At 71.4% G+C, this 57,022-nt stretch carries 49 protein-coding genes, 1 pseudogene and 1 riboswitch (1 of these 51 only partly in view); of the genes and pseudogenes, 29 read left to right on the top strand and 21 right to left on the bottom strand.

Annotation, left to right across the window (positions count from 1 at the left end; translation table 11 throughout):
* Nucleotides 1-137: 137 nt before the first annotated feature.
* Nucleotides 138-374, bottom strand: coding sequence for a hypothetical protein (locus GFH48_RS11455; RefSeq protein ID WP_153288164.1), 237 nt, complete (start codon nt 372-374; stop codon nt 138-140).
* A gap of 169 nt (nt 375-543) precedes the next feature.
* Entirely contained in the window at nt 544-1,089 is a 546-nt protein-coding gene (locus GFH48_RS11450) for a DUF6082 family protein (protein ID WP_153288163.1), read from the bottom strand.
* 382 nt (nt 1,090-1,471) lie between these two features.
* Here GFH48_RS11450 and GFH48_RS11445 point away from each other — a divergent pair, with 382 nt between their 5' ends.
* Complete coding sequence (locus tag GFH48_RS11445; RefSeq protein ID WP_153292861.1) at nt 1,472-2,638, top strand: CobW family GTP-binding protein; 1,167 nt, start codon at nt 1,472-1,474, stop codon at nt 2,636-2,638.
* A gap of 7 nt (nt 2,639-2,645) precedes the next feature.
* On the opposite strand, the gene GFH48_RS11440 is transcribed toward GFH48_RS11445, so the two are convergent.
* Nucleotides 2,646-5,105 carry a DNA gyrase/topoisomerase IV subunit A gene (locus GFH48_RS11440; RefSeq protein ID WP_153288162.1) on the bottom strand — a complete coding sequence of 820 codons (2,460 nt, stop codon included), beginning with the start codon at nt 5,103-5,105 and terminating at the stop codon, nt 2,646-2,648.
* Nucleotides 5,106-5,391: 286 nt separating this feature from the next.
* On the opposite strand from GFH48_RS11440, the gene GFH48_RS11435 reads away from it, so the two are divergent.
* The 4 genes from GFH48_RS11435 (at nt 5,392) to GFH48_RS11420 (ending at nt 10,233) form a co-directional block, all read left to right on the top strand.
* Nucleotides 5,392-6,765, top strand: coding sequence for a M16 family metallopeptidase (locus GFH48_RS11435; protein ID WP_194280841.1), 1,374 nt, complete (start codon nt 5,392-5,394; stop codon nt 6,763-6,765).
* Nucleotides 6,762-8,150 carry a M16 family metallopeptidase gene (locus GFH48_RS11430; RefSeq protein WP_153288160.1) on the top strand — a complete coding sequence of 463 codons (1,389 nt, stop codon included), beginning with the start codon at nt 6,762-6,764 and terminating at the stop codon, nt 8,148-8,150. The genes GFH48_RS11435 and GFH48_RS11430 overlap by 4 nt, the downstream gene beginning before the upstream one ends.
* A 259-nt stretch (nt 8,151-8,409) precedes the next feature.
* Nucleotides 8,410-8,571, top strand: a riboswitch (cyclic di-AMP (ydaO/yuaA leader).
* 13 nt (nt 8,572-8,584) lie between these two features.
* Entirely contained in the window at nt 8,585-9,349 is a 765-nt protein-coding gene (locus tag GFH48_RS11425) for a M23 family metallopeptidase (protein ID WP_153288159.1), read from the top strand.
* Nucleotides 9,350-9,537: 188 nt separating this feature from the next.
* A complete protein-coding gene (locus GFH48_RS11420) occupies nt 9,538-10,233 on the top strand; it encodes a GntR family transcriptional regulator (protein ID WP_153288158.1) in 696 nt (231 codons plus the stop codon).
* 182 nt (nt 10,234-10,415) lie between these two features.
* Here the strand turns inward: GFH48_RS11420 and GFH48_RS11415 are convergent, their stop codons facing one another.
* Nucleotides 10,416-10,697 (bottom strand): HPr family phosphocarrier protein, encoded by a 282-nt coding sequence (locus tag GFH48_RS11415; protein WP_148010890.1) that lies wholly within the window; start codon nt 10,695-10,697, stop codon nt 10,416-10,418.
* A 178-nt stretch (nt 10,698-10,875) separates the two neighbouring features.
* Here GFH48_RS11415 and GFH48_RS11410 point away from each other — a divergent pair, with 178 nt between their 5' ends.
* The 4 genes from GFH48_RS11410 to GFH48_RS11395 all read left to right on the top strand — a co-directional run bounded on the left by GFH48_RS11410 (nt 10,876) and on the right by GFH48_RS11395 (nt 16,284).
* Entirely contained in the window at nt 10,876-13,701 is a 2,826-nt protein-coding gene (locus tag GFH48_RS11410; protein WP_153288157.1) for a bifunctional acetate--CoA ligase family protein/GNAT family N-acetyltransferase, read from the top strand.
* A gap of 112 nt (nt 13,702-13,813) precedes the next feature.
* On the top strand, nt 13,814-14,401 hold the full coding sequence (locus GFH48_RS11405; protein WP_153288156.1) for a DUF5998 family protein: 588 nt from the start codon (nt 13,814-13,816) through the stop codon (nt 14,399-14,401).
* On the top strand, nt 14,401-15,588 hold the full coding sequence (locus GFH48_RS11400; protein ID WP_153288155.1) for an alkaline phosphatase family protein: 1,188 nt from the start codon (nt 14,401-14,403) through the stop codon (nt 15,586-15,588). The genes GFH48_RS11405 and GFH48_RS11400 overlap by 1 nt, the downstream gene beginning before the upstream one ends.
* A gap of 48 nt (nt 15,589-15,636) precedes the next feature.
* Nucleotides 15,637-16,284 carry a thymidine kinase gene (locus GFH48_RS11395; protein ID WP_153288154.1) on the top strand — a complete coding sequence of 216 codons (648 nt, stop codon included), beginning with the start codon at nt 15,637-15,639 and terminating at the stop codon, nt 16,282-16,284.
* A 109-nt stretch (nt 16,285-16,393) separates the two neighbouring features.
* Here the strand turns inward: GFH48_RS11395 and GFH48_RS11390 are convergent, their stop codons facing one another.
* On the bottom strand, nt 16,394-17,197 hold the full coding sequence (locus GFH48_RS11390; RefSeq protein WP_153288153.1) for a VOC family protein: 804 nt from the start codon (nt 17,195-17,197) through the stop codon (nt 16,394-16,396).
* A gap of 324 nt (nt 17,198-17,521) precedes the next feature.
* On the opposite strand from GFH48_RS11390, the gene GFH48_RS11385 reads away from it, so the two are divergent.
* Nucleotides 17,522-18,373 (top strand): sulfurtransferase, encoded by an 852-nt coding sequence (locus GFH48_RS11385; protein WP_153288152.1) that lies wholly within the window; start codon nt 17,522-17,524, stop codon nt 18,371-18,373.
* A gap of 140 nt (nt 18,374-18,513) precedes the next feature.
* Here the strand turns inward: GFH48_RS11385 and sepH are convergent, their stop codons facing one another.
* Nucleotides 18,514-19,596 (bottom strand): septation protein SepH, encoded by a 1,083-nt coding sequence (gene sepH / locus GFH48_RS11380; RefSeq protein WP_153288151.1) that lies wholly within the window; start codon nt 19,594-19,596, stop codon nt 18,514-18,516.
* A 438-nt stretch (nt 19,597-20,034) separates the two neighbouring features.
* On the opposite strand from sepH, the gene GFH48_RS11375 reads away from it, so the two are divergent.
* Complete coding sequence (locus GFH48_RS11375) at nt 20,035-20,859, top strand: hypothetical protein (protein ID WP_407698625.1); 825 nt, start codon at nt 20,035-20,037, stop codon at nt 20,857-20,859.
* On the opposite strand, the gene GFH48_RS11370 is transcribed toward GFH48_RS11375, so the two are convergent.
* Nucleotides 20,783-22,102 (bottom strand): D-arabinono-1,4-lactone oxidase, encoded by a 1,320-nt coding sequence (locus GFH48_RS11370; RefSeq protein WP_153288150.1) that lies wholly within the window; start codon nt 22,100-22,102, stop codon nt 20,783-20,785. The genes GFH48_RS11375 and GFH48_RS11370 overlap by 77 nt on opposite strands.
* On the bottom strand, nt 22,062-23,300 hold the full coding sequence (locus GFH48_RS11365) for an MFS transporter (RefSeq protein ID WP_153288149.1): 1,239 nt from the start codon (nt 23,298-23,300) through the stop codon (nt 22,062-22,064). The genes GFH48_RS11370 and GFH48_RS11365 overlap by 41 nt, the downstream gene beginning before the upstream one ends.
* A 176-nt stretch (nt 23,301-23,476) precedes the next feature.
* Between GFH48_RS11365 and GFH48_RS11360 the strand changes: the two genes are divergently transcribed.
* On the top strand, nt 23,477-24,604 hold the full coding sequence (locus GFH48_RS11360; protein WP_153288148.1) for a ferrochelatase: 1,128 nt from the start codon (nt 23,477-23,479) through the stop codon (nt 24,602-24,604).
* Between the two features lie 9 nt (nt 24,605-24,613).
* The gene (locus GFH48_RS11355) at nt 24,614-25,429 is read left to right on the top strand and encodes an inositol monophosphatase family protein (protein WP_153288147.1); all 816 of its coding nucleotides are present in this window, start codon (nt 24,614-24,616) and stop codon (nt 25,427-25,429) included.
* 98 nt (nt 25,430-25,527) lie between these two features.
* Here the strand turns inward: GFH48_RS11355 and GFH48_RS38520 are convergent, their stop codons facing one another.
* A complete protein-coding gene (locus GFH48_RS38520) occupies nt 25,528-25,701 on the bottom strand; it encodes a hypothetical protein (RefSeq protein ID WP_168530603.1) in 174 nt (57 codons plus the stop codon).
* Between the two features lie 416 nt (nt 25,702-26,117).
* On the opposite strand from GFH48_RS38520, the gene GFH48_RS11350 reads away from it, so the two are divergent.
* The 4 genes from GFH48_RS11350 to GFH48_RS11335 all read left to right on the top strand — a co-directional run bounded on the left by GFH48_RS11350 (nt 26,118) and on the right by GFH48_RS11335 (nt 29,685).
* Complete coding sequence (locus GFH48_RS11350; RefSeq protein WP_153288146.1) at nt 26,118-26,771, top strand: response regulator transcription factor; 654 nt, start codon at nt 26,118-26,120, stop codon at nt 26,769-26,771.
* Between the two features lie 6 nt (nt 26,772-26,777).
* Entirely contained in the window at nt 26,778-28,010 is a 1,233-nt protein-coding gene (locus GFH48_RS11345; RefSeq protein ID WP_153288145.1) for a sensor histidine kinase, read from the top strand.
* Between the two features lie 393 nt (nt 28,011-28,403).
* The gene (locus GFH48_RS11340) at nt 28,404-28,700 is read left to right on the top strand and encodes a DUF4193 domain-containing protein (protein ID WP_003997302.1); all 297 of its coding nucleotides are present in this window, start codon (nt 28,404-28,406) and stop codon (nt 28,698-28,700) included.
* Between the two features lie 13 nt (nt 28,701-28,713).
* Nucleotides 28,714-29,685: a hypothetical protein gene (locus GFH48_RS11335; protein WP_194280557.1), complete on the top strand. Its 972-nt coding sequence runs from the start codon at nt 28,714-28,716 to the stop codon at nt 29,683-29,685.
* A gap of 15 nt (nt 29,686-29,700) precedes the next feature.
* Here the strand turns inward: GFH48_RS11335 and GFH48_RS11330 are convergent, their stop codons facing one another.
* Complete coding sequence (locus GFH48_RS11330; protein WP_153288143.1) at nt 29,701-30,162, bottom strand: DUF3093 domain-containing protein; 462 nt, start codon at nt 30,160-30,162, stop codon at nt 29,701-29,703.
* A gap of 58 nt (nt 30,163-30,220) precedes the next feature.
* Here GFH48_RS11330 and GFH48_RS11325 point away from each other — a divergent pair, with 58 nt between their 5' ends.
* The 10 genes from GFH48_RS11325 (at nt 30,221) to GFH48_RS11280 (ending at nt 39,733) form a co-directional block, all read left to right on the top strand.
* Nucleotides 30,221-30,805, top strand: a complete 585-nt coding sequence (locus GFH48_RS11325) for a PaaI family thioesterase (protein WP_153288142.1) — start codon at nt 30,221-30,223, stop codon at nt 30,803-30,805.
* Entirely contained in the window at nt 30,802-31,317 is a 516-nt protein-coding gene (gene dut, locus GFH48_RS11320) for a dUTP diphosphatase (protein ID WP_153288141.1), read from the top strand. The genes GFH48_RS11325 and dut overlap by 4 nt, the downstream gene beginning before the upstream one ends.
* Before the next feature lies 1 nt (nt 31,318).
* Nucleotides 31,319-32,080: a DUF3710 domain-containing protein gene (locus GFH48_RS11315; protein ID WP_153288140.1), complete on the top strand. Its 762-nt coding sequence runs from the start codon at nt 31,319-31,321 to the stop codon at nt 32,078-32,080.
* Nucleotides 32,081-32,353: 273 nt separating this feature from the next.
* Nucleotides 32,354-33,568 carry an alginate lyase family protein gene (locus tag GFH48_RS11310; RefSeq protein WP_153288139.1) on the top strand — a complete coding sequence of 405 codons (1,215 nt, stop codon included), beginning with the start codon at nt 32,354-32,356 and terminating at the stop codon, nt 33,566-33,568.
* A gap of 83 nt (nt 33,569-33,651) precedes the next feature.
* Nucleotides 33,652-34,344, top strand: coding sequence for an ABC transporter ATP-binding protein (locus GFH48_RS11305; RefSeq protein ID WP_153288138.1), 693 nt, complete (start codon nt 33,652-33,654; stop codon nt 34,342-34,344).
* A gap of 124 nt (nt 34,345-34,468) precedes the next feature.
* The gene (locus GFH48_RS11300; RefSeq protein WP_153288137.1) at nt 34,469-37,015 is read left to right on the top strand and encodes a sensor histidine kinase; all 2,547 of its coding nucleotides are present in this window, start codon (nt 34,469-34,471) and stop codon (nt 37,013-37,015) included.
* Complete coding sequence (locus tag GFH48_RS11295) at nt 37,012-37,695, top strand: response regulator (protein ID WP_153288136.1); 684 nt, start codon at nt 37,012-37,014, stop codon at nt 37,693-37,695. The genes GFH48_RS11300 and GFH48_RS11295 overlap by 4 nt, the downstream gene beginning before the upstream one ends.
* 64 nt (nt 37,696-37,759) lie before the next feature.
* Nucleotides 37,760-38,158: an OB-fold nucleic acid binding domain-containing protein gene (locus tag GFH48_RS11290; RefSeq protein ID WP_148010914.1), complete on the top strand. Its 399-nt coding sequence runs from the start codon at nt 37,760-37,762 to the stop codon at nt 38,156-38,158.
* A 3-nt stretch (nt 38,159-38,161) separates the two neighbouring features.
* Nucleotides 38,162-38,917 carry a DUF3159 domain-containing protein gene (locus GFH48_RS11285; RefSeq protein WP_153288135.1) on the top strand — a complete coding sequence of 252 codons (756 nt, stop codon included), beginning with the start codon at nt 38,162-38,164 and terminating at the stop codon, nt 38,915-38,917.
* 225 nt (nt 38,918-39,142) lie between these two features.
* On the top strand, nt 39,143-39,733 hold the full coding sequence (locus GFH48_RS11280; RefSeq protein WP_153288134.1) for a GNAT family N-acetyltransferase: 591 nt from the start codon (nt 39,143-39,145) through the stop codon (nt 39,731-39,733).
* 84 nt (nt 39,734-39,817) lie between these two features.
* On the opposite strand, the gene GFH48_RS11275 is transcribed toward GFH48_RS11280, so the two are convergent.
* From GFH48_RS11275 to GFH48_RS11265, 3 genes are all read right to left on the bottom strand, one after another.
* The gene (locus GFH48_RS11275; protein ID WP_153288133.1) at nt 39,818-40,495 is read right to left on the bottom strand and encodes a potassium channel family protein; all 678 of its coding nucleotides are present in this window, start codon (nt 40,493-40,495) and stop codon (nt 39,818-39,820) included.
* The gene (locus GFH48_RS11270) at nt 40,495-41,166 is read right to left on the bottom strand and encodes a potassium channel family protein (protein WP_054237133.1); all 672 of its coding nucleotides are present in this window, start codon (nt 41,164-41,166) and stop codon (nt 40,495-40,497) included. The genes GFH48_RS11275 and GFH48_RS11270 overlap by 1 nt, the downstream gene beginning before the upstream one ends.
* A 220-nt stretch (nt 41,167-41,386) precedes the next feature.
* Nucleotides 41,387-41,671, bottom strand: coding sequence for a hypothetical protein (locus tag GFH48_RS11265; protein WP_153288132.1), 285 nt, complete (start codon nt 41,669-41,671; stop codon nt 41,387-41,389).
* 534 nt (nt 41,672-42,205) lie between these two features.
* Between GFH48_RS11265 and GFH48_RS11260 the strand changes: the two genes are divergently transcribed.
* On the top strand, nt 42,206-44,257 hold the full coding sequence (locus tag GFH48_RS11260) for an APC family permease (RefSeq protein ID WP_153288131.1): 2,052 nt from the start codon (nt 42,206-42,208) through the stop codon (nt 44,255-44,257).
* 137 nt (nt 44,258-44,394) lie between these two features.
* Nucleotides 44,395-45,723: a class I SAM-dependent RNA methyltransferase gene (locus tag GFH48_RS11255; RefSeq protein WP_153288130.1), complete on the top strand. Its 1,329-nt coding sequence runs from the start codon at nt 44,395-44,397 to the stop codon at nt 45,721-45,723.
* A gap of 116 nt (nt 45,724-45,839) precedes the next feature.
* Here GFH48_RS11255 and GFH48_RS11250 read toward each other — a convergent pair whose 3' ends face one another.
* The 8 genes and pseudogenes from GFH48_RS11250 to GFH48_RS11215 form a co-directional block, all read right to left on the bottom strand.
* Nucleotides 45,840-46,607: a hypothetical protein gene (locus GFH48_RS11250; protein WP_228120519.1), complete on the bottom strand. Its 768-nt coding sequence runs from the start codon at nt 46,605-46,607 to the stop codon at nt 45,840-45,842.
* A gap of 370 nt (nt 46,608-46,977) precedes the next feature.
* Nucleotides 46,978-47,736 (bottom strand): hypothetical protein, encoded by a 759-nt coding sequence (locus GFH48_RS11245; RefSeq protein WP_228120518.1) that lies wholly within the window; start codon nt 47,734-47,736, stop codon nt 46,978-46,980.
* 7 nt (nt 47,737-47,743) lie between these two features.
* The gene (locus GFH48_RS11240) at nt 47,744-52,510 is read right to left on the bottom strand and encodes a putative T7SS-secreted protein (protein WP_153288129.1); all 4,767 of its coding nucleotides are present in this window, start codon (nt 52,508-52,510) and stop codon (nt 47,744-47,746) included.
* Nucleotides 52,511-52,512: 2 nt separating this feature from the next.
* Nucleotides 52,513-53,169, bottom strand: coding sequence for a hypothetical protein (locus tag GFH48_RS11235; RefSeq protein ID WP_153288128.1), 657 nt, complete (start codon nt 53,167-53,169; stop codon nt 52,513-52,515).
* 107 nt (nt 53,170-53,276) lie between these two features.
* Nucleotides 53,277-53,666, bottom strand: a pseudogene (locus GFH48_RS11230) (hypothetical protein); the annotation flags it as partial.
* Nucleotides 53,667-53,829: 163 nt separating this feature from the next.
* Nucleotides 53,830-55,536 carry a hypothetical protein gene (locus GFH48_RS11225; protein WP_153288127.1) on the bottom strand — a complete coding sequence of 569 codons (1,707 nt, stop codon included), beginning with the start codon at nt 55,534-55,536 and terminating at the stop codon, nt 53,830-53,832.
* A 103-nt stretch (nt 55,537-55,639) separates the two neighbouring features.
* Nucleotides 55,640-56,059, bottom strand: coding sequence for a TOBE domain-containing protein (locus GFH48_RS11220; RefSeq protein WP_153288126.1), 420 nt, complete (start codon nt 56,057-56,059; stop codon nt 55,640-55,642).
* Nucleotides 56,060-56,315: 256 nt separating this feature from the next.
* Nucleotides 56,316-57,022: the 3' end of a bifunctional nitrate reductase/sulfite reductase flavoprotein subunit alpha gene (locus GFH48_RS11215; protein ID WP_153288125.1), read on the bottom strand. 3,664 nt of this gene lie beyond the right edge of the window; only the last 707 of its 4,371 coding nucleotides appear in the window; the start codon falls outside the window, past its right edge; it ends in the stop codon at nt 56,316-56,318.

Raw genomic sequence — 57,022 nt, 5'->3', positions numbered from 1 at the left:
GTGCACGGGGCGAAGGCTGTTCATGTCCACGGGGGCCTGCGGGGACGCCGCGTCCGGAGATCGAGCCTCACCGGGGTGACCGGGGTGCCGACCTCGACGGTTGACGGGGCAGTCCGTGTCGCGGTCCTACGGCTGCGTCACTTGTCGGGAATGTCGGCCTTGGCGCGTACCAGTGTCTCTCTGCTGACGATCACGATGCGCTCGTAGTCGGCGCGAGCGGCGTCGGAGGGGAGCTCGTCGTCGAGGGCCGCCGTGGCCTCGGTTCCGATGACGGCGAAATTGCCGTCGCTGAGCTCGAAGATGTCCGGGCACGAATCGCCGGACATGCTGCCTCTCTCGCGTGGGGACGCACCGATGCGACGAACGATTTTCAAGATCCCTGCCCTCGTGTCTAGAAACGCCGATGGACCCCGGTTCCTCGCGTCTCGACGGCTGAGGGCGGGGTCAGAATAGCGGCATTATTACCGAGGACATCCTCGTGGGCCGACTCGGGGGTGGCGGGCCGACCGGCGTGGCGGAACGGGCGGCGCAGATCAACTGCGTTTATTCGGTGGGTGGTTCACCCACCACCCACCACTCTTCCGTGTCGGCCTCGTCCAGATCGAGGATGAGACGGTCCACCATTCGGCCCACCCGTGCCTCCGTCGAGTTGCCCTCGAGGCTCGACCGATGTGGACGATGGGCGTCCCAGTAGGCCCGAAAGATCGGGTTCTGGCAGAACATCCGAAGGTGACCGTGGAGTTCCTCCCAGCTGACCACCTCGACGCGGTAGGCGAGGAGGGCGTTGGTGTACATGGCGTTCGCGAAGAGGTACTGGCGCTGCCGGACGGGCGAATCCACCTGGACGGTGCTGTACACCGCTGCCAGGTCGGCGTCGTCCATGGCCTTGCTCAGCAGGTAGTGCTGGGCGCGCTGCTGGTCGAGCATGGCGTTCTGCCGAGCTCCCCGCTCCATCTCCGCGACCCGCAGGCGCAGTTCTTCGTAACGTCGTCGTCGGGTGGCGAAGGCGGTGAGGGCCCCCGCCGCGAAGGCGAGCCCCGCGACGGACGCGGAACCCCACCCCTGTACCCCGAATTTCCGTGTGGCCATGTCAACCCCCGAATCAGGCGACCGTTCCGCCGGTCGTCGGTTGTGGGGCGACAGGGAGCGGACCGGCGAGCGGTGGGCGGCGCGCTTGCCGTCTCCCAGTCTTGCCGAGCGGCTCTGATCGGCGGGGAGGCGGAGAGGAGGCGCACGGAGGGAAGTGAGGGTTGCGCGTCCCGGCGCCATGCCCAACGTGTGCCCCGTGAGCGCCGCTAACAATCGTTCACTTCGGGGCGATTCCCCCCACTCGTATCCTGGGACGACAGCAATTCCCCGTACGAGCGCCGGTCCACGAGCCGCCTCGTCGAAAAGCCGGTTCACGAGCCGGCGCACGCGTCGGTGTGAAAGAGGTCGCCCGTTGAGCCAGACCAGCCCGCAGCAGGCCCCGGTGGCGCCGGACGGGCCGCCTTTGGCCGGTGACCGGCAGATCCCCGTCATCGTCCTCGCCGGCTTCCTCGGCTCCGGCAAGACCACCCTGCTCAACCACCTCCTGCACCACAGCGGAGGCAGCCGCATCGGCGCGATCGTCAACGACTTCGGGGCGATCGAGATCGACGCGATGGCGGTGGCCGGAGCGCTCGGGGACTCCACCGTGTCGCTGGGGAACGGATGCCTGTGCTGCGCCGTGGACGCCAGTGAGCTCGACGACTATCTGGAACGGCTCACCCGGCCCTCGGCGCGCATCGACGTCATCGTCATCGAGGCGAGCGGCCTCGCCGAGCCCCAGGAACTCGTGCGGATGGTGCTCGCCGGCGAGAATCCGCGGACCGTCTACGGCGGACTCGTCGAGGTGGTCGACGCGGCCGAGTTCGACGGTACGCGCGAGAAGCATCCCGAGATCGACCGGCACCTCGCCCTCGCCGACCTCGTCGTCGTCAACAAGATCGACCGTGCCGGCGGCGGGGAGCGGGTGCTGAGCACCGTACGGGACCTCGTGGACCGCGCCGCCGTCGTGTCCGCCGTGTACGGCCGTGTCGACCCCGAGTTCCTCTTCGACCGCAGGCCCAGCGAGGACCGCGTCGGCCAGCTCTCCTTCGACGACCTCCACAGGCACGACGAGGCCGACCGCACGGACCACGAGGGCCGCACGGACCACGACGGTGGCACGGACCACGACGGCCGCACCGGCGGCGATGGTCGCCGGGACCGCGACGGTCACGCCGGTCATCTGCACACGGCCTACGAGTCCCTCGCCTTCACCTCCGAAGTCCCGCTCTCCCCAAGGCGGTTGATGGAGTTCCTCGACAGCAGACCGGAGGGGCTCTACCGCATCAAGGGGTACGTCGACTTCGGTGCCCACGACCGCCGCAACCGCTACGCCGTGCACGCGGTCGGGCCGTTCCTGCGGTTCCGTCCCGAGCCCTGGGCCGTCGCCCCGGATCCCGGGGCCGCCGCCGGTGAACGCCGTACCCAGCTCGTCCTGATCGGTTCGGGCATCGACACGACCGCCCTCGGCAAGGACCTGGCGGCCTGCGAAGAGGACGCCCCCCACGCCGACGAACACAGCATGTGGGGCGTCCTGCGCTACGTACAGGAGCAGAGCCCGGAGGGCTGAACCGGCACTACACCGGACCCGCCACCACCGACACGGTCTTCGCCAGCGACACGCCCGAACCGTCACGCCGCGGGTCCATCTCCGGCAGCTCCGCCGGTGTGCCGTTCTTCTGCGAGGCCCGCGCCGGAGCCGCGCCCGCCCAGGCCAGCGACAGGCAGTCCTCGCCCTTCAGGAACCGCTGGCAGCGCACACCGCCCGTGGCGCGGCCCTTGCGCGGGTACTGGTCGAACGGTGTCAGCTTGGCCGTGGTCTGGACGGAGTCGTCCAGCGTGCCGCGCGAGCCGGCCACGGTGAAGACCACCGCGTCCACCGCGGGGTCGACCACGGTGAAGGAGATCACCTTCGCGCCGTCCGTGAGCTTGATGCCGGCCATCCCGCCCGCCGCCCTGCCCTGCGGGCGGACCTGCGAGGCCTGGTAGCGCAGCAACTGGGCGTCGTCGGTGACGAAGACCAGGTCCTCCTCGCCGGTGCGCAGCTCCACCGCGCCGACGATCCGGTCGCCGTCCTTGAGGGTGATGACCTCCAACTCCTCCTTGTTGAGGGGGTAGTCGGGTACCACACGCTTCACGACGCCCTGCTCGGTGCCGAGCGCCAGGCCGGGGGAGGACTCGTCGAGCGTCGTCAGGCAGACGACCGTCTCGCCCGGCTCCAGGGAGGACAGGAACTCCGAGATCGGCGCGCCCCCGGAGAGGTTGGGCGCCGCCGCGGTCTCCGGCAGCTGCGGAAGGTCGATCACGTTCAGCCGCAGCAGCCGGCCCGAGGAGATGACCACCCCGATCTCGCCACGGGCCGTCGCGGGCACCGCGGAGACGATCAGGTCGTGCTTGGTGCGCTTGGCGTCCTCCGCCTCCGCGAAGGCGTCGCCGTTGGCCGTACGGGCGAGCAGGCCCGTCGAGGACAGCAGTACCCGGCACGGGGCGTCCGCCACCTGGAGCGGAACCGTCGTCGCGGCGGAGCCGGCGGACTCCAGGAGCACCGTGCGCCGGTCGGTGCCGAACTTCTTGGCCACCGCGGCCAGTTCGGTGGAGACCAGCTTGCGCAGCTCGGCGTCCGAATCCAGGATCCCGGTCAGCTCGTCGATCTCGCCGTTGAGCCGGTCGCGCTCCGACTCCAGCTCGATGCGGTCGAACTTGGTGAGGCGGCGCAGCGGGGTGTCCAGGATGTACTGCGTCTGGATCTCGGAGAGCGAGAAGCGCTCGATCAGGCGCTCCTTGGCCTGCGCCGAGTTCTCGCTGGACCGGATCAGACGGATGACCTCGTCGATGTCGATCAGCGCGACGAGGAGACCCTCGACCAGGTGGAGCCGGTCGCGCTTCTTGCCGCGGCGGAACTCGCTGCGCCGGCGCACGACCTCGAAGCGGTGGTCGAGATAGACCTCCAGGAGCTCCTTGAGGCCCAGGGTGAGGGGCTGGCCGTCCACCAGCGCCACGTTGTTGATGCCGAAGGACTCCTCCATCGGCGTCAGCTTGTAGAGCTGCTCCAGGACCGCCTCCGGCACGAAGCCGTTCTTGACCTCGATGACCAGGCGCAGGCCGTGCGCGCGGTCGGTGAGGTCCTTCACGTCGGCGATGCCTTGGAGCTTCTTGGCGCCGACCAGGTCCTTGATCTTCGCGATCACCTTCTCCGGGCCGACCGTGAAGGGCAGTTCGGTGACGACGAGACCCTTGCGGCGCGCCGTCACGTCCTCCACCGACACCGTGGCACGGATCTTGAAGGTGCCGCGGCCGGACTCGTAGGCGTCCCTGATCCCGGACAGGCCGACGATCCGGCCACCCGTGGGCAGGTCGGGGCCCGGCACGTACTTCATCAGCGTGTCCAGGTCGGCGCCCGGATAGCGGATCAGGTGCCGGGCGGCGGCCACGACCTCGCCGAGGTTGTGCGGCGGCATGTTGGTCGCCATGCCGACGGCGATCCCCGACGAGCCGTTGACCAGGAGATTCGGGTACGCCGCCGGGAGGACGCCGGGCTCCTGCTCCTGGCCGTCGTAGTTCGGTGCGAAATCGACCGTGTCCTCGTCGATGGACTCGGTCATCAGTGACGTGGCGTCGGCCATCCGGCACTCGGTGTAACGCATCGCGGCCGGCGGGTCGTCGTTGCCGAGCGAGCCGAAGTTGCCGTGGCCGTCGACCAGCGGCAGGCGCATGGAGAAGGGCTGGGCCAGCCGGACCAGGGCGTCGTAGATCGACGCGTCGCCGTGCGGGTGGAGCTTACCCATGACCTCGCCGACGACGCGGGCGCACTTCACGTAGCCGCGGTCGGGGCGCAGCCCCATCTCGTTCATCTGGTAGACGATGCGTCGGTGTACGGGCTTGAGGCCGTCACGGGCGTCCGGCAGGGCTCGCGAGTAGATGACCGAGTACGCGTATTCGAGGAAGGAGCCCTGCATCTCGTCCACGACGTCGATGTCGAGGATCTTCTCCTCGTACGAGTCGTCGGGCTGCGGGGTCTTCGTGCTGCGGCGGGCCATCGCTGCTGCGGCTCCTTCACAGTCTCTGCCGGGGCATGAACGGGATCTGACGCGCACCATTGTGGACCGCCCCGCTGACAACGCGGACCGCGACCCGTCCGTAGCGGCTGCGCGGAGGCCGTTTCCGCCCGCTTCCGGCGAGCGGAAGACCGCCCTCGCGCCGCAGGTGAGTCTCGCTCTCGGCGTACGGGGCGCGGGAACTTCGCCACCTGTCGGCACGCTTGCATACAGTGGCAGGACCGGCAGGAATTCTGCAGTTTCCGCGATCGAAGGGACGTACATGCCCATGGGTCACACGGCCACAGCTGAGACAGGCTCCGGCGGTCTGACAGCGACCGAGCACCGCCTGGCCAACGGCCTGCGCGTGGTGCTCTCCGAGGACCATCTGACCCCGGTCGCGGCGGTGTGCCTCTGGTACGACGTCGGCTCGCGCCACGAGGTCGAGGGCCGCACCGGACTCGCCCACCTCTTCGAGCACCTGATGTTCCAGGGATCGGGCCAGGTGAAGGGCAACGGCCACTTCGAACTGGTGCAGGGCGCGGGTGGTTCGCTCAACGGGACCACCAGCTTCGAGCGCACCAACTACTTCGAGACGATGCCGGCCCACCAGCTGGAGCTCGCCCTCTGGCTGGAGGCGGACCGGATGGGCTCGCTGCTCGCCGCGCTCGACGACGAGTCCATGGAGAACCAGCGGGACGTCGTCAAGAACGAGCGCAGGCAGCGCTACGACAACGTGCCCTACGGCACGGCCTTCGAAAAGCTGACCGCGCTCGCGTACCCCGAGGGCCACCCGTACCACCACACGCCGATCGGGTCGATGGCGGACCTGGACGCGGCGACGCTGGAGGACGCCCGCGCGTTCTTCCGCACCTACTACGCGCCCAACAACGCGGTGCTCTCGGTCGTCGGGGACATCGACCCCGAGCAGACGCTCGCCTGGATCGAGAAGTACTTCGGCTCCATCGCCGGGCACGACGGGAAGCAGGCCCCGCGCGACGGCTCGCTGCCCGAGACCATGGGTGGGCAGCTGCGCGAGGTCGTCGAGGAGGAGGTCCCGGCGCGCGCCCTGATGGCCGCCTACCGGCTCCCCGAGGACGGCACGCGCGCGTCCGACGCGGCCGACCTCGCCCTGACCGTCCTCGGCGGCGGCGAGTCCTCCCGCCTCTACAACCGGCTCGTACGCCGCGACCGCACCGCCGTCGCGGCCGGGTTCGGCCTGCTGCGGCTCGCCGGGGCGCCCTCCCTGGGCTGGCTGGACGTGAAGACGTCCGGCGACGTCGAGGTCCCGGTGATCGAGGCCGCCGTCGACGAGGAGCTCGCCCGGTTCGCCGAGGAGGGCCCCACGACCGAGGAGATGGAGCGCGCCCAGGCGCAGTTGGAGCGCGAGTGGCTGGACCGGCTCGGCACCGTCGCGGGCCGTGCCGACGAACTGTGCCGGTACGCGGTCCTGTTCGGCGATCCGCTGCTCGCCCTGACGGCCGTGCGGCGCATCCTCGACATCACCGCCGAGGAGGTCCAGGAGGTCGCCAAGGCCCGCCTGCGCCCCGACAACCGCGCGGTGCTCGTCTACGAGCCGCTCGCCGACGAGGCCACCGCCGCGGACGAAGCCACCGAAGCCACCGAGGCCGCCGACGACACCGACGAGGAGGCGGCGAAGTGACCGAGCTCGCCACCATGGACTTCCACCCGCAGCCGCAGGCCGGCCGGCCCAAGCCCTGGGCGTTCCCCGCTCCCGAGCGCGGCACCCTGGACAACGGCCTGACCCTGCTGCACTGCGACCGCCCCGGCCAGCAGGTCGTCGCGGTCGAGGTGCTGCTCGCCGCGCCGCTGGAGGCCGAGCCCGCCGGTCTCGACGGCATCGCCACGATCATGGCGCGCGCGTTCTCCGAGGGCACCGACAAGCTCTCCGCCGAGGAGTTCGCCGCCGAGCTGGAGCGCTGCGGCGCCACCCTCGACGCGCACGCCGACCACCCCGGCGTACGCCTGTCCCTCGAAGTGCCCGTCTCGCGCCTGACCAAGGCGCTCGGTCTGCTCGCCGACGCCCTGAGGGCACCGGCGTTCGCCGAGAGCGAGATCGAGCGGCTGGTGCGCAACCGGCTCGACGAGATCCCGCACGAGAGCGCCAACCCGGCCCGCCGCGCGGCCAAGGAGCTCTCCAAGGAGCTGTTCCCGCCGACCTCGCGGATGTCCCGTCCCCGGCAGGGCACCGAGGAGACCGTCCAGAAGATCGACGCGGCGGGCGTCCGCGCCTTCTACGACCGGCACGTACGCCCGGCCACGTCCACGGCCGTGATCGTCGGCGACCTCACCGGCGTGGACCTCGACGGGCTGCTCGCCGAGACGCTCGGTGCCTGGACCGGCTCCTCCGCCGAGCCGCGTCCCGTGCCGCCGGTCAACGCGGACGACACCGGCCGCGTGATCATCGTGGACCGCCCCGGCGCGGTCCAGACGCAGCTGCTGATCGGCCGCGTCGGCTCGGACCGGCACGACCGTGTCTGGCCGGCCCAGGTGCTCGGCACGTACTGCCTCGGCGGCACCCTCACCTCGCGCCTGGACCGCGTGCTGCGCGAGGAGAAGGGCTACACCTACGGGGTGCGGGCCTTCGGCCAGGTGATGCGTTCCGCCCCGGACGGCACGGGCATCGCGATGCTCGCCATCAGCGGCTCCGTGGACACACCGAACACCGGGCCCGCGCTGGACGACCTCTGGAAGGTGCTGCGCACCCTCGCCGCCGACGGTCTGACGGACGCGGAACGGGACGTCGCCGTGCAGAACCTGGTGGGTGTGGCGCCCCTCAAGTTCGAGACCGCGGCGGCCGTCGCGGGCACGCTCGCCGACCAGGTCGAGCAGTACCTGCCGGACGACTACCAGGCGACGCTGTATCAGCAGCTCGCCGCGACCGGCACCGTGGAGGCCACCGCCGCGGCGGTGAGCGCCTTCCCGGTGGACCGTCTGGTCACCGTCCTGGTGGGCGACGCCACGCAGATCGAGGAGCCCGTCAGGGCGCTCGGCATCGGTGAAGTGACCGTCGTGGCCGCCGAGTAGGAGCGCGGCGGAAATCCTCGCCGAGTGCGTCGCGGAGTACGCGGCGGAGTACGCGAGTCCAGGGGCCCGGGTGACCGAAGAGTCGCCCGGGCCCCTTTTTGCCCGGACAACATCCTCAATTTGTCCGTATTGATAGGGAGGTTGCCTTTCCGCCCTGTGGCATGCACTACAAAAACCGTGTTCCGTTTGTCGATCGAAAGACGGCCCGCTTAGCGTCGGTCCGGCTGTTCGTCAGGCAGTGCGCCGCGTCCGCGGCACCGGACAGTCATCGCCGAGTCCCCGTACGGTGCGAGCCAGGGGAGCCGGGGACCCGTACGCAGTCCCTGGGGTGAATCGGACCCCCTCCCCGCGAGGGCGTCCGTAGGAGACCTTCCTGCTCCGAACCCGTCAGCTAACCCGGTAGGCGAGAGGGAAGGAAAGGACCCAGCCCCTTCATGGCGTTCACCTGTGGCCCCGGGAAACACCGTCGGCCGAGCCGCGTGAAGCGCACCACCTCGAACGCCGTCGGCGTCGCGGCGCTCACCACCACCGGTGTCATCGGAACCCTGGCCGCCCCGGCCTTCGCCGCGGACAGCTCCGTCGAGCAGACCGGACTGACCCAGGCGATCACCATCGGCGACTCGGTCGCCGCCCAGATCGACGCCCAGGCCGCCGCGCAGCAGCGGGCCGCCGACGAGGCCGCCGCCCGCGAGAAGGCCGAACAGGCCGCGCGCAAGCGGGCCGTCGAGGAGGCGAGGAAGGAGCGCGCGGCCAAGGAGCGCGCCGCCCGCGCCGCCGAGCGCAAGCGTCTCAACACCTTCGTCCTGCCGATCCCCGGCTCGTACGTCTCCACGGGTTACAAGGCCGGCGGCAGCCTCTGGTCCTCCGGCAGCCACACCGGCGTCGACTTCCACGCCGCGTCCGGGACCCCGGTCCACGCGGTCGGCTCGGGCACGGTCGTCACGGCGGGCTGGGGCGGCGCCTACGGCAACCAGATCGTCCTGCGGATGCACGACGGTACGTACACGATGTACGGCCACCTGTCGTCCATCGGTGTGGCCGTGGGCCAGACCGTCACGCCCGGCGGCGTGCTGGGCCTCTCCGGGGCCACCGGAAACACCACCGGGCCCCACCTCCACTTCGAGGCCCGCACCACGGCGGAGTACGGCTCCGACATCGACCCGGTCGCCTACCTCCGCTCGCACGGCGTGAACGTCTGACGAGAGGTGCCCGTCCTTGTGAAGCCCCGGTTCACCCGAGCCGGGGCTTCGTCGTTTCGAACTGCTGTCTGTCCAAAAAATATCCATGGATTCCGGCCCGCCATCGGAAATTCCGGCTCCCTGCAATAGAGTCGCCGAAAGAGCGTCGATCGACCGCGTTTCGCGGGGATTAAGGCGGAGGTCCGGTCATGCGCATTCCCGCGCACTCGGTATGCACGGCGATCCGCGACGACATCGTCGCGGGTGTCTACGAGCGCGGCGGCCGGCTCACCGAGGAACTGCTCGCGCGCCGCTACGGCGTCTCGCGCGTCCCGGTGCGGGAGGCTCTGCGCACCCTGGAGGCCGAGGGGTTCGTCCTCACCCGCCGGCACGCGGGCGCGTGCGTGGCGGAGCCGACCGAGCAGGAGGCCGCGGATCTGCTGGAGATGCGCATGCTCCTGGAGCCGCTGGGGGCCTACCGGGCCGCCCAGCGGCGGACCGAGGCCCACCTCAAGGTGCTTCGAGGCCTGGTCAGGCTGGGTCAGGAGCGCTCCAGGAGGGGGAACAGCGAGGATCTGCGTTCCCTGGGCGGCTGGTTCCACGAGACGCTCGCGCAGGCCTCCGGCAGCCCCGCGCTGACCTCCACGCTGGCTCAGTTGCGGCACAAGATCGCCTGGATGTACACGGTCGAGGCACCCGCCGATCCGGTGGAGTCCTGGGCGGAGCACGGCGGCATCGTGGACGCGGTGGCGCGCGGCGACGGCGAGCGGGCCCGGGCCGTCACGGCGCTGCACACCGAGCGCGCGACGGCCGCGCACCGGCTGAGGTTTCCCGGTGGGGGAGACCGCCCGGACCGTGTGAGGACTTCGCAACATCCCGTAAACATGACGGGCCTGCGTCATTAACACGGTGGCCGTATACAAAGAGGGGTAATTCGCGGGGGATTATTTCTGCTGCCCGTAATTCGAAATAGCGGAGGGCTCGCCCGATGTTTTCGGGCGAGCCCTCCGCCATATCCGCGTGGCGATGTCCTTCGGTGTGAAGACCCTCACCGCCGTCCGTTCGGGAACCCCGTGAGGGGAGTTCCTCAGACGGTCTCGGGAAGCTCCTCGAGGCCTTCCGCGACCAGCTTGGCCAGCCGGTCGAGAGCGGCGTCCGCGCCCTCGGCCTCGGAGGCGAGGACGATCTCCTCGCCGCCCTGGGCGCCCAGGCCGAGGACCGCCAGCATGGAGGCCGCGTTGACGGGGTTGCCGTCCGCCTTGGCGATCGTCACGGGGATGCCGGAGGCCGTGGCCGCCCGGACGAAGATGGAGGCGGGACGGGCGTGGAGGCCCTCGGCCCAGCCGACGTTGACGCGGCGCTCAGCCATGTGATGCTGCCCTTCAGGGGTTCAGGGTTGTCTAGACCAGTGTTCCATAGAGTGAAGCGCGTCCGAAGCGGGTGTCGTACCCGCCCCGGACCCGGCTTCGGACCCCGGCCTGGATCCGAATCCGCTGCCCCCAGCCTGCCTCGCGCCGCTGTCGGACGCGAGCCGTACTCTGGGGCCCATGCAGACCTCGTCGGACCGGCACGAGTACCCCTCCCACTGGGAGGCCGACGTGGTGCTGCGTGACGGAGGCACGGCCCGTGTCAGGCCCATCACCGTCGACGACGCCGAGCGCCTGGTCAGCTTCTACGAGCAGGTCTCGGACGAGTCGAAGTACTACCGCTTCTTCGCGCCGTACCCGCGCCTGTCCGCCAAGGACGTCCACCGCTTCACGCACCACGACTTCGTGGACAGGGTGGGGCTCGCGGCCACGATCGGCGGCGAGTTCATCGCCACCGTACGCTATGACCGCATTGGTGCCGGCGGCCTGCCCGCCTCCGCTCCCGCCGACGAGGCCGAGGTCGCCTTCCTCGTGCAGGACGCCCACCAGGGCCGCGGTGTCGCCTCCGCCCTCCTCGAACACATCGCGGCGGTGGCCAGGGAGCGGGACATCCGCCGGTTCGCCGCCGAGGTGCTGCCCGCCAACACCAAGATGATCAAGGTGTTCACGGACGCCGGGTACCAGCAGAAGCGGCACTTCGAGGACGGCGTCGTACGCCTGGAGTTCGACCTCGAACCCACCGACCGCTCCCTCGCCGTGCAGCGCGCGCGGGAGCAGCGCGCCGAGGCCCGCTCCGTGCAGCGGCTGCTCGCACCCGGCTCGGTCGCCGTCATCGGCGCGGGACGCACGGCCGGCGGGGTGGGCCGCAGCGTTCTCGCCAACCTCCGCGAGGCCGGCTTCACGGGCCGGCTGTACGCGGTGAACAAGTCGCTCGGGGAGAAGGAGCTCGACGGCGTCCCCGCGCACCGCTCCGTCCGTGACATCGGCGAGCACGTCGACCTCGCGGTCGTCGCCGTGCCCGCGCCGTACGTCCCCGAGGTCGTCGCGGAGTGCGGTGAGCACGGGGTGCAGGGTCTCGTCGTCGTCTCCGCCGGGTACGCCGAGAGCGGCCCCGGCGGGCGCGAGCGCCAGCGCGAACTCGTCCGCCAGGCCCGCACGTACGGCATGCGGATCATCGGCCCGAACAGCTTCGGGATCATCAACACCGCTCCCGGCGTGCGCCTCAACGCCTCCCTGGCCCCGGAGATGCCACGCCCCGGACGGATAGGGCTGTTCGCCCAGTCCGGCGCCATCGGGATCGCCCTGCTGTCCCGCCTGCACCGGCGCGGCGGCGGTGTCACGGGCGTCACCGGCGTGTCCACGTTCGTCTCCACCGGCAACCGCGCGGACGTGTCCGGCAACGACGTCCTCCAGTACTGGTACGACGACCCGGACACCGACGTCGCCCTCATGTACCTCGAATCCATCGGCAACCCCCGCAAGTTCACCCGGCTGGCGCGCCGGACGGCGGCCGCGAAGCCGCTGGTCGTGGTGCAGGGCGCACGGCACGCGGCGGCCCCCCAGGGACACGCGGTACGGGCCACCCGGCTGCCGCACGCCACCGTCTCCGCGCTGCTGGGGCAGGCCGGCGTGATCCGGGTCGACACGATCACCGAGCTGGTCGACGCGGGCCTTCTGCTGGCGCGCCAGCCGCTCCCGCCCGGCCCCCGGGTGGCGATCCTCGGGAACTCCGAGTCGCTGGGACTGCTGACCTTCGACGCGTGCCTCGCGGAGGGGCTGCGGCCGCTGCCGCCACTGGACCTGACCACGGCCGCCTCGGCGGAGGACTTCCACCGGGCGCTCGCACGCGCACTGGCCGACGAGAGGTGCGACGCCGTCGTGGTGACGGCCATCCCCGCGGTGGGGGAGACCTCCGTGGCGGACGCGGCCCTGGCCGAGGCGCTGCGCTCGGCCTCGGCGTCGGCCCCGGCGAAGCCGGTGCTGGTGGCGCACGTCGAGCTCGGCGGGCTCGCCGAGGCACTGTCCGCCGCCGCCAGCACGGCCCCGCAGACCGGAGCCACGGCCGCCGCCCCGCCCGGCGCGCACTCCGCCCCCGTCGGACGGCAGGACCCGCGGCCGCCGTCCGCCGGTGCCCCGGACGAGACGCGCCTCATCCCCGCCTATCCCGCCGCCGAGCGCGCCGTCCGCGCTCTCGCCGAGGCCGTGAAGTACGCCCAGTGGCGGCGGGAGGCGACCGAGCCCGGCAAGGTCCCCGAGTACGAGGACATCGACGAGAAGGGCGCCGCCGAGCAGATCGACGCCCTTCTCTCCCGCGGCACCGGGCTGACGCTGGGGGCCGAGGACACCTGCGCGCTGCTCGGGCGGTACGGCGTCGACGTACGCCGCGCGCTGCCCGCGCCGACGCCGGACGAGGCCGCCGCGGCCGCGCGCACCCTCGGCTACCCCGTGGCCCTCAAGACCACCGCCCCGCACCTGCGGCACCGCGCCGACCTCGGCGGAGTGCGCCTCGATCTGGCGGACGAGGAGCAACTGCGCAGGGCGTACGCGGAGTTGACCGAGCTCTTCGGGACGCCGGAGGAGCTGCGGCCGGTCGTGCAGGGAATGGCGCCGCGCGGCGTGGACACGGTCGTCCGGGCCGTCATCGACCCCGCGGCCGGTGCGGTGCTCTCGTTCGGCCTGGCCGGAGCCGCCTCGGAGCTGCTGGGGGACACCGCGCACCGGCTGATTCCGGTCACCGACCGGGACGCGAGCTCGCTGGTCCGGTCGATCCGGACGGCGCCGCTCCTGTTCGGCTGGCGGGGCTCGGCACCCGTCGACACGGCGGCCCTCGAAGAGGTGATGCTGCGGGTGTCGCGCCTGGTGGACGATCATCCGGAGGTCGTCGGAGTCTCCCTGGAGCCGGTGGTGGTCGCACCGCACGGACTGAGCGTGCTCGGCGCCACCGTACGGCTGGCCCGTGCCCCCCTGCGCGACGACCTCGGCCCCCGTACGCTGCCGGTCGTCTGAGCGGCGGCCGCGCGCGCCGCACCGGCGCCGTCCCGCGCTCGTTCTGATCCGTCCACGACAGAGACCCACGAGCGGTGCCTCGCAGTCAGTGGGCCCCCGTAGGATGGACGTCATGGCCAAGACCAGTACGACGACCCAGGGGCTGCGAGCGGCGATCGAGCGCAGCGGCTACTACCCGGCCCTCGTGGCCGAGGCGGTGGAGGCCGCGATCGGCGGCGAGGCCATCCGGTCGTACCTGGTCCACCAGGAGACGACGTTCGACGCCAACGAGGTGCGCCGGCACGTCACCGTGCTCGTCCTGACCGGCAACCGCTTCATCGTGAGCCACACCGACGAGCAGAACGCGGACACGACCTCGCCGACGCCGTACGCCACCACGTCGACGGAGTCCGTGAAGCTCGGCCGGATCTCGTCCGTCGTGGTCAGCCGAGTCGTCGCCAACCCCGAGTCGTACGCGCCGGGCACGCTGCCCCGCGAGGTGGTCCTGACCATCGGCTGGGGCGCGGTCGCCCGTATCGACCTGGAGCCCGCGGCCTGCGGCGACCCCAACTGCGAGGCGGACCACGGCTACACCGGCAATTCGACGGCCGACGACCTGAGCCTGCGCGTCAGCGAGGCGGGCGACGGCCCGGAGACGGTCCGCCAGGCCCTGGCCTTCGCGCAGTCCCTCTCCGAGGCGACCGCGGACCCCGCGCACTGATGGCCCTCTCCACCTGGGAAGACCCGGAACCCCTGGCCATCGGCTCCGCGCCCGTCCCCGAGTACGGCACGGGCTCGCTCGCGGATCTGCTGCCCACGCTCGCCGCGGGCATGTCGGTGCCCGGCATGACCGCCGCCATACCGGAGCTGACCGGCGCCGACCGCAACTGCGTCTTCCTGATCGACGGCCTCGGCTGGGAGCAGCTGAAGGCGCATCCCGACGAGGCCCCCTTCATGGCGTCGCTCCTGGCGTCGTCCCGGGGCGGGACCGGACGCCCGATCACCGCGGGTTACCCGGCGACCACCGCGACCTCCCTCGCCTCCGTCGGTACGGGCCTGCCGCCCGGCGCGCACGGTCTGCCCGGGTACACCGCGCGCAACCCCGACACCGGCGAGCTGATGAACCAGCTCCGCTGGATCCCGTGGACGCAGCCACGCACCTGGCAGCCGTACCCCACGGTCTTCGAGCTGGCGGACGCGGCCGGAGTGCACACCGCCCAGGTCTCGTCCCCCGCCTTCCAGAACACCCCGCTCACCAAGGTCGCGCTGAGCGGCGGCACCTTCCACGGCCGGCTGACCGGCGAGGACCGCATGGACTTCGCGGCCGGGCAGCTCGCCGCGGGCGACCGCTCCCTGGTCTACACGTACTACGCCGAGGTGGACGGCAAGGGCCACCGGTTCGGCGTCGACTCGGACCCCTGGCGCGGCCAGCTGATGTACGTCGACCGGCTGGTCCAGCGCCTCGCCGAGCAACTGCCGCCGCGCTCCGCGCTGTACATCACCGCGGACCACGGCATGATCGACATCCCGTTCGACGAGCAGCACCGCATCGACTTCGACGAGGACTGGGAGCTGCGTGCCGGGGTCGCCCTGCTCGGCGGCGAGGGCCGGGCCCGGCATGTGTACGCCGTCCCGGGCGCCCAGGCGGACGTCCTGACCTGCTGGCGCGAGGTACTGGGCGAGCAGTTCTGGGTGGCCTCGCGTGACGAGGCGATCGCGGCGGGCTGGTTCGGACCCCATGTCGACGAACGGGTGTACGCCCGTATCGGCGATGTCGTCGCGGCGGCCCGGGACGACGTCCTGATCATCGCGACCGAGCGGGAGCCGAAAGAGTCCGCGATGGTCGGCAACCACGGTTCGATGACACCGGCGGAACAGCACGTCCCGCTCCTGGAAGTACGTTCCTGACCCTCTCCCCGTCCGCCCCCCTTCTCGCCGAAAGGTGCTCAACTCACCATGCCCGAGCTGGTGTTCTTCTCCGGAACGATGGACTGCGGGAAGTCGACGCTGGCTCTGCAGATCGAGCACAACCGTTCGGCCCGGGGTCTGCAGGGCATGATCTTCACGCGCGACGACCGCGCGGGCGAGGGCAAGCTCTCCTCACGCCTCGGTCTGGTCACGGACGCGGTGGAGGTCGCCGACGACCAGGACCTGTACGCCTACCTCGTCGAACACCTCTCGCAGGGCGGCCGCGCGGACTACGTGATCGCCGACGAGGCCCAGTTCCTGGCTCCCGGGCAGATCGACCAACTGGCACGTGTGGTCGACGAACTGGACATCGACGTCTTCGCGTTCGGTATCACCACCGACTTCCGCTCCAAGCTCTTCCCCGGCTCGCAGCGCCTGGTGGAGCTGGCCGACCGGGTGGAGGTCCTCCAGGTCGAGGCCCTGTGCTGGTGCGGCGCCCGCGCCACCCACAACGCCCGCACGATAGGCGGCGAAATGGTCGTCGAGGGCGCCCAGGTGGTCGTCGGCGACGTCAACCAGGCGGAGGACGTCGGCTATGAGGTCCTGTGCCGCCGGCACCACCGCCGCCGGATGACGGCGGCGACCGCCCGCGCGAGCGCCCTCTCCCCGGACGTGCTCCCGATCGCCTCCGCCTGAGGGCGTCGGGAACACCGCCGCCGGCCATCCACCGGAGCCGCCCGCTCGGCTGCCCGCCCGCGGTCCGGCTGTGCGGGCGTCCGGCCGTACGGGAGCTCCGGCGGGTCCGTCAGCGGTCGGTGTGGATGACCGAGAACACCGCGCCCTCCGGGTCGGCCACCGTGGCCACCCGTCCGTAGGCCGAGTCGTGGGCGGCCCTGAGGACGTGTCCGCCGAGTTCGGTGACCTGCGAGGCGGCGGCATCGACATCCGTGACCTCGAAGTACGTCAGCCAGTGCGGGCCTCGGTCGCGGGGCAGGCCGTGACCGACGCCGTGGATGCCCGCGACCGCGCGGCCGCCCGACTGGAGGGTCACGTAGTCGAAGTCGGCCGAGACGACGGGCTCCAGCCCGTGCCCGAAGACGCCCTGGTAGAACTTGACGACGCTCTCGGTGTCACGGGTCACCAGCTCGATCCAGGCAGGTGTGCCGTGCACCCCGATGATCCCGGTGCCCAGATGCGCCGCCGCCTGCCAGATCCCGAAGACGGCGCCGGTCGGGTCGAGACCGATCGCCAGTCGCCCGGCATCGCCCGCGTCGAGCGGACCCACACCCACGGTGCCACCGCAGTGCCGTACCGATTCGGCGGTCTGGTTCACGTCGTCCGAGGCGAAGTACGGTGTCCAGGCGATCGACAGATGCTGGTCGGGCGGCATCTGGCCGATGCCCGCCACCTCGTGACCGTCCAGCAGGGCCCGCGCTGAGGGGCCGAGCTGCCGTGGGCCCGGCTCGAACTCCCAGCCGAACAGCTCTCCGTAGAACTCCTGGGTCGTGTCCATCGCGTGCACCATCAGACTCACCCAGCAGGGAACGCCGGGCGCGTGCCGAGTGTGCGTTGTGCCGTTCAGGCCGGCCGGCCCCCGTGCCTCGGTCATCGTCACTCTCTCCTCGGCCCCTCGCGGTGGCCGTTCACCTTCCGCCTACCAACACGCGTGCCGCAGCCGCGCGCGTGCACGCCCCGTGTCGATGCTCGCACTACCCGTCACCCTGCGCGTCCTGGCCGCACCGTCATGTCGCGGTCCACTGCCGGAGGATGCCCGATGTGCCGTTTCCCGTCCGTTTCCGCACCATTGCCGCAGGGTGTCCATCGGCTGTACAGCACGTACCCGATCCCGTACGCCTCGTGATCGGACCTGTCCGGCCGAGCACAGTAGCCGGAGCTGGACGCCGGGGCCACCCCGTACGCGAGGATGGTGGCCATGAACGCCATCATCTCCGCCTCCGAACTCGCGAGCGATCTGGCGGGGCCGAACCCGCCGGTCGTGCTCGACATCCGCTGGCAGCTCTCCCTGGCCACGGCCGACGGGGCCGTGCCCTTCGACGGCCGGGCCGCCTACGAGGCAGGCCACATCCCCGGTGCGGTCTTCGTCGACCTGGACGCCGAATTGGCCGGAAAGGCGGGTGACGCCGGCCGGCATCCGTTGCCCGATCCCGAGATCTTCGGCGCGGCGATGCGAGCCGCCGGCGTCTCCGACGACCGTGACGTCGTCGTGTACGACGGCGGTGTCGGGTGGGCCGCGGCGCGCGCCTGGTGGCTGCTGGGCTGGACAGGTCACCCGTCGGTGCGTGTCCTGGACGGCGGCCTGGCCGCGTGGAGCGGACCGTTGTCCACCGAGGTTCCCACGCCCACTCCCGGAAGCTTCGTCCCGGCGCCGGGGGCCCGTTCGCTGCTCGACGCGGACGGAGCCGCCGCGCTCGCCCGGACGGGGCTGCTGCTCGACGCGAGGGCGGGTGAGCGCTACCGGGGCGAGGTGGAGCCGATCGACCCCGTCGGCGGTCACATCCCGGGCGCGGTGTCGGCGCCGACCACGGAGAACGTCACGGAGAGCGGCGAGTTCAGGCCCGCCGCCGAACTGGCCGACCGCTTCAAGTCCCTGGGCGCGACCGGCACTTCGGAGGTCGGCGTCTACTGCGGCTCGGGTGTCTCCGCCGCCCATCAGGTGCTGGCGCTCGCCGTCGCGGGCATCCCGGCCGCGCTGTACGTGGGGTCCTGGTCGGAGTGGTCGCGGGACGGGAACCGTCCGGTCGCGGTGGGGGCCGACCCCCAGTGACGACGACGGGGCCCACACCGATCCGGACGTCGATCCGGTGTGGGCCCCGTCGCTCGTACGAGTGACCGGCCGAGAGGCCGGTCGTCGTGTTCCGGCCGCGTCCGGACTCCCGTCCCGCCGCTTCGAGCCGGCTTCTTCATTCAGTCCTGCTTCTTGCGCCGGGTGCCGAAGACGATCTCGTCCCAACTCGGTACCGCCGCTCTGCGGCCGGGGCGGACGCCGTCCGCCTCGGCCTGGCGGTCGGTCGCGCCGACCAGACGGTCGCGGTGGCTGCCGACCGAGCGGGGCATCAGGACGTCCGCGTAGGCGGAACCGGCGCCGGCCGAGGCGGCGGGAGCCGGCGGCTCCTCCGTCTCGGGCTCCGGGGCGGGCTCCTCCGCGGGCGGGAGTTCCGTGGTGGAGGGCCGCTCGGGCACCACCATGTCGCCCCGGAAGCTGGGTACCGCCTCCAGGAGGCTGGTGAGCGAGTCGCGGTCGCCCGCGCTCTCCTCGACCGGCTCGGACGGCGGCAGGCTCGGCCGCTCCATCTGCCGGTCGAGGGCGCGGTCGAGCGGACGGTCCCGGGGCAGTCGCGCGATGCGCGGCACGAACGGGAAGCTCGGCTCGGGCGCCGCGAGGTCGTCGGACTCGCCGATCAGCGAACGCGCCTCGTCGTCGACGGCCTGGACGAGCCGCCGGGGCGGGTCGTACGTCCAGCTCGCCGAGTGCGGTTCGCCCGCGACCAGGTAGACCAGCAGGACTTCCCAGGTGCCGTCGTCGCGACGCCAGGAGTCCCACTGGACGGTGTCCTTCTCGGCGCCCCGGATCAGCAGCCGCTCCTGGACCGCCTCACCGAGCTGTGGTCCGGCGTTCTCGCCGGGGCGGCGGACGGGAGTCTTCCGGGCGCGTTCCGCCATGAAGGCGCGCTCGGCGAGCACGGGCCCCTCGAAACGGCGTACCCGGTCGACGGGGATCCCCGCGAGCTGGGCGACTTCCTCCGCGGAGGCACCGGCTCGTATCCGCGCCTGGATGTCCCGGGGGCGGAGATGGCTCTCCACCTCGATCTCGATCTGGCCGAGGCGGGGACGGTCGCCGCGGACGGCGGCGCGCAGACGCTCATCGATCGGAAGCGTGTACTCCGTGCTGTCCGCAGCCTTCAGCACCAGCCGTGTGCCGTCGTTAGAGACGGCCACGACACGCAGTTCCGGCATGGGGACCTCCCGGGTGGTGCCTGCCGACGTCACGTGCGTCGCTGCTTCCGCTAGTCGAGTGTGGCCTGCCCGGGTGCAGCCTGCCACAACCTTGCCGAGTTGCCCGGCGTGTCGGGCACGGGCCCGAGCTCGCCGTTATGGCACGGTTACCTATTTGCAACGCTAAGTGACGAACTCCATCACCCTGTGCAACGAGCCCCCTCCCGGCGGTCCTGGCAGGCCCCGGACACCCTGGCGGGAGTCCGGACCCAGGGCTCGCAAGAGTACTCCATTCGGGCCATGTGCGTGGATCGGCACGCCGCCCAACTTCTAGCGGGGGGTGGTAGTTGGCCGTCCTGTGCGCCGCTTTCATGACCATGAAACGTGGCGTACCTCACCTAATCGGCGGAAACGGAACTAAAGGTTTCGTTCGGCCGTCCTTTCTCGTGCAGTAGGTCGACCAAGTACGGGAAAGGCAGGCAAGGTCCGGGTATGCGGGGAATGCCAGGTGCGGGGGAAGATCCGGGTACGGCGGCGGGGGCCGGGAGGAGGCGGCTGGATCTGAGCCTTCCGCAAGTGGCGGGCAGCGCGGTCGCCGCCGTGGTGGCCGCGAAACTCGCCTCCTACTTCGGTGTCTACGGGACGATCCTGGGCGCGGGCCTGGTCAGTGTCGTCGCCACCTGCGGCGGCACCGTCTTCCAGCACTTCTTCAAGCGCACCGGCGAGCAGATCCGCGATGTGACCGTCCAGGCGAAACCGGCGGCGCCCGGGGACCGGCCGTTCCCGGCGCAGGGAACGGGGGAGTTCACCCCGTCCGTGCCGGGGGAGTTCGGTGAGGGCACGGTCTACCGCGCCCGGGTCACGAGCTGGAAGCGGCCGTTGGTCGCCGCGGCGCTCGTCTTCGGCGTCACCATGGCGGGCGTCACCACGTACGAACTGGTCTCCGGGCAGAGCTTCAGCGGGGACGGGACGAGCACAACCACCGTCGGCGACGCCTTCCAGGGGAGCCGCTCCGGCCACGGGCCGTCCGGCACGGGCGGGGACTCCACGCGTGAGTCCGGCACTCCCGGTACGACCGCGCCCACCGGTTCCTCCCGGCAGCCCTCGGACCCCGGCTCCGGCGCGACGGACGGCGCGACGAGCGGTGCGAACGGCGCGGACGGGGCCACGACCCCCACGCCGGCGCCGAGTTCCAGCGCAGGCGCGGGTACGCCGGACGCGACCCCGACGCCGAGCGCGTCTATGAGCCCAGCACCCGGCGAAGGTAGTCGTTCGCGAAGCGCCGATCCGGGTCCAGCCGGTCCCGCAACGCCGTGAACTCGCCGAAGCGCGGGTACACCCCGGAGAAGTACTCCGCGTCCCGCGTGTGCACCTTGCCCCAGTGCGGGCGTCCTTCGTGGGCGGTGAAAATCCGTTCGGCCGCGGTGAAGTACGCCTGATAGGGCGTGCCCCGGAACATGTGTACGGCGATGTAGGCGCTCTCCCGGCCGGACGCGGTGGACAGGGTGATGTCGTCCGCGGGGGCGGTGCGCACCTCGACGGGGAAACTGACCCGCAGGGGGGAACGGTCCACCATCGCCTTCAGTTCGCGCAGTGTGTCGACCAGGGCTTCACGCGCGACGGCGTACTCCATCTCCACGAAGCGCACCCGGCGCGGGGAGGTGAAGACCTTGTAGGGGATGTCGGTGTACGTGCGCGCGGAGAGCGCGCGGCTGGAGATCTTCGCGATCGCGGGGATGGCGGCGGGCGCGGCGCGGCCGAGCAGATTGGCCACCTGGAAGACGCCGTTGGAGAGGAACTCGTCCTCGATCCAGCCGCCGAGCCGTCCTACGGGCCTCTCGGGACCGGCGCTGCGGTTGTTGCGCTTGGTGTTGCAGTTGCCGGTGTGGGGGAACCAGTAGAACTCGAAGTGCTCGTTCTCGGTGAACAGTTCGTCGAATTCGGCGGTGACCCGGTCGAAGGTCATCGGCTCCTCGCGGGCCGTGAGCAGGAAGAGGGGCTCCACGGAGAAGGTGATCGCCGTGACGACCCCCAGGGCGCCCATGCCGACCCGGGCGGCCGCGAAGACCTCGGGGTTCTCCTTCTCGGAACAGGTCAGGACCGAACCGTCCGCGGTGACCAGCTCAAGGCCCTTGATCTGGGCGGCGATCGAGGCCGAGTCGCGCCCCGTGCCGTGCGTTCCGGTGCTGGTCGCCCCCGACACCGTCTGCTCCATGATGTCGCCCATGTTCGTGAGCGACAGTCCCTCGCGCGCGAGCGCCAGGTTCAGGCGCTTGAGCGGGGTGCCCGCCTCGACGGTGACGGTGCCGGCCTCGCGGTCGAGTGCGCGGATGCCGGTCAGCAGCTGGGGGCGGATCAGCACGCCGTCGGTCGCGGCGGCGGCGGTGAAGGAGTGCCCGGTGCCGACCGCCTTCACGGTCAGGCCCTCGTCGGCGGCCGCGCGTATCGCGGCGGAGAGCTCCTCGACCGAGGCGGGGGTGACCTCCCGTACGGGACGGGCGGTGACGTTCCCCGCCCAGTTACGCCACGTGCCGCTCTTCCCGCTCACTGTGGTGCTCATGGGTCCCCTCCCGCCGCGGAACCGGCCGTTTCAGCCGGCGATACCCGAGGAAACCGACCGCGACCGCGACGGCCCCGGACACCGCCGGAACCCCGTACCCGGCCTTCGCACCGGCGGCGTCGATCACCCAGCCGGCCACGGAGGAGCCGAGCGCGACCCCGACCGCGAGTCCGGTGCTCACCCAGGTCATGCCCTCGGTCAGTTTCGCGCGTGGTACGTGCTGTTCGATGAGGGACATCGTCGTGATCATCGTGGGAGCGATGGAAAGCCCCGCAACGAACAGCGCCACGGCCAGGAACGGCAAGTTTCCGACCAGTAGGAGGGGGATCATACTCACGGCCATCGCGCATATGCCCAGCAGCCACCGGCCTTCGGGTGCCCCCTTGAAGTGCAACAGCCCGAACACGGCACCCGCCAGGCAGGAGCCGGCCGCGTACAGCGCCAGGACGACGCTCGCGGCACCCTTGTGCCCCTGTTCCTCCGCGAAGGCCACGGTGACCACGTCGACGGCCCCGAAGATCGCCCCCGTCGCGACGAAGGTGGCCACCAGGACCTGGAGTCCGGCCGAGCCCATCGCCGAGCCGCGGCCGTGCTGCTCGCGCGGATGCGGCACGGGTTCGGTGGCCCGCTGGGCCGTCAGCCAGAAGACGCCGGCCGCCAGGAAGCAGGCCGCGAGCAGCGGCCCGGCCTCGGGGAACCACACCGTGGACAGACCGATCGAGAGGATCGGCCCGACGATGAAGCAGACCTCGTCGACCACGGACTCGAAGGAGTACGCGGTGTGCAGCTGCGGTGTGTCCCGGTAGAGGGCGGCCCAGCGGGCCCGGACCATCGCGCCCATGCTGGGCACGCAGCCGATCCCGGCCGAACAGACGAACAGCACCCAGTCCGGCCACGCGAAACGCGCGGCGCACAGCAGCCCGGCGGACGCGGCGAGCGCGAACAGGGTGACGGGTCGCAGCACCCGGCGCTGCCCGTACCGGTCCACCATCCGGGAGACCTGCGGACCCAGCGCGGCGGCCGCCAGGGCCATGGTCGCCGTCAGCGCGCCGGCGAGCCCGTAGCGCCCGGTGAGCTGGGAGATCATCGTCACCACGCCGATGCCCATCATCGACAGCGGCATCCGCCCGAGGAAGCCCGCGGCGGAGAAGCCCTTCGAGCCGGGGGCGGCGAACAGGGCGCTGTACGGGCTGGGCACGGGGTGTCTCCGGTGGGCTCGGCCCGGCCACCCGGTCACCAGGGGCGACCGAACTCCGGTAAGGCGTGAAGGTAGCCGATACAGCTTACGGGTTAGGTGACCCTAATGCACTCCTCGGGCCCGCCCCGCCCGTGGCCGTCGTCCCGCCGCCGACGGCGGATGGCAGGATCGGACGCATGCCAGATGCGCTCGATGCCCACCCCTACGACGCCCTGCTCCTGCTCTCGTTCGGCGGCCCCGAAGGCCCGGACGACGTGGTTCCGTTCCTGGAGAACGTGACGCGTGGGCGAGGCATCCCCAAGGAACGCCTCAAGGAAGTGGGTAGGCACTACTTCCTGTTCGGCGGGGTCAGCCCCATCAACGACCAGAACCGTGCCCTGCTCGACGCCCTCCGCAAGGACTTCGCGGAGCACGCCCTGGACCTCCCCGTGTACTGGGGCAACCGCAACTGGGCGCCCTATCTGACCGACACCCTGCGGGAGATGGTCGCCGACGGCCGCCGCCGTGTCCTCGTCCTCGCCACCAGCGCCTACGCCTCGTACTCGGGCTGCCGCCAGTACCGCGAGAACCTCGCCGAGTCCCTGGCCGCGCTGGAGGCCGAGGGACTGGAGCCGCCCCGGGTGGACAAACTGCGGCACTACTTCAACCATCCCGGATTCGTGCGCCCCATGATCGACGGCGTCCTGAAGTCCCTCGCCGACCTGCCCGAGGACGTACGGGAGGGGGCGCACCTCGCCTTCACCACGCACTCGATCCCGGACGCGGCGGCCGACACCTCCGGCCCCGTCGAGGACCACGGCGACGGTGGCGCCTACGTCGGGCAGCACCTGGACGTGGCGCGGCTGATCGCCGACGCCGTGCGCGAGGAGACCGGGACCGAGCACCCCTGGCGGCTCGTCTACCAGTCGCGCTCCGGAGCGCCGCACATCCCCTGGCTGGAGCCCGACATCTGCGACCACCTGGAGGAGCTGCACGGCGCCGGGGTCCCGGCCGTCGTGATGGCCCCCATCGGATTCGTCTCGGACCACATGGAGGTGCTGTACGACCTCGACACGGAGGCCACGGCAAAGGCGGCGGAGCTCGGGCTGCCGGTGCGCCGCTCGGCGACCGTCGGCGCCGACCCCCGGTTCGCCGCGACGGTCCGCGACCTCGTCCTGGAACGCGCCGCGACCGAGAACGGGCGGCGGCCGGCCCCCTGCGTCCTCGGCACCCTCGGCCCGAGCCGGGACCTGTGTCCGGTGGGCTGCTGCCCGGCCCGCGCCCCCAAGCCCGCCGCCGCGGGCGCCGACAGCCCGTACGCCTAGAGGAGCCCCGTGATCGAGCCCCTGCACACCGAACTGCTCCAGCTCGCGCACGACGCCGCCCGCCGTGCCGGCGAGCTGCTGCGCGACGGGCGCCCGGCCGACCTCACGGTCGCCGCCACCAAGTCCAGCCCGATCGACGTCGTCACCGAGATGGACATCGCGGCCGAGAAGCTCATCACCGACCTGATCTCCCAGCACCGCCCGCACGACGGCTTCCTCGGTGAGGAGGGCGGCGCCAGCGAGGGCACCAGCGGCATCCGCTGGGTCGTGGACCCGCTCGACGGCACGGTGAACTACCTCTACGGACTGCCGACCTGGGCGGTGTCCATCGCGGCCGAACAGGACGGCGAGACCGTCGTCGGCGTCATCACGGCACCGATGCGCGGCGAGACCTACCACGCGGTGCGCGGCCGGGGCGCCCGGGCCACCGGCGCCTGGGTCGGCGAGCGCCGGCTGACCTGCCGTCCCTCGCCTCCCCTGGACCAGGCACTGGTCTCGACGGGCTTCAACTACGTGAGCGAGGTCAAGACCCACCAGGCCGACGTCGCCCAGCGGCTGATCCCGCTGCTGCGCGACATCCGGCGCTCCGGCTCCGCGGCGGTCGACCTGTGCGACGTCGCGGCCGGCCGCCTCGACGGGTACTACGAGCGGGGCCTGCACCCCTGGGACCTCGCGGCGGGCGACCTGATCGCCCGTGAGGCGGGCGCCCTGACCGGTGGACGCCCCGGAGAGCGGCCCGCGCGCGAGCTGGCGGTGGCGGCCTCACCGGGCGTCTTCGAGCCCCTCCAGCGGCTCCTGGAGGAGTTCGGCGCCTGGCACGACTGACGGCGTCCGGACGGCACGGCGGCCGTCCCCGCCACGGCGGACGAAAGCGGGGCCCCGGTACTGGATCGACACCGGGGCCCCGCTCGCGTACGAACCGATCAGACGCGCGTCGCGCCGACCTCCACACCGTGCTCGGCGGCGAGGCGACGCAGGTCCTCGAGCTCGGCCTGCTCGACCTCCGCGAGGAAGTCGTCGCCCGTCTCGCGAGCCCGCGTCAGGTCGGACTCGGTCGCCTTTATGCGCTGCAGAAGTCCTGCGGTGAATGCGTCCATGCTGCGCCCCCTCGTCCTGGGTCGTGGGTCGATGGCACGGGGGTGTGCCGTTGGGAAGGGGCGATCACGTCTCCAGAGGGTGCCCAGCGCTGCCCGGGCTGGGCGGCGACGGTGCCGGACACCCACGCCCGCTCTGCGGAAGCGGTTGGACGTACCACTAGGTGGCTTGCCACATGCAGAGCGTGATCGCGGGGTGTAAAGCCGTCCTCCCCCCGCTCTCTTCCCTGGAAACCTCAACCCGACGAGAAAATCTCGCATTCCCGGGACCCCGAACCGGACAGGACGGGCGCCCTCTCACCCGTCTTACAGCCGGTTTATGGCCGAAAAAGGCAGGATGGAGGTCTTACCCGGGACGGACCCCCACCCGTGCGCGCCGAGAGGGCGCCGCGCGGGTGGACAGAGGAAGGACAAGCGACGTGCGCGTACTCGTCGTGGAGGACGAGCAGCTGCTCGCCGATGCGGTGGCCACCGGACTGCGCCGGGAGGCCATGGCCGTCGACGTCGTGTACGACGGCGCGGCCGCCCTGGAGCGCATCGGCGTCAACGACTACGACGTGGTCGTCCTCGACCGCGACCTCCCGCTCGTGCACGGCGACGACGTCTGCCGCAGGATCGTCGAACTGGGCATGCCCACCCGCGTCCTGATGCTGACCGCCTCCGGCGACGTCAGCGACCGCGTCGAGGGCCTGGAGATCGGCGCGGACGACTACCTCCCCAAGCCCTTCGCCTTCAGCGAGCTGACGGCACGCGTGCGTGCCCTCGGCCGCCGTACGAGCGTGCCGCTGCCGCCCGTCCTGGAGCGCGCCGGGATCAAGCTCGACCCCAACCGCCGCGAGGTGTTCCGCGACGGCAAGGAGGTCCAGCTCGCGCCCAAGGAGTTCGCCGTCCTCGAGGTGCTGCTGCGCAGCGAGGGCGCGGTCGTCTCCGCCGAGCAGCTCCTGGAGAAGGCCTGGGACGAGAACACGGACCCCTTCACCAACGTCGTGCGCGTGACCGTGATGACCCTGCGCCGCAAACTCGGCGAGCCCCCCGTCATCGTCACCGTGCCCGGCTCCGGGTACCGGATCTGAGCGGCGGTGGCCACGACGCCCGCGCCCTCCACGGCGCCTCCGAAGCCCACCTGGGACCCCCGGCGGACGGAACCACCGTTCCCCTGGCTGCGCCCGACCATCCGCATACGGCTCACGCTGCTCTACGGCGGCATGTTCCTGATCGCCGGCATCATGCTGCTGTCGATCATCTACCTGCTCGCCGCGCAGGCGCTGAACGTGGGCAGCGAGCTCCCTTTCAAGATCATCTCGGGCCAGGTCGGAAGCAGCACCTGCAACTTCCCGTCCGCGCCGTCGGCGAGCGAGCTCAACACCGCGATGAACGCGTGCGCCAACCAGCAGCGTCAGCACGCTCTGGACGACCTGCTCAGCCGCTCCCTGCTCGCGCTGCTCGGCCTCGCCATCATCGCCTTCGCCTTCGGCTACGCGATGGCGGGCCGGGTGCTCTCGCCGCTCGGCCGGATCACCCGCACCGCTCGCGCGGTGGCGGGCTCGGACCTGTCCCGGCGGATCGAGCTGGACGGCCCGGACGACGAGCTGAAGGAGCTGGCGGACACCTTCGACGACATGCTGGAGCGGCTCCAGCGCGCCTTCACCGCCCAGCAGCGGTTCGTCGGCAACGCCTCGCACGAACTGCGCACCCCGCTGGCGATCAACCGCACGCTTCTGGAGGTCCACCTCTCCGACCCCGGCGCGCCGGTCGAACTGCAGCAGCTCGGCAAGACGCTGCTCGCCACGAACGAGCGCAGTGAGCAACTCGTCGAGGGCCTGCTGCTGCTCGCCCGCAGCGACAACCAGATCGTGGAGCGCAAACCCGTGGACCTGGCCGAGGTCGCCTCCCAGGCCGTCGACCAGGTGAACGGCGAGGCCGAGGCCAAGGGGGTCAGGATCCGCGGGGAGCGCGCCGCGGCGGTCGTCCAGGGCAACGGCGTCCTGCTGGAGCGGATCGCGCTGAACCTCGTCCAGAACGCGGTGCGCTACAACGTGCCGGAGGGCGGCTGGGTCGAGGTCACGACCGTGGTCCAGCACGGCCACGCGGTCCTGCTGGTCTCGAACACGGGACCGGTGGTTCCCGCGTACGAGATCGACAATCTTTTCGAGCCCTTCAGGCGGCTGCGGACAGAGCGCACGGGCAGCGACAAGGGCGTGGGCCTCGGCCTGTCGATCGCCCGGTCGGTGGCCCGTGCCCACGGGGGCCACATCGCCGCGGAGCCGCGCGAGGGAGGTGGTCTCGTGATGCGAGTCACCCTTCCCATCTGAGACCATGACCCCCACACGCGAGGATGTTCGCTTTGCGCGGAATTTTCTGGTCGCCCATCCGGGAGGCCCGTGTGTGATCGATCACAAGGGCGATATTCCGGCCATCTACTCTCCGTGGTCGCGCAAGCTGCCGGAAAGCCGGGAAAATCCGGGTTTTCGGGGGTCTTGATCACGGGAAGTACACGGTGGGACGCCTTTGAAGTGCGACCTTCAGACCGTGTACGGTCCGCATCGCCATCCAACCCGATCACTCTCGAGGAGTCCGGTTGGGTGTCGATTGAGTAACAGACCTTGATGTGAGGCAAAATCTCCGCCTCAGGTCGGGCACAAGTCCGGCCTCTCACGCGTTACGTGCGCTGGAGACACCGCAGACACCCAGAGGGGGAGAGCGACATGGCAACGGATTACGACACCCCACGCAAGACCGACGACGACGTCGACTCGGACAGCCTTGAAGAACTGAAGGCTCGCCGTAACGACAAGTCCACGTCGTCCGTCGACGTAGACGAGTTCGAGGCCGCAGAAGGCCTGGAACTGCCCGGGGCCGACCTCTCGAACGAGGAGCTGGCCGTCCGGGTACTGCCCAAGCAGCAGGACGAGTTCACTTGCATGAGCTGCTTCCTGGTGCACCACCGCAGCCAGCTGGCCCGCGAGAAGAACGGTCAGCCGATCTGCCGCGACTGCGACTGAGGCAGGGTCGGCCGTGACTGGCTCGACCCCTCCTTGGAAGCGCCGCTTCCCCCACGGGGGAGCGGACGAAGGGCCGTCACAGGGCCCTGAAGGCGTGCGTGACGACGAGCGGGGCTCTTCCCGACCAGGATCAGCCTCGCTCGACCCGGCGCCCGCCACAGCGCCGACAGGCGCCTCCACGCGGGCCGGTGGATCGACACCGGCCGGCACCCCCGCACCGGGTGAGGACCTGGTGCGGTCGGACGCCCCCGCGCCCGCCGCCGGCGGCCGTGCGGCGGCCGTTCGGGACGGGCTCAGAAAGGGCGTCCGCAAGAGCGGCGGCAAGGCCAAGGCCGGCCTGGCCTACCTCGCCGACCGGATCATCGACATCGCGCCCCGTGTCCCGGTACGGGATCTCGCGACCCTCCGCGGACAGTTCCCCGGCCTCACCGTCGAGGAGATGGCGGACAAGCTCGTCGCGGGCGCGGCCAACGCCACCTCCACGGTGGGCGCCGGAATCGGAGCGGCCGCCATGCTGCCGGTACCGCCCGCGATGCCCACGGAACTCGCCGCCGAGATCACCGGGGTCGCCGCGATCGAGCTGAAGCTGATCGCCGAGCTCCACGAGGTCTACGGCCTGCGACCGCCGGGCACCCTCGCCCAGCGCAGCACCGCCTACCTGAACTCGTGGTCCTCCGAGCGCGGGATCGACGTGACCAAGCCGTCGACCCTCAACGCCGCGCTGGGCGGCCAGATGAAGCGCGAACTGCGCCAGCAGATCATGAAACGCACGGTCCGCGACCTGCCGAACCTGATGCCGTTCATGGTGGGCGCCGCGGTCGGGGCGGTCATGAACCGCCGGGACACCAAACGCCTCGCGGCACGCATCCGCAAGGACCTCCGCAGAAACCAGGTGCCCTGGAGCGAGCTGCCCGAGCTGCCGCCCCTGGAGAAGCCGGCCGATCCCCTGCGGATGGGGGAGATCCCCAAGGAGCTGGGGCCCTGACCCCCGGGCGCGGGGTCAGGCGGACGCCCGCGCCGTCTCCAGGGCCGCCCTCAGCCGCTCCGGCTCCCGCGTCGACAGGTACAGGTAGGGGGTCGGGTCGGCGGGGTCCGTGACCTGCACGCGCAGGGCCGTGGGGATGTAGGACCGCAGCAGCATGAACGCGCGGGTGTCCGCCTTGTGCGTACGCCAGGCGCGCGCCTCCTCCTGGTCCAGGATCTCGGCGTCGCCCAGGGCGGCGACCGGGATCCTGGCCTCGCCCGCGATCAGCGAGTCCCCGACGACACGGATGCGGACCGAGCCGTACGAACTGGCCACGACGGCCGAGACCGCGGTGCCGCCGACCAGCCCGCCCAGCAGGGGCAGCGTCCCGAAGGGGAGGAAGACCAGGGCCAGCGCGACCCCGGCCAGGAAGCAGACCGCCCACCAGCTGCGGGGCGCGGTGAGGCGTTCTTCGTACGGGGAGGCGGAGAGCTGCATGGGGCCAAGCTTGGCACGGTGCGTACACTCCGCCGACGCGCGGGTAAGGTCTGCGGCTGTGAGTGGTACATCCGCAGGTCTGAAGCCTCCCCCCGACGCCGTCGTACCGGTGCGGCACCCCGACGCGCCCGCCCCCGGCGAGCTGCTCGGCGCGCACTACGAACAGTGTTTCGGATGCGGTGGGGAACAGCCGCACGGACTGCATCTGGCGGCCCGTGCCGGTGAGGGTGTCAGGATCACGGCGGAGTTCACCGTGAGGCCCGCCCATCAGGGCGCTCCCGGGCTCGCGCACGGCGGGGTGCTGGCCACGGCGCTCGACGAGACGCTGGGCTCGCTCAACTGGCTGCTGCGTGTCGTCGCCGTCACCGGCCGGCTGGAGACCGACTTCGTGCGGCCGGTCCCCGTGGGCACCGTGCTGTACCTGGAGGCCGAGGTCACCGCGGTGGCCGGCCGCAAGATCTACTCGACCGCCACCGGCCGGATCGGCGGGCCCGAGGGGCCTCTGGCCGTCCGGGCGGACGCCCTCTTCGTCGAGGTCAAGGTCGACCACTTCATCGACAACGGCCGCCCGGAGGAGATCCGGGCCGCCATGAACGACCCGGACCGGAACCGCCGTGTCCGTGCCTTCGAGGTGAACCCGTGACCCGTCATCCCGTGGACGTGCTGATCCGGCGCGTAGATCCGGAAGTCCCGCTTCCCGAATACGCGCATCCCGGTGACGCCGGCGCCGATCTGCGCACCACCGAGGAGCGTGAACTGAAGCCGGGCGAACGTGCCGTTCTGCCCACCGGGGTGTCCATCGCGCTGCCGGAGGGGTACGCGGCCTTCGTGCACCCGCGTTCGGGGCTGGCCGCCCGCTGCGGTGTCGCTCTCGTGAATGCCCCGGGGACGGTTGATGCCGGGTACCGTGGGGAGATCAAGGTGATCGTGGTGAATCTCGACCCGTACGAGTCCGTGCGGTTCGAGCGCTTCGACCGGATTGCCCAACTGGTCGTCCAACAGGTCGAGAAGGTCCGCTTCCACGAGGTGGCGGAGCTTCCCGGCTCGGCGCGGGCCGCAGGGGGCCTCGGGTCCACCGGCGGTCATGCCGCCGTGGGCGGGACAACGGGTGGGAATCGATACGCTTCGGTCGTATCCGACCGGGAAGGACAGTGACGTGTTCGGACGTCGCAAGAAGGGCAGTGCCGCCGAGGACGCGGCGGGCGAGGCCGAGCAGGTCGTCGACGGAGTCGACACTGGGACGGACGAGGTGGAGCGGGAGCGCGTGAGGCTCGAGCCGGAGCCGCGCCCCGACGGACCCTGGGACGACTCGGAGGTGCGGGACCCCGCCGAGGGCCGGGTGGACCTGGGTGGTCTCCTGATCCCCGGAGTCGACGGCATGGAGCTGCGGGTCGAGGTCGCGGGTGACGCGATCGTCGCCGCCACCGTCGTCCTCAAGGACAGCGCCGTGCAGCTGCAGGCCTTCGCCGCTCCCAAGCGCGAGGGCATCTGGGGCGAGGTGCGTGAGGAGATCGCCTCCGGCATCACCCAGCAGGGCGGTGTCATCGACGAGGTCGAGGGCCCGCTGGGCTGGGAGCTGCGGGCGCAGGTACCGGTGCAGCTGCCGGACGGCACGGGCGGTTTCCAGGTCGTGCGGTTCGTCGGTGTGGACGGCCCCCGCTGGTTCCTGCGCGGAGTGATCTCCGGGCAGGGCGCGGTGCAGCCGCAGGCCGCGGGGCTGCTGGAGCAGATCTTCAGGGACACGGTCGTCGTGCGCGGTGAGGGTCCGATGGCCCCCCGTGACCCGATCGTCCTGAAGCTGCCGGACGACGCGCAGATGGTGGCCGAGGGTGTCCAGCAGGACGAGCAGGCCGGGTCCCGCTTCTCCGGCGGCATGGGCCAGCTGCAGCGCGGACCGGAGATCACAGAGGTCCGCTAGCCACCGTGCTCGCCGAGAACGAGACCGTACGAAAGGGCCGCATCCCCGGCAGGGGGTGCGGCCCTTTCGCCATGCGTGAGCGGCCGCGTGCGCGCACGGCACCCGGGTGCCGGGCTCGCCCCCGTGCGGCAAGTTCTCATCCGTGAACGGCAGTTGAACTGCGCGTCTTTCTTCACCTCTTGACGGAAGCCTGGTCCGTACCTATGGTCACCGGCCAGCGCGCGTGTTCAGAAACCAGTGTGTCATTCACATACGAGAACGGATGTCCCCCACATGCTTGACGCCCCCGCACGTCATCGCCGCCGGCCACGCGCCGCCCTCCTCGCCGTCGCCGCGACGGCCGCCCTCGTCTCCGGCCTCCTCACCTGGCCCGCCGCCCACCGTGCCGACGCCGCCCCCGCCGTCTTCGCGCACCCCGGAGTCACCGTCTCCAAGGGGCAGCTGGACTTCGCCCGCACCAAGGTCAACGCGGGAGCCCAGCCCTGGAAGGGCGCGTACGACCAGATGATGGCGAGCACGTACGCCTCGCTGACACGCACCGCCAAGCCCCGCGCGACCGTGGAGTGCGGCTCGTACTCCAACCCCAACTACGGCTGCACCGACGAGCGCGAGGACGCGATCGCCGCGTACACCGACGCCCTCGCCTGGTACATCACCCGTGACGACCGGTACGCGAAGAAGTCCATCGAGCTGATGGACGCCTGGTCGGGCGTGATCAAGGAGCACACCAACAGCAACGCGCCCCTGCAGACCGGCTGGGCCGGCTCCTCCTGGCCCAAGGCCGCCGAGATCATCAAGTACACCTACACCGGCACCTGGGCCAACTCCGGACGTTTCGCGACCATGCTGCGCGACGTCTACCTGCCCGAGGTGATCAACGGCTCCAACTCCAACGGGAACTGGGAGCTGTCGATGATGGAGGCCGCGGTCGGCATCTCCGTCTTCCTGGAGGACAAGACCTCCTACGACAAGGCCATGGCGAAGTTCCGGACCCGGACGGCCGCGTACGTCTACCTCGCCTCCGACGGCGCCCTGCCCAAGACGGTGCCGAGCCAGAACCTCGACACCAAGGCGAAGATCGTCAGCTACTGGCAGGGCCAGTCCACCTTCACCACCGGACTCACCCAGGAGACCTGCCGCGACTTCACCCACACCGGATACGGCATCTCGGCCATCTCCCACATCGCGGAGACCAGCCGTATCCAGGGCGCGGACCTCTACGGCACCGACGTCGGCGAGCGGCTGCGCCAGGCACTCGGCTTCCAGGCGAAGTACCAGCTGGGCGAGGCGGTGCCGAGCTCACTGTGCGGCGGCTCCCTCAACCTCGGGCTCGGACCGGTCACCGAGGTCGGCTACAACGCCCTGCACAACCGGCTGGGCATCGCCATGACCAACACCCAGAAGCTGACCGAACAGAACCGGCCGTCCGGCAGCAACAACCTCTTCGTCGCCTGGGAGACTCTCACCCACGGGGACAACTCCAGCTGACCCGCCGCCCGTCCGGGCACACGGCGCGACACCGTGTGCCCGGACGTCCCGCCGGGCCGGCGCCCGGCCGGTGCGGGAGAGGCATGAGCCAGGCCACCACGGACACCGCGGTGCGCGTCGAGAACGTGCACCACACGTACGGCAGCGGTGCCACCGCCGTGCACGCGCTGCGCGGTGTCTCCTTCGAGGTGCCGCGCGGCGGGCTCGTCGTCCTGCGGGGCCGCCCCGGGGCCGGCAGGAGCACCCTCCTCCACCTCGTCGGCGGCCTCGGCGAACCGGACACCGGGCGGATCACCGTCGACGGGCTCGAGCCGGCCGCGCTGGACGAGGACGCGCTGCTGGAACTGCGCCGGGACCGGATCGGCTTCCTGTTCCCGTCCGCAGGCCTCGTCCCCGTCCTCACCGTCGCCGAGAACGTCGCCGCGCCGCTGCGGCTGAGGGGGACCCCCGCGCCCGAGCGGGAGGAGCGCGTCGAACGGCTGCTCTCCCTCGTCGGCCTCGCCGGTCAGGCCGCGTGCCGGCCAGGGGAACTGTCCGCCGGGCAGCACCGTCGCGTGGCCCTCGCGCGCGCCCTCGTCCACCGCCCCGCGCTCCTGATCGCCGACGAACCCACCGGCGGGCTCGACCCCGGAACCGGCCTCGCCCTCCTGGAAGCGCTGCGCGCCGCGGTCCGCCGCGAACACCTGACAGCCCTGGTCGCCGTACGTGACGCGGCCCCCGGATGTCCCGCGGACCGGGTACTGGAGCTGAACGACGGAAAACTCGCCGCGCACTGACCCGACCTGCGCATCAGGGTTGTGTCAAAGACGGCCGCCCGCCGACCCCGCGCCCCATTTGTCGTAATTAAGGGCCGTAGGGTCGACGCAGCGTACAGAGCTTTGACAGGAAGACAATGGGGCCATGGGACGCGGCAAGCTTCGGATCTACCTCGGCGCGGCACCGGGGGTCGGCAAGACGTACGCGATGCTGTCCGAGGCGCACCGGCGCATGGAGCGCGGCACCGACTGCGTCGTCGCCTTCGTGGAGCACCACAACCGGCCGCGCACCGAGGTGATGCTGCACGGACTGGAGCAGATCCCGCGCAAGGAGCTCGACTACCGCGGCTCCACCTTCACCGAGATGGACGTGGACGCCGTACTGCTCCGCGCCCCGGCCGTCGCCCTGGTGGACGAACTCGCCCACACCAATGTCCCCGGTTCCCGCAACGCCAAGCGCTGGCAGGACGTGGCCGAGCTGCTCGCGGCCGGGATCGACGTCGTCTCGACCGTCAACATCCAGCACCTGGAGTCACTCGGCGACGTCGTCGAGTCGATAACCGGAGTACGGCAGCGGGAGACCGTCCCCGACGAGGTCGTCCGCCGGGCGGACCAGATCGAGCTGGTCGACATGTCGCCACCGGCGCTGCGCCGCCGTATGGCGCACGGCAACATCTACAAGTCCGACAAGGTCGACGCGGCCCTGTCCAACTACTTCCGCCCCGGCAACCTCACCGCGCTGCGCGAGCTGGCCCTGCTGTGGGTGGCCGACCGGGTCGACGAGTACCTGACCGAGTACCGCAGCGAGCACCGGGTCTCCAAGATCTGGGGCTCGCGCGAACGGATCGTGGTGGGCCTGACCGGCGGCCCCGAGGGGCGAACCCTGATCCGCCGTGCCGCGCGGCTGGCCGAGAAGGGCGCGGGCGGCGCGGTCATGGCCGTCTACATCGCGCGCAGCGACGGGCTCACCAACGCCTCGCCCAAGGAGCTGGCCGTCCAGCGCACGCTGGTCGAGGACCTCGGCGGCACCTTCCACCACGTCATCGGCGACGACATACCCGTCTCGCTGCTGGACTTCGCCCGCGGGGTCAACGCCACCCAGATCGTGCTCGGCTCCTCCCGCCGCAAGACCTGGCAGTACGTCTTCGGGCCCGGCGTCGGCGCCACGGTCGCCCGCGAGTCCGGCCCCGACCTGGACGTCCACATCGTCACCCACGACGAGGTCGCCAAGGGGCGCGGACTGCCCGCCGCCCGCGGCGCGCGGCTCGGCCGCTCCCGGATCATCTGGGGCTGGCTGATCGGCCTGGGCGGCCCGGTGGTCCTCGCGCCGCTGCTCAACACCGTCGACCTCGGCCTCGCCAACGACATGCTGCTGTTCCTGACGGTGACGGTCGCGGCCGCCCTGCTCGGCGGACTGTTCCCGGCCCTCGCCTCGGCGGCCTTCGGCTCCCTGCTGCTGAACTACTTCTACACACCGCCGCTGCACCGCCTGACGATCGCCGACCCCAAGAACATCGTCGCCATCGCGATCTTCGTGGGCGTCGCCGTCTCCGTGGCCTCCGTGGTGGACCTGGCCGCCCGCCGCACCCACCAGGCGGCCAGACTGCGCGCCGAGTCGGAGATCCTGTCCTTCCTCGCGGGCAGCGTCCTGCGCGGCGAGACCAGCCTGGAAGCCCTCCTGGAACGGGTCAGGGAGACCTTCGGGATGGAGTCGGTCGCGCTGCTGGAGCGGGCGGGCGGCGTCGAACCGTGGACCTGCGCGGGCAGCGTCGGCCCGCGGTCACCGCTGCGGCCCGAGGACGCGGACGTGGACATGCCGGTCGGTGACCACATGGCGCTCGCGCTCTCGGGACGGGTGCTGCCCGCCTCCGACCGACGGGTGCTCGCCGCCTTCGCCGCCCAGGCCGCCGTCGTGCTGGACCGCCAGCGCCTCCAGCACGAGGCCGACCAGGCCAAGGAGCTGGCCGAGGGCAACCGCATCCGCACCGCGCTGCTGGCCGCCGTCAGCCACGACCTGCGCACCCCGCTGGCCGCGATCAAGGCCGCCGTGACCTCACTGCGGTCCGAGGACGTGGACTGGTCGGAGGAGGACCGGGCGGAGCTCCAGGAGGCGATCGAGCAGGGTGCCGACCGGCTCGACCACCTGGTGGGCAACCTGCTCGACATGTCCCGCCTCCAGACCGGCACCGTCACCCCGCTGATCCGCGAGATCGACCTCGACGAGGTGGTGCCGATGGCGCTGGGCGGCGTACCCGAGGACAGCGTGGACCTGGAGATCCCGGAGGTCCTGCCGATGGTCGCCGTCGACGCCGGGCTGCTGGAGCGGGCGGTCGCCAACCTCGTCGAGAACGCCGTCAAGTACAGCCCCGTGGGCGACCGGGTCCTCGTCTCCGCGAGCGCCATCGCCGACCGGGTGGAGGTCCGGGTGGTGGACCGCGGCCCCGGCGTCCCGGACGAGGCCAAGGAGCGCATCTTCGCGCCCTTCCAGCGCTACGGCGACGCCCCGCGCGGTGCCGGGGTGGGCCTCGGGCTCGCCGTCGCCCGCGGCTTCGCCGAGTCGATGGGCGGCACACTGAACGCCGAGGACACCCCCGGCGGCGGACTCACCATGGTCCTCACGGTCCGGGCGGTGGACCGCCGCCCCGGAACGCTCACCCCCCCACCGGCAGTTGCAGAAAGGCAGGCCTCATGACCCGGGTCCTCGTGGTCGACGACGAGCCGCAGATCACCCGAGCCCTCGTCATCAACCTGAAGGCGCGCAAGTACGAGGTCGACGCGGCCCCCGACGGCGCCACCGCGCTCCAGCTCGCCGCCGCACGCCATCCCGACGTCGTCGTGCTCGACCTCGGGCTGCCCGACATGGACGGCGTCGAGGTGATCAGGGGGCTGCGCGGCTGGACCCGGGTACCGATCCTGGTGCTCTCGGCCCGGCACTCCTCCGACGAGAAGGTCGAGGCGCTCGACGCGGGCGCCGACGACTACGTCACCAAGCCCTTCGGCATGGACGAACTGCTGGCCCGGCTGCGCGCCGCCGTCCGCCGTGCCGAGCCCACCGGCTCCGGCGAGGACGACGTCGTGGTCGAGACCGAGGACTTCACGGTGGATCTGGCGGCCAAGAAGGTCAACCGCGCCGGCCGCGACGTCCGGCTGACCCCCACGGAGTGGCACCTCCTGGAGGTCCTGGTCCGCAACACCGGCCGCCTGGTCAGCCAGAAGCAGCTCCTCCAGGAGGTGTGGGGGCCGTCGTACGGCACGGAGACGAACTACCTGCGGGTCTACATGGCCCAGCTGCGCCGCAAGCTGGAGGCGGATCCCTCGCATCCCCGGCACTTCATCACGGAGCCGGGAATGGGTTACCGGTTCGAGAGATGAGCGGTGCTTGAGAGAGCGGCCTCGCGGGTACGACGGTGTCATCGGCCCCCGGTACGCTTTCGGTATGAGTGCTGTTCCTCGTTCCGAAAAGCCGGCGGGCCGGTTCCGGCGCATGATAGACCGGCTCTCCTCGTCCCAGGAGGACCTGGAGTCCGAGGAGCTGCGCGAGGAAGCCGAGACGACGGGGTGCACCCGCATCGGTGACTGCCACGACCGGCAGATCGTCACGGTTACTGGTACGTTGCGCACGGTCACTCTGCGGCCACGGGCCGGAGTCCCGGCGCTGGAGGCCGAGCTGTTCGACGGCTCGGCGGCTCTGGACGTGGTCTGGCTCGGCAGACGCTCCATCGTGGGAATCGAGCCGGGGCGCAAGATGATCGCTTCGGGCCGCATCTCGATGAGCCGGGGCCGTAGGGTGCTGTTCAACCCGAAGTACGAACTCAGACCGCTCGGACGGGAGTAGCCGGTGACGTCGCTCGACAAGCCGACCGAAGACGCCCAGCAGGACGCGAGGGCGGTGACGGAGGCCGCGCTCTTCGAGGCGTTCGGCGGTGTGCGGGGCATGGTCGAGACCGTGGTGCCCGGCCTGCTCTTCGTCACCATCTTCACGATCAACAAGGACCTCCACTGGTCGGCGATCGCCGCCCTGGGGGTGTCCCTGCTGCTCGTCGTCGTCCGCCTCGCCATGCGCGACACCGTCAAGCACGCCTTCAGCGGCGTCTTCGGCGTCGCCTTCGGCGTGGTGTTCGCGATGATGACGGGCAACGCGAAGGACTTCTACCTGCCGGGCATGATCTACACGCTGGGTCTGGCCGTCGCCTACATCGTCACGACCCTCGCGGGCGTGCCCCTGATCGGCCTGATCCTCGGCCCGGTCTTCAAGGAGAACCTCTCCTGGCGTACCCGCAATCCGGGCCGCAAGAAGGCGTACGCGAAGGCCAGCTGGGCCTGGGGCCTGATCCTGCTCGCCAAGTGCGCGGTCCTCTTCCCGCTCTACTGGTGGGCCAACACCTCGCAACTGGGCTGGGTCCTGGTCGCGTTGAAGATCCCGCCGTTCCTGCTGGCCGTCTGGCTCACCTGGGTGTTCCTGGCGAAGGCCCCGGCTCCCATCGACGTGTTCGCGGAGATGGAGGCGGAGGAGCAGGCCGAGAAGGAACGCGAGGCCGCTCTCGCCAAGGACGACACCGAGGCCACGGCCGGCCGTCACCGCCGCGACGGCTAGTCACCCGCACGAGACGGTCGGTCAGCCGTACGAGACGGCCGGTCACCTGTACGAGCAGTCACCTGTACGAGCAGTCACCTGTACGGGAGGGGGCGCCCGGAGATCTCCGGGCGCCCCCTCCCGTGTCCGGGCGCTCCGGTCTTGTATCCGTGCGCCGCGCCCCCGTGACCGCCGTCGGGGGAATCCGATGGCCGGGCGGCGGGCCGGGCGTCAGAATCGCCGCTCATGGAACCTGTCTCGCTCACCACGGAGCGTCTGCTGATCCGCCCGCACGATGCGCGGGACGAGGACGCGCTCCTCGCCGCCTGTCAGGACCCCGAGATCGGGCGGTGGACGGACTTCCCCACGCCCTACGAGCGCCGGCACGCCGCCTTCTATCTGCGCGCCCTCGTGCCGCGGGGCTGGCGCGACGACACGATGTACCACTTCGCGGTGGAGCGGCGGGACGACGGCGACGGCACCCTCGTGGCGTCCGTCAACGTGCACCGGCAGGCCGACGTCTGGGGCATCGGGTACTGGACCGTGGCGGAACACCGGGGGCGGGGCTACGCGACGGAGGCCGTCGGCGCCCTGGCGCGGTGGGCGTTCACCGAGCTGGGCGTCCAGCGCCTGGAGTGGCGGGCGGAGGCGGGCAACCGGGGCTCGTGGGCGGTCGCCCGCAAGGCCGGCTTCACACGGGAGGGCGCCCTGCGGGCGGCACAGACCGGCCGGGACGGCCTGCGGGACACCTGGATCGGCGCGCTGCTGCCCGGCGACGTGGGTCTGCCCTTCGCGCGGCCGTACAGCCCGGCGGCCGACGATCTCCAGAGGTCCTGACACGAGACGATCTCCGAAGGTCCTGAGAAGAGGGGAGCCTCCGCGGGACCTCCCGCGAAGGCTCCCCTCTTCTCAGGGGACGGGCTAGCTCGGCGCGTCCTCGCGGCGGACCGAGAGCAGGTCCTCCAGCTGCTCCTCGCGGGCCTGGGCGGCCACGAAGAGGAGCTCGTCGCCCGCCTCCAGGGAATCCTCCTGGGAGGGGGTGAGCACCCGGGTGCCACGGATGATCGTGACCAGGGAGGTGTCCTGGGGCCACTCCACGTCACCGACCTGCGTGCCGGCCAGGGCAGACTCCGGCGGGAGGGTCAGCTCGACCAGGTTCGCGTCGCCGTGGCTGAAGCGGAGCAGGCGCACCAGGTCGCCGACGCTCACGGCCTCCTCCACGAGGGCCGACATCAGACGCGGGGTGGAGACGGCGACGTCGACGCCCCAGGCCTCGTTGAACAGCCACTCGTTCTTCGGGTTGTTGACACGGGCGACGACGCGCGGCACGCCGTACTCGGTCTTGGCGAGCAGTGAGACCACCAGGTTGACCTTGTCGTCCCCGGTGGCCGCGATGACCACGTTGCAGCGCTGCAACGCGGCCTCGTCCAGGGACGTGATCTCGCAGGCGTCGGCGAGCAGCCACTCCGCCTGGGGGACGCGCTCGACCGAGATGGCGGTCGGCGCCTTGTCGATCAGCAGGATCTCGTGGCCGTTCTCCAGGAGCTCGCCCGCGATCGAGCGGCCCACGGCGCCGGCGCCGGCAATGGCGACCCTCATCAGTGACCGCTCTCCTCTTCGGGGCCCTCGGCGAACGAGGCCTCGACCTTTTCGACGTCGTCCGTGCGCATCATCACGTGCACGAGGTCGCCCTCCTGCAGCACCGTCTGCGAGGTGGGCAGAATCGCCTCGCCCAGCCGGGTCAGGAAGGCCACCCGCACGCCGGTCTCGTCCTGCAGGCGGCTGATCTTGTGGCCGACCCAGGCGGCGGAGGCGTGCACCTCGGCGAGCTGCACCCCACCGGTGGGATCACGCCACAGCGGTTCGGCGCCCGACGGCAGCAGGCGGCGCAGCATCTGGTCGGCCGTCCAGCGGACGGTGGCGACGGTCGGGATGCCCAGACGCTGGTAGACCTCGGCCCGGCGCGGGTCGTAGATGCGCGCCGCGACGTTCTCGATGCCGAACATCTCCCGGGCGACCCGGGCGGCGATGATGTTCGAGTTGTCCCCGCTGGACACGGCGGCGAAGGCGCCGGCCTCCTCGATGCCCGCCTCGCGCAGGGTGTCCTGGTCGAAGCCGACTCCGGTCACACGGCGACCGCCGAAACCGGAGCCGAGCCGCCGGAAGGCGGTGGGGTCCTGGTCGATCACCGCGACCGTGTGCCCCTGTTGCTCCAGGGTCTGGGCGAGAGCGGAACCCACTCTGCCGCAGCCCATGATGACGATGTGCACCTAGCCCAACCCCGCAGTCCTGGTCATCCCGCTGACCTGCGAAAACACCCTGCTCACTCTTCTCTGTCAGTCTGCCGGGCCCTCACGAGGCAACGGCATGCGGCGTTGCCGGGAACGAGCTTAAGGCGCAACCGCGGTCTTGCCCTCATCGGTGCGCGCATCTCCTGCGCCGATCCCGGGCAGGGCGCCGCCGGCGTACGTCGCGGTGTCCGCGCGAGGCCTACGCGCCGGGGTGGGACGGGCGGGGCGGCAGTCCCGGGGGCACCACCCAGGCCATGGGGGAGCGGGCCCGCACGGAGGCCGCCGCCGTCGCGGAAGTCGCGGAGGCGGCGGGGGCGGTCGGGGAGACGGCTGGGCCGACCGGGGCGGCGACCGGTTCGGCCGGTTCGAGCGGTTCGACCGGTTCGACAGGGGCGAGCGGGCCGAGCGGGCCGAGCGGGGCTGTCGGGGCGCCCTCGAGCCGGTCGCCGGTCGTCTCGGCCGGGGCGTTGTCGGGAGCGTCCATACCCCGGACAACGAACCGAACCGGCCAAGGGAACGGAGCCGCCGCCGCGCGGGCGGGCGCACGTGGAGGCGCGCGCGAGGGCGTGCGGGAGGGGACGCGGGAGAGGGCGCGGGAGGGAAGGAAGGGGGAACCGCGGGGACGCCGGGGTGAAGGTGACCTCCGGAGGCCGGATCAGGTTCGGGTCATCGTTAGGAAAAGTTCAGGGAAAGAGACGAGAAGCACGAGGTGAACGGAATCCGCACCGCCGGTCCCCCCGCTCAGCGGCGGCTGATGCTGCGCACGCTGACCAGGGTCAGAATTCCGAGGCCGACGAGTCCTGCGGCGGCGCCGATGAGCTGCGCGGTCGCGTGCATGGGACCTCCATAACTGGGCAAAATGGGAACTTCGTCATATAGGCACGCGGCCTCCGGATGTGTGGAATCCGCAACGGGACCGGTCCCCGATTTCACTCGGAGAGCAGATGGGGAGGGGAAGCCGAGGTGATGCGGGACGGCGGGTGGGCGACCCCCCGTTCGAACGCTTACGATCCTCTGCGTGTCCAAACTGACCGACGTGCCCAAACGGATCCTGATCGGGCGCGCACTGCGCAGTGATCGGCTCGGAGAGACGCTCCTGCCGAAGCGCATCGCACTCCCCGTCTTCGCTTCCGACCCGCTCTCCTCCGTGGCGTACGCGCCCGGCGAAGTGCTCCTGGTCCTTTCCATCGCGGGCGTGTCGGCCTACCACTTCAGCCCCTGGATCGCGGTCGCGGTCGTCGTGCTGATGTTCACGGTCGTGGCGTCGTACCGCCAGAACGTGCACGCGTACCCCAGCGGCGGCGGCGACTACGAGGTGGCCAACACCAACCTCGGCCCCCGGGCCGGCCTCACCGTCGCCAGCGCGCTGCTCGTCGACTACGTACTCACCGTCGCCGTGTCGATCACGTCCGGCATCGAGAACCTCGGCTCCGCCGTCCCCTTCGTCGTCGAGCACAAGGTGCTCTGCGCCGTCGTCGTCATCGTGCTGCTCACGCTGATGAACCTGCGCGGGGTCAAGGAGTCCGGAAAGCTCTTCGCGATTCCCACGTACGTCTTCGTGGCGGGCGTCTTCATCATGATCGCGTGGGGTGCCTTCCGCGGGCTCGTCCTCAACGACACCATGCGGGCACCCACCTCCGACTACCACATCAAGGCCGAGCACCAGGGCCTCGCGGGCTTCGCGCTCGTCTTCCTCCTGCTGCGCGCCTTCTCCTCCGGCTGCGCCGCGCTGACCGGCGTCGAGGCCATCTCCAACGGCGTCCCCGCCTTCCGCAAGCCCAAGTCGAAGAACGCCGCGTCCACGCTGGCCGCGATGGGCCTGCTCGCCGTCACCATGTTCTGCGGGATCATCGCGCTGGCCATGACGACCAAGGTCCGGATGGCCGAGAACCCGGCCACCGACTTGATCCACAACGGCGTTCCGATCGGGGCCGGGTACGTCCAGAACCCGGTGATCTCCCAGGTGGCCGAGGCCGTCTTCGGCAAGGGCAGCTTCCTGTTCATCGTGCTCGCGGCGGCCACCGCGCTGGTCCTGTTCCTCGCCGCGAACACCGCGTACAACGGATTCCCGCTGCTCGGCTCGATCCTCGCCCAGGACCGCTACCTCCCGCGCCAGCTGCACACCCGCGGCGACCGCCTCGCCTTCTCCAACGGCATCGTGCTGCTCGCGGGCGCGGCGACCCTGCTGGTCGTCATCTACGGCGCGGACTCGACGCGGCTCATCCAGCTGTACATCGTCGGCGTCTTCGTCTCCTTCACGCTCAGCCAGACCGGCATGGTCCGGCACTGGAACCGTCACCTGCGCACCGAGAGGGACCCGGCCAAGCGCAGCCACATGATCCGCTCCCGCGCGATCAACACCTTCGGCGCCTTCTTCACCGGCCTGGTGCTCGTCGTCGTCCTGGTCACCAAGTTCACGCACGGCGCCTGGGTGGCCCTGCTCGGCATGGTGATCTTCTACGCGACGATGAGCGCGATCCGTAAGCACTACGACCGGGTCGCCGAGGAGATCGCCGCCCCCGAGGGCCCCTCCGACGACAGCGTGCGCCCCTCCCGCGTCCACTCCGTCGTCCTGATCTCCAAGATCCACCGGCCGACCCTGCGCGCCCTCGCCTACGCCAAGCTGATGCGCTCCGACACCCTCGAAGCGCTCAGCGTCAACGTCGACCCGGCGGAGACCAAGGCGCTGCGGGAGGAATGGGAGCGGCGCGGCATCACCGTGCCGCTGAAGGTCCTCGACTCCCCGTACCGCGAGATCACCCGGCCGGTCATCGAGTACGTGAAGGGCCTGCGCAGGGAGTCACCGCGCGACGCCGTCTCCGTCATCATCCCCGAGTACGTCGTCGGCCACTGGTACGAGCACCTGCTGCACAACCAGAGCGCGCTGCGCCTCAAGGGCCGCCTGCTGTTCACACCCGGTGTGATGGTGACCTCCGTGCCCTATCAGCTGGAGTCCTCCGAGGCCGCGAAGCAGCGGGCCCGCAGGCGCCAGGACTGGAACGCCCCGGGTGCGGTGCGCCGGGGCCCGGCGGAGGAGCGGCCGAAGGAGCCCACGACCCCCAAGGTCTGACACGTTCGTGTCGAACGGCCGGGCACGGTCCACGTAGACTGGTGGGCTGTTGTCCGGCCGTTCCCGTCCGCGGGGCGGCCGAGACCCCCGTTCGTGTCCCCCGTATCACCCCCTTTCGCACCTGGAGTCACCCCGCCATGCAGGCAGAACCGAAGAAGTCGCTGGTGGGGGACGAGTACGAGGTGGAGATCGGCCCGGTCGCGCACGGCGGGCACTGCATCGCCCGTACGACCGAGGGCCAGGTCCTCTTCGTCCGGCACGCCCTGCCCGGTGAGCGCGTCGTCGCGCGCGTGACCGAGGGTGAGGAGGGCGCGCGTTTCCTGCGCGCCGACGCCGTGGAGATCCTGGACCCCTCGAAGGACCGCGTCGAGGCCCCCTGCCCGTACGCCGGCCCCGGCCGCTGCGGAGGCTGCGACTGGCAGCACGCCAAGCCGGGCGCGCAGCGCCGCCTCAAGGGCGAGGTCGTCGCCGAGCAGTTGCAGCGCCTCGCGGGGCTCACCCCCGAGGAGGCCGGCTGGGACGGCACCGTGATGCCCGCCGAGGGCGACAAGCTCCCGGCCGGCGAGGTCCCGGCCTGGCGCACCCGCGTCCAGTACGCCGTCGACCCCGACGGCAACGCCGGACTGCGCCGCCACCGCTCGCACGAGGTCGAGCCCATCGAGCGCTGCATGATCGCGGCCGAGGGCGTCACCGAACTCGGCATCGAGGAGCGTGACTGGTCCGGCATGGTGTCCGTCGACGCGATCGCCGCGACGGGCTCCCAGGACCGCATGGTCATCCTGGAGCCGCAGCCGGGCGCCCGGCTGCCCCTCGTCGAACTCGACAAGCCGGTCTCCGTGATGCGGGTCGCCGAGCAGGACGGCGGCATCCACCGCGTCCACGGCCGCGCGTTCGTGCGCGAGCGTGCCGACGGACGCACCTACCGCGTCGGCAGCGGCGGTTTCTGGCAGGTCCACCCGATGGCCGCCGACACCCTCGTCAAGGCCGTCATGCAGGGCCTGCTGCCGCGCAAGGGCGACATGGCCCTCGACCTGTACTGCGGTGTCGGCCTGTTCGCCGGCGCGCTCGCCGACCGCCTCGGCGACAAGGGCGCGGTCCTCGGTATCGAGTCCGGCAAGCGCGCGGTCGAGGACGCCCGCCACAACCTCGCCGCCTTCGACCGCGTCCGCATCGAACAGGGCAAGGTCGAGGCGGTCCTCCCGCGCACCGGCATCACCGAGGTCGACCTCATCGTCCTGGACCCGCCCCGCGCCGGCGCGGGCAAGAAGACGGTCGAACTCCTGTCGGCACTGGGCGCCCGAAAGATCGCGTACGTGGCCTGCGACCCGGCGGCGCTGGCACGGGACCTGGCGTACTTCCGGGACGGGGGGTACAAGGTGCGGACGCTTCGGGCGTTCGACTTGTTCCCCATGACCCACCACGTGGAATGCGTCGCCATCCTCGAACCCGTCAAAGAGGGAAGCTGACCCGCGTCCTCTGTCGACGTAGGCGGGCCACCTCCCCGGCGTAGGTGGTCTGCCCTGTCGGCGTCGGCGAGGTCAGCCCGGAACGCCCAGCGTTCCGCGGCTTCGGCGGGACGCCGTCACCCGTTCCCGTGGTCCTCGACCAGTTCGCCGATGAACGCGAGCAGGGCGTCGGCTCTGTGGCGGTCCTCGGGCTGAGTGCGCAGGGTGTGGTCGAGGTTCCGGAGCGTGGCCAGGGCGGCCGGGTTCCGGCGTCTCACCTCGTCGAGCAGAGGTGTGGTGATCACGTCCATGCACGCGGTGAACAGGAGCCGTGTGGCCGGCGCGGGGGGAGCCGGGTCCGGGGCGGCGAATCCGGTGGTCAGATATCGGGCGGGGTCGGTCAGGCTCCAGCCGACGACGGTGCCGTGCCGGATGAGGAGCGCCATGCCGGGGGCGATGCCGATGCGGGCGTCCAGCGGTTCGTCCAGGACGTCGAGGTCGCGCAGACAGGTCAGCATGGTGTCCCCGGGGCTGCGGCAGAGTTCCGTGGTCACCTCCAGGCGGAAGTCCCGGACCTCGTCCGCGCGAAGGCCGCCCGGGTGGACGGGGGGTGTGGCGGGAAGGCGGGCGGAGTCGTCGCGGGCGGCGGCCTCGCCCGCGATCTGGAACTCGGCGCCGACCAGCTCGCGCTCCTCCTTGCCGAACCGGAGCTCGTCGGGCGTGTCCCACAGCCAGGGCCCGCTGCCGAAGGTGTCGAGCAGGAACCGGCCGCGTTCCTCGACGTTCGCGTACTCCGCGACGCGCACACGGAAGCCCCTGAAGTCGAAACGCGGGGTGAGGCGCGGTGGTTCGGCCGTCAGCGTCCGCGGGTGGGACGCGTAGCGGAAGTCTGTGAAGGGCTCCACGCGGTGAACCGCGGGGACGGATCGGGCGCCCCGTCCGGACCCGGAACCTCTCGAACAAGCGCATAGGGGGCCCGACTTGACCGGCCCCGGGACGGCGACGCACTCCGCATGATGCGTCATCGAGATCATGTCACCGAGGCCGGGTGTCGCACGATCGCAGGCCGGCGTGGGTACGCGTCACATGGGTCGGCGTGGGTACGCGTCACATGGCGGCGTGGCGGACGTCCCGAGCGTCGAACGAGCGTCACGACCCTCCCCGTCAGCGATTCCGCCGCGCCGAACGGGGCGGACAGTGGTCGCGTTCTCCGCGCCGTTCTCCACCGCGTCCTGGCCGCCGGCAACCGCTGGGAGCACCGCCGCGGTTGCGAGGTCACCGGTCGCCGTAGCCCTCCATCAGGTTGCCGATGAGCGAGAGGAGGGCGTCGGCGCGGCGCCGGTCCTCGCGCTGGGCGCGCAGGGCCTGGTGGGTGTTCCGGAGCCGGGCCAGAGCGGCCGGCTCACCGTCCTGCACCTCTTCGAGCAGCGGATCCATGAGCAGGTCCAGGCAGGAGCTGAGCAGCGCGCGGGTGGCAGGGGACGGCGGAGCGGGGTCGGGAGCGGCGTAGGCGGTTGTCAGGTGGCGCGCGGGGTCGGTGAGGCTCCAGCCGGCGACGGCGCCGTGCTGGACCAGGAGCGCCACATCGGGGGCGATGCCGACACAGGCGTCCACCGGCTCGTCGAGGACGTCGAGGTCGCGCAGACAGGTCAGCACGGTGTCCCCGGGAGCGCGGCACAGCACCGTGCAGGTCTCCTGCCGGAAGTCCCGGACCTCTTCCGCGCGGAGCCCGCCCCGGCGCACCGCGGGCAGGACCGGACCACGGACGGACGTCTCGGCGGACGCGGAGACGTAGGGCATCTGGAGCTCAGCGCCGACCAGCTTCCGGCTGTCCGGGTCGAACCGCAGGACGTCTGGCGTGTCCCACAACCGGTCCTGGCTGCCGAAGGTGTTCGTGAGGAAACCCTCACGCTCCACCGCGTCCGCGTACCGCACGACATCCACGGAGTCGCCCGTGAAGCGGGGGGTGATGTGCAGCGGATCGTCCGTGACCGTCGCGTACCAGTCGCCGTCGAAGGACAGTCTCATGGTCATTCGTGCCTCATCTGATCTGCTCCGCCGGGGCCAGGAACCCGTCCTCGGAGGGAATTCTGCCCTGCACGATGTCCTCGTGGGTCACCGGGAGTCCGGGGTCCGTCGGACTGCCGCCGAGCGCCCTGAATCCGGACTCGCCCTTGATGCCCGAATCTCCGTAGGCCGTGATCACCTGCCCCTGCTTGGAGCCCGGTCCGTAGACCACGGCGATGTCGTTGTCCTTCCGGTAGATGAAGTTTCCTGCCTGACCCGATGACTGGTACACGGCATCGGGCTCCTTCAGGATCTCCAGGACCCGTTCGTCGGTGAAACCGTGGCGCGTGTCCCCGTGGTACTTGGGATGCTTGTTGATCTCCCCCTTCTCCGCCCTCTCGGCGACGTCGTCCAGGATCTTGTCGATCCGCTTCTGGGCCTTCTCCTCCTTCGTGTACTTGGGCATCAGACCCAACGGGTCCGACGCGGTGTTCGGGTTGTCCACGTAGCTGACGGGGTTCGGCGCGGGAGCGAGGCCGAGGGGGTCCGGGGAGGTGTAGCGCCCGGTCTCCGGGTCGTAGTGCCGGAAGAAGTTGTAGTGGAGGCCGGTCTCGGAGTCGTAGTACTGGCCGGGGAAGCGGAGAGGGGTGTACGTGATGCCGTCGCGGGCCCACGCGGTGGCGCCCCACAGTGTGGACCGGGAGCGCCACGCGATGCCGCCGGACTCGTCGATCAGTTCGGTGGGGGTGCCGACCAGGTCCGTGGCGATGGCGAAGAAGCGGCGGTCGATCTCGCTCTGCCGGTCGTCGGCGGTGAGGATGCGCTCGGTCTGCGCCAGGGGGATGTGGCCGCGGTGGTCCCAGGTGAGGGCCACCGGGTTCGGCTGGTCCATGCCGTGACTGGTCTGTTCGCACAGGGTCAGGCCGTCCCAGGTGAAGCGGGTCTCCTCGGCCACGCTCGCGCCGTCCGCCGCCAGGCGCTGCTTGGCCGTACGACGGCCCAGCGGGTCGTAGCGGTACCTCCACCGGGTCCCGTCGGGGGTGGTGACGGAGGTGAGGCGGTTCTCCGTGTCCCACTCGTAGCGCCAGGTGTCGGGCTTGCGGGACAGACGGGTCTTCTGGCGCAGGGTGACGCGGCCGAGGGCGTCGTACTCGAAGCGGACGTCGCCGGCGCGGGTGACACGGGTGCCGTCGTACGAGCGGGGGCCGGTCGACTCGCTGCCGGGGTGGGTGTCGGGCCAGGAGGCGGACGTCTGGTTGCCCGTGTCGTCGTACGCGTACCGCTCCGTCCAGGCCGGGGCGTGGACGGCGGTCACCCGGCCCATCGGATCCAGGTCGAACGTACGGGTCCCGGAAAGCCGGTCGGCGACGGAGAGCAGGTGTCCGTCGGCGCGGTAGGCGTAGGCACGGCTGTTGACGGCGCGGGCTCCGGCGGTGAAGTGCTGCGTGGCGAGCCGGCCGGCCTCGTCCCAGGCCGACGTCACGGTGAGCGCGTCCCCGAAGACACGGGCCAGTTCGCGGCCCGCGGCGTCGTGGGTGAAGGTGATGCGCTGTCCACCCGTGTCCAGTCGGCAGGGGAGGCCGTCGGAGTCGTAGGCGTAGGACGTGACATGGCCGGTGGGGGTGGTCCGACGGACGCGCCGGCCCTGGGCGTCGTAGGAGTAGAGCATCGGGCGGCCGTCCACCAGTTCCGTCTTGACGCGCCCTGCGCGGTCGTACCGGTAGCGCAGATCGCCGTCGGGTCCTGCCGCCTCCAGGAGTCGGCCCGCCCGGTCGTACACGTAGGTCGTCACCCGGCCGTCGACGGTCTTGCCGAGCACCTGGCCGAGTGGGTCGCGCTCGAAGGAGATGGTGCCGCCGAGGACGTCGGTCCTGGCGGTGAGACGGCCGGCGGCGTCCACCCGGTAGGTCAGGGTGCGTCCGTCGAAGTCGGTCTCGGAGACGATGTTGCCGACCGCGTCGTACTCGTACGTCCAGCTCGGGCCCCGCGGGCCGGTGACCCGGGTGAGGCGGAGGTCGGCGTCGTGCTCGAACTCGTAACGGCCGCCGTCGGGACGGGTGGTGGCGAGCGGAAGGTCGAAGTGGGTGTATTCGTAGCGCGTGACGGCTCCGACGGCGTCGGTGTGGGCCGTGCAGTTGCCCTCGCCGTCGTAGGTCCATGACTCGTTCGCACCGTCCGGGCCGGTGCGGCGGGCGAGTCGGCCGTCCGCGTTCCACTCGAGGCGGGTGACGCCGCCCGTCCGGTCGGTCGTACGGACCGGGCGGCCGAGCCCGTCCCGCTCGGTGCGGGTGGTGGCGCCGGACGGATCGGTCACCGCCACGGTCCGTCCCGCCGCGTCGCACCTGACGCGCGTCGTGTTCCCGAGGGCGTCGGTCACCGCGGTGAGCCGTCCGGCGTCGTCGTAGGACATGCGGGTGGTGTGTCCGGCCGGATCGATGAGCGACGTGCGGTTGCCGAACTCGTCGTAGGTGTGAGCCGTGCGGGAGCCGTCCGGTCCCACGGTCTCCACCGGCAGGCCGAACGGCCCCCGGACGACGCGTAGTTCGCCGCCGTCCGGCCCGGTGACCGTGAGCAGTCTGCCGTCCTCGTTGTACGTGTAGGCGGTGGTGGCGCCCAACGGGTCGGTACGGGAGAGCAGTTCGCCGCCGGTGCTGTAGCGGAACCGGGTCGTGCGGCCGAGCGCGTCGGTGGTGGCCAGGACGCGGCAGCCGCGGCCGATCAGGTGGCGGGTGGCCCGGCCGTCGGCGGTGGTCAGCACGGTCGTCCGGTGGCCGGTCCCGGCGTCCGGCCCGGTGTAGGCCAGGGTGATCTGGACGTGGCCGGCCTCTCCGCCCTCGGCGACGACGCGGTCGTGGTCGTCGTAGACGTAGTCGTAGCGGTGGCCGTTGGAGTCCGTCCAGGCGATGACGCGGCGGCGGTCGTCGTAGAGGAAGGTGGTGACGGCGCCGGAAGGCCTGGTGACGGTGGTGAGGTCGCCGTCCTCGTAGCCGTAGCCCAGCACCGGCAGGTCCGCGCCGTTCTCGCCCGCGCCGGACAGGGACAGGGCGGTGACCCGGCCGTCGGCGGTGGACAGCCGCACCTGGTGGCCCGCCGAGTGGACGAGGGCCAGCGGCAGACCGTCCTCGGTCCGGTCCACCGTGACGGTGTGGCCGCCCCGGTCGGTGATGCCGGACAGCCAGGCCGTGCCGTCGCCGCCCGTGTCGACGCCGGGCGGGGCGGTGAAGTGACGGGTCGGACCGGCGTCGGGGCCGGTGAGCGTGTAGTCGCCGTCGGCGTCCCGGGAGAGGAGCGTGCGGAACCGGCCCGAGCACGGCCGGGTGGGCAGGCCGGGCACCGGATGCGGGTACGGGACGAGCAGCCCGTCGGCGGTGACGTGGACGACACCGATCGCGTCGATCTCCAGGCGTTCGTCGACGGTCGATGACCAGGCCGGCCCCAGGAAGCGTCCGGTCGCGCAGCCGGACTCGGTGCGGCGGGTGAAGACCAGCGGCAGGATGCCGGGTATCGCGAGGTCGGTCTGGGGCAGGAACATCCGGCCCGAGGCGAGGTCCACCGGGTCGGTGCCGTCGGTGAGGCGCTCGCCGTCCGGCCGGTGGTGGGTCCCGTCAGGGGCGTCGTCGACGAGCCTGCGCAGCCGCGCGGCCTCGGCGGCGTCCTCGGCGGCGCGCGCGCCCTTCACCGCCGCTCCGCCGCCGTCGGTGGCCACGGTCAGCACGATGTCGGGTATCAGCCGGCCGAAACCCTCGGCCGGGTCCTTCATGAAGTCCTTGACCATCTGGGTGCCGGTGCCGACCGGGTCGTTCGCGGCCACGACCAGACCGGCGGCGAGACTGTTCAGGGACGTGAGGTACTCGGCCGGGTGCGTGAGGTTGTACGGATCCGTCGGGTCGACGCTGCGGACGAAGTTCAACAGCCCCGCCGTGCCCTTGACGAGACCACCGCCGACGTGGTCGCTCATGATCTGCAGCTCTTGGAGCCCGTCGCTCGCCTGCTGCGCGTAGGACGGCTTCTCCGGAGCCATGTCGCGGGCGGCGCGGACTGCCGAACGCGCGGTCTCCGCCGCCGAGTTCCGCTGTTTGCGGGCCTCGGCGAGGATGTCCTGGGCGTCCTTCATGAGCTTCTTGCCGGGGTCGTCGAACGTCGTCGCGGGCCTGGCCGGAAGGGAGGCGGGGTCGCGCTTGTCAGCGGGCTGGGCGTTGTAGCGGTCGACGGCGCCGTTGTAGTCGTCGACCTTCTTCCGGTGGGCGTCGGCCGCGTCCTCGGACGCCTTGACACCCTCCTTCCACTTGTCGATCGCCACCTGGGCCTGTCCCTGCGCCCAGGTCACCGTGCCGGCGAACGCGTCGAGCGCGCTGATCGCCTTCACGCAGGCTTCGCCGGCGGCGTACCACCTGCGCGGCTGGGTCGCCACGGCCTTGCGCAGCGCTTCGGCCGTCTCCCCCTTGAGCCGGGACGAGTCGAGGCCGCGGAGACCGTCGCCGGTCCCGTTGAAGGAGGTCTCGAAGGCGCGGAGCTTCTCGGCGGTGGCGTTGATCTTGCCCGGACTGCCGTAGATCAGCTTGGCCTTGTCCTCGGTCTGCCCGAGGTCCATCTCGTCGACCTCGGCGCCCATCCGGTTGGCGACCGAACGGGACTGCTCACGTACCCAGTCCGCGCCGGACTGCCAGCCGGCGTCGTCCAGCCGGTCGGCGGTCCAGTTGCCCGCGTCCTCGACCCGGTTGCCCGCCCACTCGACGCCGTCCTCGACCGCGTTCTCGACGGAGTCGGGCGTGATGTCGCTGATGAAGTCGCCTATGCCCACGTTCAGTTCCCCCCGGACTCGCCCTGCCGCTGTTCCTGCTGGGCGCGTTCGTCCGGCGAAGGGCCGAAGGTGTCGTCCAGCGCCTGGTTCCACTGGTCGTCGGAGATGCCCAGCGCGTGGTTGAGCACGTCCGACTGCCGGCCGCCCTGCCCCTCGGTGAGCACGGTGCGGCCGGTGTCCTTCCAGGTCTGCGCCATGTCGTCACCGGCCTTGTCGAACGACTCGGCGCTCCAGTCCGGGTTCAGGGCGTCCGGGGTGAAGATGTCGCCCCAGTCCTGCTTGGCGATGTCCTCCTCGCTCGCGTGCGGGTTCCCGCCGAACAGGGAGTTGGCGCCCACCTTGAGGGAGCCCGCGATGTACTGGTCCTCCTCCCACACGGTGCCCGCCGCCAGGCCGAGGCGGTTCGCGATCGCGCCGGCGTCCCGCACCAGGGCGCGCACCCCCCATTCCCAGCGCTCGCAGAAGTCCTCGAAGTCGACCGAGAGCCCGTGGTGGCCCGCCTCCATCCCGGTCATCGCCAGCCCCGAGAACCCCTTTCCCATCACCGAGCCGGTGGGGTCGCCGACTTCGCCGAGCTGGTCGATCGTCGCGCCCACGCCCTGGGTGAACTTGGCGACCGACGCCTTGTCGAGATGCAGGTCCGCGTCGTCGCCGCTCATGCCCGCGCCTCTCTTCCGTCCGCCTCCGTGGCGACGGGTTCCGTATTCGTGTGCACGGCGTCCGCAGCCGTGTGCACGGCGCCCGCAACCGTGTTCGCCGCGCCCGCACCGGCGTCGACGGCGACCGCGTCCGGCACGATGCCGACGACGGGCGGGAAGAACATCGACGCGTCCTCGCTGGCGATGTCGACGGCGAGACCGGCGGGCTCGCCGAGCGCGGGCACGATCTCGTCGACGATGCGCGCGCCGAGCAACGCGGCGTAGTCCAGGGGCTGTTCGCCGGGCGTGTGGTGCAGGGCGAACCTGGCGAGGGCGGTCTCGTCGGTGAACCCGCAGATCCATCGCACCCCACCCGAACGCACCGACCAGAGGCCTCCGCCGGCCATCGGCACCAGCAGGACCGAGCGTCGCATCTCGCCGACCAGCGCTCGGGGGTCGGCACCTCCGTCCCGCCGTTCGGCGATGCGCTCCGCCAGCGCCGCCCTTGACTGCCGCACGGTTCCTCCCCCGGTCTCGGGTGACTGATCGCAGGTCCTGGTGACCGATCGCACCACAGGGTGGGACGCGTGGGAAGGAGGGGGTGGTTCTCGTTCTCGTGAACGCTCGTGCGATCGGACCGGAGCCGGTGCCGCGGAGGAGCGGCGTTCCCCCGTCCCGGCGCTAGCGGGTGCTCCCGGGTGTCAGCCGGATGTCCGTGCTGGACAGTGTCATGGGTGAGGCGGAGACCGCCCGCAGACGGATGCGTGTGCCGGTGCCGGGGAGGGTGAACCTGCCGTCGGGCGGCACGATCTCGTAACGGGCCGAGGCGTGCCGCCCGAGGGTGGCCGGCCCGGAGGCGATGGACCAGTAGCGGCTCATGCCCTGGCCGGTGGTGAGGGTGAAGTGCGGACTGAGCGCCGTGTCGCCGAGGTTGGTGACGCGGACGGTGAGCGCCGTCACGGCCTTCGTGGCGCGGCGGGCACCGAGGAGCTCCATGCGCAGGGGCGGCGAGCCCGTCACCGCCAGAGTCGTCGCCGCCAGGGCGGGGGCCAGCAGGAGCACGGCCGCGGCGATGCGCGCCCCTTGCCGGCGCGGGCCGCGCAGCAGGGCCGGCCGGGGCTGCCAGGCGGTGGCGAAGGCCTGCGGGGGCGCGGTGACGGCGGCGGCCAGCCACAGTGGCGTCATCATCAGGTAGTAGCCGTCCTGGGAGCGCGTCGCCACGTAGAACGCGCACCAGGGCAGCACCGTCGCCGCGGGCCCGAGCCGTCGTACGAAGAGCACGAAGAGCCCCAGCAGACCGGCGGCCAGCAGCAGGCTCGCGTGCGAGTACCAGGCCAGCCGGCCGCTGCCGTCGGTGAAGTAGAGGGAGACGCCGACCAGACCCTGACCGTGGATGTTCGCCTTCTGGGTGAGGGGCAGCATGATCCCGTCGAACCAGGTACGCGGCTCGCTCACGATGAAGTACGCGTTGATCAGCAGCCAGGTCGTGACGGCCACGCCGATGATCCTGCCCACGGCGGTCAGGGCCCCGCGCGGGCCGAGATCGGCGCGGCGCAGGGCGTAGACACCGGCCAGCAGGAACGGCGTGAGGAACCACGGCAGTTGCTGGGAGGCGCAGGCCGCGCCCAGACACGCCGCCCGCGCCCAGTCGCCCCGGCCGCCGTAGCCCGTGCGGGGCCAGCCGACCACCACCGGGATCAGGAAGGCGCAGGCGACGATCGCCGGATAGCCGAGCCGGGCGTACGCCGGCAGCAGCCCGAGGCCGAGACAGACCAGGGTGGCCGCCGAGCGCCACTGCGCGGGCAGCATCCGCCACATCACGATCGTGGCCACGATCAGGGCCGCCGTGCTGACCAGGACCGCCGGAGCCGCGCCGTGCCCGGCCCACAGCAGGGGTGCGGTGAGCAGCAGGGGCAGGGGCGGATAGCCGTACGTGAAGTCGTAGCCGCCGGTCATCGTCGGGGTGAGGGCGACGCCGGGCTTGCCGAAGAGCCAGGGCCACGGCTGTCCGTAGACATGGTGGCCGGCGACGAACTCACGGGCGGCCTGCGCGGTGAGGGACGATTCGTCGCCGCCACCGTGGTACATCGCGTACCCGCACACGGCGAGCGTCACCGCCGTCACCAGGATGACGAGGTCGAGGCGGGCGAGTGTCCGGGTACGGCGGGCGACCAGGGTCAGTACGCCGGTCACCAGGATCGAGGCGTAGCAGACCGAGATGACCGCGGCCACGGGGAGCCGGTGGCTCGCCGCCGCCGTCCACATCGGGCGGGTGCCGATGAAGAGGCTGATGTCGGCGAGCAGGGTCAGCACGCGGTGCCACTGCGCGGGCGCCTCTTCCGAGGGCGCCTCGGTGCGGGCCCGTAGGCGGATGGTCGTCGGCCTCATGTCTGCCAGGTACACGGGTTCGGACGGTAATTCCCGCAGTTGAAGGGCGTGATGGCGGACGTGAAGAGTCCGGTGTGAGGGCGGTAAGAAGCGCGTCGGCCGCTCATGCGTTGGAGAGGGAGACCTCGGTGGACTTGATGAGCGCCACGACCGCGGAGCCTGCCGTCAGGCCCAGTTCGGTGGCCGCGTCCCTGGTGATCGCGGAGGTCAGTTCGCCCCCCGCGACCGTCAGCCTGACGCGGGCCATCGCGCCGCCGGTGGCGACGTCGGTGACGGTGCCGGGGAGCTGGTTGCGGATGCTCACCCCCTCGACCGGGCCGGTGGCCAGGGACACCTCCGTCGACTTGACCAGGGCGCGGACCGCGGAACCCTTGGCGAGGCCGAGGTCCTCGACGGCCTCCGCGGTGACGGCCGCGGTGAGGTCCTGGCCGCCGTCGAGACGGAGCCTGACCGTCGCCATCACCTCGCCCGAGGTGACGGAGGTGACGGTGCCGGGGAGCTGGTTACGGATGCTCAGGCTCATGGGTACGCCTCGATTGCGGTCCGGATGGTCGGTTTTCGCCAATTATGTGCGCCACACGGCGTGCGGGGTGGACGCCACGGCCCGTGTCTCCCATGCGTCTCGGTCGCATCTCCCCGGGGTCCGGGGTCCGGGGTCCGGGGTCCGGGGTTCGGGGTTCGGGGTCCCGGGAGTCCCACGTCGCGCGGAGTCCGCTCCGTGCACGGCCCAGTCAGTCCACGGCCCAGTCAGTCCACGGCCCAGTCAGTCCACGTCCCTGTCAGTACACGTCCCGGACGTACCGCTTGTCCGCCGCGAGCTGTCTGACGTGGGCGCCGGCCTCCGCCTCGCCCAGGCCGCCGTGCGCGACGGCGATGTCCCGCAGTGCCCGGTCGACGTCCTTGGCCATCCGTGAGGCGTCCCCGCACACGTAGAGGCGGGCGCCGTTCTGGAGCCAGTGCCAGAGTTCGGGCCCGTGTTCGCGCATCCGGTCCTGTACGTAGACCTTGGCGCGCTGGTCGCGCGAGAACGCGGTGTCGAGGCGGCTGAGGGTGCCGTCGCCGAGCAGCGCGGTCAGCTCCCGCTCGTAGTAGAAGTCGGTGGCGCGGTGCTGCTCGCCGAAGAACAGCCAGTTCGGCGCCCGGTGGCCGAGCGCCCGCCGCTCCTCAAGGAAGCCGACGAACGGCGCGACTCCGGTGCCGGGTCCCACCATCACCATCGGGGTCGTCGCGTCCGCCGGGGGCCGGAAGTGCGGCGACCGCTGGACGAAGACCGGCACACGCGCCCCCGGCCCGGCGTCGGCCAGGAAGGGTGAGCACACCCCGCCGCGCGCCCGGCCGGCCGGATTCTCGTAGCGCACGACGGAGACGGTCAGGGCGACCAGGTGCGGATCGACGAGCGGACTGGAGGCGATCGAGTACAGCCGCGGACGCAACCGGCCGAGCACCCCCGCCCACTCCTGCGCCGAGGCGCGCACCGGGTGCTCGG

The sequence above is a fragment of the Streptomyces fagopyri genome (assembly GCF_009498275.1).
Taxonomy (GTDB): Bacteria; Actinomycetota; Actinomycetes; order Streptomycetales; family Streptomycetaceae; genus Streptomyces; species Streptomyces fagopyri.
This window is presented reverse-complemented; position numbering and strand designations above follow the sequence as displayed.

What these genes read in the sequence shown, in the direction of transcription:
- GFH48_RS11400 (WP_153288155.1), top strand. Translation starts at nt 14,401, where the DNA reads ATGGCCCTCTCCACCTGGGAAGACCCGGAACCCCTGGCCATCGGCTCC.
- GFH48_RS11435 (WP_194280841.1), top strand. Translation starts at nt 5,392, where the DNA reads ATGGGTCACACGGCCACAGCTGAGACAGGCTCCGGCGGTCTGACAGCG.
- GFH48_RS11305 (WP_153288138.1), top strand. Translation starts at nt 33,652, where the DNA reads ATGAGCCAGGCCACCACGGACACCGCGGTGCGCGTCGAGAACGTGCAC.
- GFH48_RS11450 (WP_153288163.1), bottom strand. Translation starts at nt 1,089, where the DNA reads ATGGCCACACGGAAATTCGGGGTACAGGGGTGGGGTTCCGCGTCCGTC.
- GFH48_RS11425 (WP_153288159.1), top strand. Translation starts at nt 8,585, where the DNA reads ATGGCGTTCACCTGTGGCCCCGGGAAACACCGTCGGCCGAGCCGCGTG.
- GFH48_RS11360 (WP_153288148.1), top strand. Translation starts at nt 23,477, where the DNA reads ATGCCAGATGCGCTCGATGCCCACCCCTACGACGCCCTGCTCCTGCTC.
- GFH48_RS11440 (WP_153288162.1), bottom strand. Translation starts at nt 5,105, where the DNA reads ATGGCCCGCCGCAGCACGAAGACCCCGCAGCCCGACGACTCGTACGAG.
- GFH48_RS11405 (WP_153288156.1), top strand. Translation starts at nt 13,814, where the DNA reads ATGGCCAAGACCAGTACGACGACCCAGGGGCTGCGAGCGGCGATCGAG.
- GFH48_RS11375 (WP_407698625.1), top strand. Translation starts at nt 20,035, where the DNA reads ATGCGGGGAATGCCAGGTGCGGGGGAAGATCCGGGTACGGCGGCGGGG.
- GFH48_RS11275 (WP_153288133.1), bottom strand. Translation starts at nt 40,495, where the DNA reads ATGAGGGTCGCCATTGCCGGCGCCGGCGCCGTGGGCCGCTCGATCGCG.
- GFH48_RS11415 (WP_148010890.1), bottom strand. Translation starts at nt 10,697, where the DNA reads ATGGCTGAGCGCCGCGTCAACGTCGGCTGGGCCGAGGGCCTCCACGCC.
- GFH48_RS11310 (WP_153288139.1), top strand. Translation starts at nt 32,354, where the DNA reads ATGCTTGACGCCCCCGCACGTCATCGCCGCCGGCCACGCGCCGCCCTC.
- GFH48_RS11220 (WP_153288126.1), bottom strand. Translation starts at nt 56,059, where the DNA reads ATGAGCCTGAGCATCCGTAACCAGCTCCCCGGCACCGTCACCTCCGTC.
- GFH48_RS11390 (WP_153288153.1), bottom strand. Translation starts at nt 17,197, where the DNA reads ATGACCGAGGCACGGGGGCCGGCCGGCCTGAACGGCACAACGCACACT.
- GFH48_RS38520 (WP_168530603.1), bottom strand. Translation starts at nt 25,701, where the DNA reads ATGGACGCATTCACCGCAGGACTTCTGCAGCGCATAAAGGCGACCGAG.
- GFH48_RS11235 (WP_153288128.1), bottom strand. Translation starts at nt 53,169, where the DNA reads ATGAGCGGCGACGACGCGGACCTGCATCTCGACAAGGCGTCGGTCGCC.
- GFH48_RS11280 (WP_153288134.1), top strand. Translation starts at nt 39,143, where the DNA reads ATGGAACCTGTCTCGCTCACCACGGAGCGTCTGCTGATCCGCCCGCAC.
- GFH48_RS11420 (WP_153288158.1), top strand. Translation starts at nt 9,538, where the DNA reads ATGCGCATTCCCGCGCACTCGGTATGCACGGCGATCCGCGACGACATC.
- GFH48_RS11265 (WP_153288132.1), bottom strand. Translation starts at nt 41,671, where the DNA reads ATGGACGCTCCCGACAACGCCCCGGCCGAGACGACCGGCGACCGGCTC.
- GFH48_RS11290 (WP_148010914.1), top strand. Translation starts at nt 37,760, where the DNA reads ATGAGTGCTGTTCCTCGTTCCGAAAAGCCGGCGGGCCGGTTCCGGCGC.
- GFH48_RS11385 (WP_153288152.1), top strand. Translation starts at nt 17,522, where the DNA reads ATGAACGCCATCATCTCCGCCTCCGAACTCGCGAGCGATCTGGCGGGG.
- GFH48_RS11295 (WP_153288136.1), top strand. Translation starts at nt 37,012, where the DNA reads ATGACCCGGGTCCTCGTGGTCGACGACGAGCCGCAGATCACCCGAGCC.
- GFH48_RS11225 (WP_153288127.1), bottom strand. Translation starts at nt 55,536, where the DNA reads ATGAGGCCGACGACCATCCGCCTACGGGCCCGCACCGAGGCGCCCTCG.
- GFH48_RS11370 (WP_153288150.1), bottom strand. Translation starts at nt 22,102, where the DNA reads ATGAGCACCACAGTGAGCGGGAAGAGCGGCACGTGGCGTAACTGGGCG.
- GFH48_RS11300 (WP_153288137.1), top strand. Translation starts at nt 34,469, where the DNA reads ATGGGACGCGGCAAGCTTCGGATCTACCTCGGCGCGGCACCGGGGGTC.
- GFH48_RS11330 (WP_153288143.1), bottom strand. Translation starts at nt 30,162, where the DNA reads ATGCAGCTCTCCGCCTCCCCGTACGAAGAACGCCTCACCGCGCCCCGC.
- GFH48_RS11395 (WP_153288154.1), top strand. Translation starts at nt 15,637, where the DNA reads ATGCCCGAGCTGGTGTTCTTCTCCGGAACGATGGACTGCGGGAAGTCG.
- GFH48_RS11245 (WP_228120518.1), bottom strand. Translation starts at nt 47,736, where the DNA reads ATGACCATGAGACTGTCCTTCGACGGCGACTGGTACGCGACGGTCACG.
- GFH48_RS11255 (WP_153288130.1), top strand. Translation starts at nt 44,395, where the DNA reads ATGCAGGCAGAACCGAAGAAGTCGCTGGTGGGGGACGAGTACGAGGTG.
- GFH48_RS11340 (WP_003997302.1), top strand. Translation starts at nt 28,404, where the DNA reads ATGGCAACGGATTACGACACCCCACGCAAGACCGACGACGACGTCGAC.
- GFH48_RS11410 (WP_153288157.1), top strand. Translation starts at nt 10,876, where the DNA reads ATGCAGACCTCGTCGGACCGGCACGAGTACCCCTCCCACTGGGAGGCC.